Source organism: Mycobacterium szulgai (assembly GCF_002116635.1).
Lineage (GTDB): Bacteria > Actinomycetota > Actinomycetes > Mycobacteriales > Mycobacteriaceae > Mycobacterium > Mycobacterium szulgai.
Genome location: NZ_LQPW01000125.1, coordinates 1 through 57,671, shown reverse-complemented (window position 1 = coordinate 57,671; position 57,671 = coordinate 1). Strand labels below are relative to the sequence as shown.

The following is a 57,671-nucleotide window of genomic DNA, read 5'->3' as shown; positions in this document are numbered from 1 at the left end:
GCGCCGGTCGGTGTGCCGGACCCGCCGGTGCCGCCGGAGCCGCCCTCGCCACCGTTGCCGACCAATTTGGCATCGCCGCCATAACCACCCGCTCCGCCCGCGCCACCACCCTCACCGGCGCCCGTCCCGCCGTTGCCGCCATCACCGCCGGCCCCGCCGCCCCCGCCATTGCCGTACAGCTGTGCGCCAAAGCCGCCATTGCCTCCCGCACCGCCGTCAGTACCGGGTTGTCCCACCACGGTCGATGTCCAGCCCTGTCCGCCGGCGCCGCCGGCCCCACCCTGACCGAACAGTCCGATCGCGGTGCCACCGTTACCGCCGGGCGCACCGCTGAACGCTCCGAGGAAGCCGGGGCCCGTGCCGTCCCAATTCATTCCACCGGCACCACCTGTCCCGCCCATGCCGCCGTTGCCCCAGATCCACCCACCGGTACCGCCGTTGCAGCCCGGGGTTGGAGCGAATTGGGCGCCGCCGGCGCCGGCGTTGAATCCCGGACCTCCGTTGCCACCGTTGCCGAATAGCCCCGCGTTACCACCGTGCCCGCCGGGTGCACCGGGATAGCCGGGACCGCCGTCGGCTCCATTGCCCCACAGCAGACCGCCATCGCCGCCGGGTAGGCCCGGCCCCATCGCGGTGTGACCGTCACCGATCATTGGGCGTCCGAGCAGCGCCAAGGTAGGGAAGTTCACCACGTCCAACAGCAGCTCGACCGGAGACAACTGCGCGGCCGCCGCCGAGGCACCCGAATAATATCCGGCCATTGCGGTCACATCCTGTGCCCACATCTCCTCGTACACAGCCTCCGCGGCCGCGATCGCCGGAGTGTTTTGACCGAACAGATTCGACAACACCAGCGATACCAAGCCGTTGCGGTTGGCCGCGACCGCCAGCGGATGGATGACGGTGGCCCGCGCGGCCTCAAACACGTTCGCAACGGCCTGCGCCTGCTCAGCGGCCACACCGGCGGTCGACGATGCGCCCTCCAGCCAGCTCGCGTAAGACGCGGCCACCCTGGCCATCGCCACGGACGCCGGCCCCTGCCACGACCCTCCCACCAGTTGCGTGGTTACCGACCCGAATGACGTTGCCGCCGAAGCCAGTTCGGCCGACAATTCATCCCAAGCCGCCGAAGCTTCGGCCATCGGCGCCGATCCGGCGCCTAGGTACATGTTTATCGAAGTGATCTCGGGCGGTTGCAGCTGGAAATTCATCAGGGCCACTCCTTTTCAATCGGAGTGCTGTCAGTGGCCTTCGCGGATCGTAACCCCGATCGGAGCGTTTGCTCCACCATTTGGCGGAATTGTGTGGGGCGCCAGACCGAGCGACTATGAGGCTGCCGATAACATCGACTCCCATGACACGCGCTGACGACGATGCAGAGCAAAAGAGCGATGTGGGGGCAGCTCCCGCTTGCGGGGGAGAGGAGCAGCGCATATGACAAGCGTTACCGACCACACGGCAGAGCCCGCCGCAGAGCACACCATCGACATCCACACCACCGCGGGCAAGCTGGCCGAGCTGCACAAGCGCCGGGAAGAATCGCTGCATCCGGTCGGTGAGGCGGCCGTCGACAAGGTCCACGCCAAGGGCAAGTTGACCGCTCGCGAGCGCATCTACGCGCTGCTGGACGAGGATTCGTTCGTCGAGCTGGACGCGCTGGCCAAGCACCGCAGCACCAACTTCGGGCTGGAGAACAACCGGCCGGTCGGCGATGGCGTGGTCACCGGCTACGGCACCATCGACGGCCGCGACGTCTGCATCTTCAGCCAGGACGCCACAGTGTTCGGCGGCAGCCTCGGCGAGGTGTACGGCGAGAAGATCGTCAAGGTGCAAGACCTGGCCGTCAAGACCGGCCGCCCGCTGATCGGCATCAACGACGGCGCCGGCGCGCGCATCCAGGAGGGTGTCGTCTCGCTGGGCCTCTACAGCCGGATCTTCCGCAACAACATCCTGGCCTCCGGCGTCATCCCGCAGATCTCGCTGATCATGGGCGCCGCCGCCGGTGGGCACGTCTACTCCCCCGCGCTGACCGACTTCGTGATCATGGTCGACCAGACCAGCCAGATGTTCATCACCGGACCCGACGTCATCAAAACCGTCACCGGCGAGGACGTCACCATGGAGGAACTGGGCGGCGCCCACACCCACATGGCCAAGTCGGGGACGGCGCACTACGTCGCTTCCGGTGAGCAGGACGCCTTCGACTACGTGCGCGACCTGCTGAGCTATCTGCCGCCGAACAACGCCACCGATCCACCGCGATACCAGGCCACCGAACCCGTCGGGCCCATCGAGGAGAATCTCACCGACGAAGACCTCGAGCTGGACACGCTGATCCCGGACTCGCCGAACCAGCCCTACGACATGCACGAGGTGATCACGCGCATCCTCGACGAGGACGAATTCCTGGAAATTCAAGCGGGTTACGCACAGAACGTCGTCGTCGGGTTCGGCCGCATCGAGGGCCGGCCGGTGGGCATCGTGGCCAACCAGCCGACGCACTTCGCCGGCTGCCTGGACATCGACGCCTCGGAGAAGGCGGCCCGGTTCGTGCGGACCTGCGACTGCTTCAACATCCCGATCGTCATGCTGGTGGACGTTCCAGGGTTCCTGCCCGGTACCGGCCAGGAGTACAACGGCATCATCCGGCGCGGCGCCAAGCTGCTCTACGCCTACGGCGAGGCCACCGTCCCCAAGATTACCGTCATCACCCGTAAGGCCTATGGCGGCGCGTACTGCGTGATGGGCTCCAAGGACATGGGCTGCGATGTCAACCTGGCCTGGCCGACCGCGCAGATCGCGGTCATGGGGGCCTCTGGTGCGGTCGGTTTCGTGTACCGCCAGCAGCTCAAGGAGGCGGCAGAAGCCGGCGAAGACGTAGACGCGCTTCGCTTACAGCTTCAGCAGGAGTACGAGGACACCCTGGTCAACCCATATATCGCCGCCGAACGTGGATATGTCGATGCGGTGATCCCGCCGTCCTACACGCGGGGCTACATCGGCACCGCGCTGCGCTTGCTGGAACGCAAGATCGCGCAGGTGCCGCCGAAAAAGCATGGGAACATACCGCTATGACGGACGAGCAAACCAGCGGCGAGCCGCTGCAGCATGAGCCGCAGCACCCGCACGAGCCGCATCTGCAGGTGCTTAAGGGACACCCCACCGATCAGGAGTTGGCCGCGCTCGTCGCGGTGCTGGGCAGCGTCGGCGGCCCGCCGCCGCCGCCTCCGCCCGAGCCCGCCCGCTGGGGACTGCCGGTCGACAAGTTGCGCTACCCCATCTTCAGCTGGCAGCGCATCACCCTGCAGGAAATGACCCATATGCGCCGATGACCCGGCTGGTGCTGGGATCCGCCTCACCCGGTCGACTCAAAGCGCTCCGCCAGGCGGGCATCGACCCGCTGGTGGTGGTGTCTGGCGTCGACGAGGACGTGGTGAGCGCCGGTGCGGGCGCGGACGCGGGGCCCGACGCAGTGGTAAGCGTGCTGGCTCAGGCCAAGGCCGCTCAGGTGACCGCCACACTGTCCGCCCCGGACAGTCTGGTCGCCGCGGATTGCGTTGTCATCGGCTGTGATTCGATGCTGCACCTCGACGGCCGGCTATGTGGTAAGCCCGAGACGATCGACGGGGCGCGCGAACAATGGCGGGCGATGGCCGGCCGTGCCGGTCAGCTCTACACCGGGCATTGCGTTATCCGGTTGCTGGACAACCGAATCGTCGATCGCGAGGTCCGAACAGCAACCACCACAGTACATTTCGGAACACCCTCTGCCGCCGATCTGGAGGCGTACCTGGCGAACGGGGAACCGCTGCGTGTGGCGGGCGGATTCACCCTCGACGGCCTGGGCGGCTGGTTCATCGACAAGATCGAGGGCGACCCGTCGAACGTGATCGGGCTGAGCCTGCCGTTGCTGCGATCGTTGCTGCAGCAGATGGGCCTGTCGATGGCCGCGCTGTGGGCGGCCAACCCCGTCGGACAACCGGCCTAATCTGAGGCCATGCCCGCCTGGACCGAGTTCATCGCTGAAGCCCCCAACATCGCCACCCTTTTCGCGCGCCGCCATCGCGCCACCGGAAACCTGTGTCTGCTGGCCACTCTGCGAAGGGACGGATTTCCGCGGATCAGCCCAATGGAGCCGCTGGTCTTCGAGGAGCGGTTGTGGCTGCCCGGAATGCCGGCCACCACCAAGTTCGGCGACCTCGAGCGTGACCCGCGCTTCTGTCTGCACACCGCGACCGCGGACCCCAAGGTGACCGACGGCGACGCCAAGCTGTGGGGCCTTGCGCACAGCGTCACCGACGACGCGCTGCGTCAAAGATTCGCCGAAAACCTGTTCGAGGAGACCGGATTCGATTTGCGCGAACAGGAGTTCGCGTTCTTCGGCACCGAAATCACCGGAGCGTCGGCGGTCGAAGTCAAAGGCGACCATCTCGACATCACCGTGTGGAAACCGGGTGAGCCAGAAAAGTTGGTGCGCAAGCATTGAGCCGGATACCGACTCCGATGAGCAGATCGGAGACTTCCAGCTACGACAACGGCCCGGCGAGGCGAGCACACCCGGGGTCATTGGTCATGCGAGCTTCGCCGGGCCAATTATCCACTCAGCCGTCGATGTTGCCGACCGCCAGAATCCCTAGACGCTGAATTCTTGCTCGCTGTACAGCATTTCGTGCGACATGGCTACACCCCCGCCTTTCAGCCGAGAGCGGGTGTGCGATCAATGGCGACTATGCCGCAACACGCGCTGCGAAACCATCCGCCGAACAGCCGATATCGCGCCGAGTTCGTATCCCCCAATCGGGGGAGAAACCCGCCAGCACCGATTGTAGCCATTGCATATTGCAACCTTGGCGTGCAGCATTACTCGAGTGCCCGCCACGGAATATCTTTGGCGCGTGAACAACTCGCAACGAATGAGGAAAATCGACTGTTGATGGTGTGTCGACGACGGAACCGGCATTGTCGATGACCCGCCCTCGGCTGGAGACAGCACCCGGAGAGCGCGAACCAGCCCCGCCGCCGTTACCGGAGTTGTTCGCTGCCCAGGTAGCTCGCACTCCGGACGCGGCGGCGCTGACGTGTAACGGCATCACGCTGAGCTACCGCGAGATTGACGCGGCGGCCGATCGGCTTGCGCACGCGCTGGCTGATCGCGGGATCGGTCGCGGCGACGTCGTGGCGCTGTTGTCCAAGCGCTGCGCTGATGCGGTGATCGCGATCGTGGCCGTACTTAAAACCGGGGCAGCCTACCTGCCAATCGACCCGGCTCTGCCGGATGCCCGCATCGGGTTCATGCTCGACGATGCCGCCCCAGCAGCAGCGCTGACCATCGGCGGATCGGGCGGCCGGCTGGCCGGCCACGCCGTCGCGGTGATTGACGTTGAAGACGCGGCCACCATTGCCGACGGCAGTCACGCTCTGACGCCGCCGCACGCCGATGACATCGCGTACTTCATCTACACCTCGGGCACGACCGGGACACCCAAAGGCGTGGCCATCAGCCACCACAACGTCACCCAGCTGATGGCAGCGCCGGCGCTGTTCACCCATACCGCAGGCCAAACCTGGAGCCAGTGCCATTCGTATGGCTTTGATTTCTCGGTCTGGGAAATATGGGGCGCGCTGCTGCACGGTGGCCGGCTGCTGGTGGTGCCCGAGCACATTACCCGCTCTGCGACCGATCTGCACCGCTTACTGGTCGCCGAGCACGTTGATGTGGTGAGTCAAACACCTTCTGCCGCAGCACTTCTAGCAACAGAGGGCTTAGAGTCGGCGACACTGGTCGTCGGCGGTGAGGCGTGTCCGGCCGAAGTGGTCGACCGGTGGGCCCCCGGTCGGGTGATGATTAACGCCTACGGTCCGTCAGAGACCATGCTATGCGTGGCGGCCAGCGCGCCGCTGCGGCCGGGTTCGGGAACACCGCCCATCGGGTCCCCGGTGCCGGGCGCGGCGCTATTCGTGTTGGATGCGGAATTGCGCCCGGTGCCCACCGGCGTGGCCGGGGAACTGTATGTGGCCGGCGCCGGCGTCGGCTATGGATACCTGCGCCGCGCGGGACTGACCGCAGCGGGGTTCGTCGCGTGCCCGTTCGGAGCGCCGGGCAGGCGCATGTATCGCACCGGAGACGTGGTGCGCTGGGACGCCGAAGGGCAGCTGCAGTTCGTCGGGCGCGCCGACGAGCAGGTCAAGATCCGCGGCTACCGCATCGAACCCGCGGAAATCGAAGCAGTCCTCACCAGCCATCCCGACGTTGCGCAAGCAGTCGTAGTCACCCACACCTGCGCCGCCGACACGCAATTGGTCGCCTACGTGGTTCCCGATCATCAGCCAGACCGCACCCGCCATCCCGACGACGAAGCCCACCGAGTCCAACAATGGCAAGCCATCTACGACCAGCTGTACTCCGAAGCGTTACAGTCCAGTGCCCCAACCGAATTCGGCGAGGACTTCGGCGGTTGGAACAGCAGCTACACCGGCGAGCCGATCCCGCTCGGCCAGATGCGCCAATGGCGCCAAACCGCCGTGCAACGCATTATGGCGCTGTCCGGGCAACGCCTCCTGGAAATCGGCGTGGGCTCGGGACTGCTGCTCGCTCATGTCGCCCCGCATTGCGCCGAGTATTGGGCCACCGATTTTTCCGCGCCGACCATTGAGAAACTGCGGCACGCAGTGGCCACCCAACCTTGGGGCCCGCGCGTCCGTCTGCTGGCCCAACCCGCAGACAGCACCGACGGCCTCCCCCATCAACATTTCGATGTCGTGGTGCTCAATTCGGTCATCCAATACTTCCCGAGTGGGGCTTACCTGCTCGACGTGTTGACCGCGGCAATGAAACTGTTGGCCCCCGCCGGGGCACTGTTCATCGGAGACGTCCGCAACCTGACCTTGCTGCCCGCGATGACCACGGCTATCGCCTGCACCGACAGCCAGGACGCGCCCGCGGCCACACTGCGGGAGCGCGTTCGCCGCGACATCCTCAGTCAACCCGAACTATTGGCGACACCCGAATTTTTCACCGCGCTGCCCGGCCACATCGCCGACATCGCCGCGGTCGACATCCAGCTCAAAGATCTGGAGTCGAGCAACGAACTCAGCAACTACCGCTACGACGTCGTGCTGCGGAAAGCCCCGATCGCCACGAACTCCGTCGCACTGGTGCCTAAGTACCCCTGGCGGCAATGGAACGACCTGGCCGCTGTCGGCCAACACTTACGTACCAACAAACCTGGCGCGCTGCGTATTACGGGCATACCGCACGCCGGCATCTGGAGCGATGTGGCCACTGCTCAAGCGGTGCAGCACGACCCCGGCGACACTCCGGCCAACCAGCTGCGCCCACCGGTACCCGCCGATGCGGTCTCGCCCCACCAGTGCCACCACCTCGGCCGGGAACTCGGTTACACCACCGCCGTCACCTACTCAGCCACCCCCGGCCACATCGACGTCATCTACACGCGCGAGGGCGCCGGCGCCCTCACCGACGTCTACCTGCCCGCCGGCCCACTGGCCGTCCTCACCGACTACATCAACCATCCGGTAACCGCCGAACTGACCACCCAGCTACGCCAGCACGCCGCCACCAGGCTGCCCGAATATATGCTGCCCCGGGCGATTATGCTTATCGAGTCGCTGCCGCTGACGGTCAACGGCAAACTCGACCGGCGCGCCCTGCCCGTCCCTCAATACCTGAGCAGCAGCGCCTACCAAGCCCCGCGCAACCCGTGCGAACACAACCTGGCCCAGCTATTCAGTGAAATCCTCGGCGTCGCCCGGATCGGCATCAACGACAGCTTTTTCGACCTAGGTGGCCACTCCCTGTCAGCAACCCGGCTCATCATGCGCATTCGCACCGAACTCCACGCTGAAGTCCCCATCCGCGTCATCTTCGAAACCCCCACTCCCGCAGCCTTGGCCGACTGGATCACCGCCCAGCCCGCCCAGCCGGCACAAATCCCACTCACGCCGAGACCCAGACCACCACGGATTCCGCTGTCGTACGCGCAATCACGGTTGTGGTTCATCTATAAATACGAAGGTCCCTCGGCGACCTACAACGTCGCGCTGGCGGCGCGCTTGATCGGGCGCCTGAACTCAGCGGCGCTGGTGGCAGCCATCGGCGATGTCGTGGCTCGCCATGAAAGCCTGCGTACGGTCTTCGCTGAAGCAGAAGGCGTTGCCTGGCAACAGATTCTGTCCGCTGAAGCCGTGCGGGTGCCCGTGGCGACGCACAAGGTTTCGGACGGATCGGAAGCGGCCGCCGCGGTAGCCAGCGCGGCTCAATACCACTTCAACCTGAACACCGAGATTCCGATCCGGGCTGACTTGTTGCAGATCTCCGACACCGAGCACGTGTTGGTCCTGGTGGTGCATCACATTGCCGCGGACGGTGCGTCGTTCGTGCCGTTGGCGCGGGATTTGTCGGTCGCCTACACCGCGCGGTGCGCGCACCGGCCACCGGATTGGTCACCGCTAGCCATCCAGTACGCGGACTACACCCTTTGGCAACAAGAGGTTTTGGGCGGCGATGACGATCCGGACAGCATGATGTCGGCACAGGTCGCGTACTGGCGCGGCGAGCTAGCCGGAGCGCCCGAGCAAATCACGCTGGCCACCGACCGCCCGCGTCCGGCCCGGCAGTCATTCCGCGGCGGGGTGGTGAGCTTCAGAATCGATTCGACGCTACGGGAACAGCTTCAGCAGCTGGCCCACGACTACGGGGCCACCATGTCGATGGTGCTGCAGGCGGCGCTCGCGCTGCTACTGCGCAAACTCGGTGCCGGGGACGACGTGACGATCGGTGGCCCGATCGCCGGACGTACCGATCAGGCACTGGCCGACCTGATCGGGTTTTTCGTCAACTCCTGGGTGTTGCGCTTCAACGTCTCCGGCAATCGGGGTTTCACCGAACTACTCGAGCAGGTGCGCGCAAAAGCGTTGGCCGCCTACGAAAACCAGGACGCACCTTTCGAACGACTCGTCGAGCTGATCAACCCGCGACGGTCGACGGCCTATCACCCGTTGTTTCAAGTGGCCTTCGCGCTGCAGAACAACCCGCTACCCGAAGTCGAGCTGCCCGGCCTAGGTATCGAGTTTCTGCCCGCCCCCACCGGCACCGCCAAGTTCGACCTGTTCATCAACCTGATGGATCTGCCCACTAGCTCGAGACACCCACAACCACTGCCGGGCACTATCGAATACGCCACCGACCTGTTCGACCGCGCCACTGTCAAGAGATTCGCCGACTACTTCCTGCGGGTGCTGCGCGACATCACCGACAACCCGCACCGACAGATCGATCTCGTCGACGTCCTCAACGAGGCCGAGCGTGAACAGATGCTGACTCGGTCGAATGCCGATCTCATCACTGCACCGAAAATGACTGTGCCAGAAGCATTTACCGCACAGGTGGCCCGCACCCCGGACGCGCCGGCGTTGACGTGCGACGGCGTCACTTTGAGCTATCGCGAGCTTGAGTTCGCCGCCGACCGGCTTGCGCACATGCTAGCCGGACGCGGGATTGGCCGCGGCGAGGTGGTTGCGCTGTTGTCCGGGCGCTGCGCCGACGCGGTGATTGCACTCCTGGCGGTGCTGAAAACGGGTGCGGCGTATCTGCCAATCGACCCGGCACTTCCCGATGCGCGCATTGCGTTCATGCTCGCCGATGCTGCCCCGGTGCTCGCGCTGACGACCGCCGGACTAGCTCCCCGGCTGGAGGCTCACCATGTGCCGGTTATCGACATCTCGGCCCCCGGTACGGAGAGCGACGGCGCGGCGCCAAACGGTCGGCCGCCGCGCGCCGAGGACATCGCCTACCTGATCTACACCTCAGGCACGACGGGGACGCCCAAAGGCGTGGCCATCAGCCACCACAACATCACCCAGTTGCTCACCGCTCCGGGGTTATTCACACCATCGAGCGGACAGGCGACTACCCAGTGCCACTCATATGGCTTCGATATTTCGGTATGGGAGGTCTGGGGCGCGCTGCTACACGGCGCGCGGCTGGTCGTGGTGCCCGAGCAGATCACCCGCGCGCCGGCTGAATTACACCGCTTGCTGATAGCTGAGCGCGTCGACGTGATGATTCAAACCCCCTCAGCAGCTGCGGTTTTGGTCCCGCAGGGTTTGGATTCGGTGACTCTTGTCGTTGGCGGTGAGGCATGCCCGGCCGAGGTAATGGATCGCTGGGCGGGCGGCCGGATGATGATCAATCAATACGGCCCGTCGGAGACGACGATGTATGTGGCGAGTACGCCGTTGCGGCCCGGCCTCGGTGCGGCGCCGATCGGATCGCCTGTGCCGGGCGCGGCGTTGTTCGTGTTGGATGCCGGGCTGCGGGTGGTGCCGGTAGGGGTGCCCGGCGAGTTGTATGTGGCCGGCACCGGGGTGGGCTATGGCTATCTGGGCCGGGCCGGATTGACCGCTGCGCGGTTTGTGGCCTGCCCGTTCGGTGCGGCGGGGCTATCCGGAAAACGTATGTACCGCACTGGGGATGTGGTGCGCTGGACCACCGCGGGACAGTTACAGTTCGTCGGCCGCGCCGACGAGCAAATCAAGATCCGTGGCTACCGGATCGAGCCCGCCGAGATCGAGGCGGTCCTGCGCAGACATCCACAGGTCGCCCAGGCGGTGGTGGTTGTCCACACCGGCGCAGCCGACCCGCACTTGGTGGCCTACGTGGTGCGCGACCGGCAAGCCACGCTCACCCGCACACCCGAACAGGAATCGGGCCTGGTCCGACAATGGCAGGGCGTCTATGACCGGCTGTACTCCGGCCAATTGCACGCCGGCCCCACCGGAGTCGACGACTTCAGCGGCTGGAACAGCAGTTACACCGGCAAGCCCATCCCGCTGGACCAGATGCAGCAATGGCGTGACGCCGCCGTGCAGCGCATCAGGTCCCTGGGTGGCCGGCGCGTCCTGGAAGTCGGTGTCGGATCAGGACTGCTGCTGAGCCAACTGGCCCCGCATTACGACCAGTACTGGGCCACCGACTTCTCCACCCCCACCATCGACGCGCTTCGCCATGCCGTGGCCGCCCGACCCTGGGCCGACCGCGTCCGCCTTCAAGCCCAAGCCGCAGACGTCATCGACGGACTCCCTACCGGGCACTTCGATGTCGTCGTCCTCAACTCCGTCGTCCAATACTTCCCCAGCGCGGCCTACCTGCTCGACGTTCTGCGCACGGCGATACAACTGCTGGCCCCCGGCGGGGCGCTGTTCATTGGCGACATCCGCAACCTGACCCTGCTGTCCGCTTTCACCACCGCCGTCGCGTGCGCTAACGCCACCGACGCCGACCCCGCCGCGGCGATCCGTGAACAAGTGCGTCGCGACCTGCTGACCGAACACGAACTGCTGTTGGCACCCGAGTTCTTCACCACAGTCACCGGTCACCTCCCCGACGTCGGGCCCGTAGATATCCGGCTCAAAGAGATGGAATCGGTCAACGAACTCAGCAACTACCGATACGACGTGGTACTGCGCAAAACCCCAGCGTCGGCGCACTCAGTTGCGCAGGTACCCAGTCAGCCGTGGCAGCAGTGGGGCAATCTCGACGCACTGCGCGACTACTTGGACACCCAGCGCCCCGACGAGTTGCGCGTCACCGCAATTCCACACGCCGGCATTGTTGCCGAGCTGGCCATCGCCGACACACTGCAGCGCGCCGCAGACCACACCCCGCTGGGCCTGCTGAACACCCAACCGCCCCCCAACGCCGTTTCGCCCGCCAGCTGCCGCCAACTCGGCCAGCAACTCGGATACGCCACCGCGGTCACCTACTCACCTACCCCTGGTCTCATCGATGTCATCTACACCCGCGCCGAGGCTTCCGCGCTCACCGACGTCTACCTGCCAGCCAACCCAGCCGGACGGCTGACCGACTATGTCAACGACCCCGGCACCACCGACCTGGCCAATCAATTGCGCCAATACAGCATGGCCCAACTGCCCGACTACATGGTTCCGGCCAAGATCATGCTCATCGATTCCGTGCCATTGACGGTCAACGGCAAACTCGACCGGCGCGCTCTGCCAAACCCTGAATACTTCAGTACGACCGCCTACCAAGCCCCACGCACCCACCATGAACACACCCTGACCGAGCTCTTCAGCCAGATACTCGGCACCGCGCGAATCGGCATCAATGACAACTTCTTCGATCTCGGTGGCCACTCGCTGTCGGCGACCCGGCTCGCCGTGCGCATCCGCACTGAACTCAATGCCGAAGTTCCCATCCGGGTCATCTTCGAATCCCCCACCCCAGCCGCACTGGCCGAATGGATCACGACCCAACCCGCTTACGCAGCAACCGAACTCGTCCCCCGCCCCCGCCCTGCGCAGATACCTGCCTCGTACGCACAGCGACGAATGTGGGACATGCACCATCTGGCCCCGGAGATACCGGTGTTCCATATGCCATTGGCCCTGCGGTTGGGCGGCAAGCTGGATGTCGAAGCCCTGACCCATGCCCTGACGGACGTGCTGAACCGGCATGAGCCGCTACGCACCGTATTCGCCGACGCCGACGGCGACCTACGACAAGTCGTCCTGACAGCCGCCGACGCGGACATCGGCTGGCAGATCGTTGACGCCACAGGCTGGTCCGCCGAGCGACTGCACGAATCCCTCACCGCGGCCGCCAGCTTAACCTTCGACTTGTCTACCCAGATCCCGTTGCGCACCAAGCTTTTTCGGGTGAACGACGAGGAACACATATTGGCCATCACTGTGCACCACATCGCCGCCGACGGCTGGTCGCTCGCGCCGCTGGCCTTCGATCTGAACGCCGCCTACCGCAGCCGGCGCGCCGGACGTGCGCCGAGCTGGGCCGCGCTACCCGTCCAGTACGCCGACTACGCGGTATGGCAACGCGACTACTTAGGTGATCCAGACGATCCCCAGAGCAGGGTCGGGACGCAACTGCGGTATTGGGAAAGGACGCTCGCCGGCCTCCCCGACCGGCTGCGGCTGCCCACCGATCGGCCCTACCCGGCTGTCGCCGACTACCGCGGCGACACCATCGCCGTGCACTGGTCCGCGGAGCTGCACGCCCAGATCGCGCGGACGGCACGCGAGCATAAGGCAACCGGATTCATGGTTGTCCATGCGGCTCTAGCCACCGTGTTGTCCGAAGTCAGTGGTAGTAGCGACATTCCGATCGGAATCAACGTCGCCGGCCGTGGCCATCCGCTATTGGACGATTTAGTGGGTACCTTCTCCAACAGCATGGTCCTGCGCACGGACCTAGGTGATGGAGCTACTTTTTCGCAACTGCTGGCTCAGGTGCGGGCCCGGACTCTGGCGGCGTTCGATCACCAAGACGTCCCGTTCGGAGTGCTCCTCGACCGGCTCAACCCCACGCAATCGCGCAGCCACACTCCGCTGCGGCAGGTGATGCTGGTCTGGCATAACACCGAGACCGTCAAATGGGCGTTGGAAGATTTGGATGTAACTGAAGCACCGCTACACACCCATGTCGGGCGGATGGATCTGGTGCTGTCTCTCAACGAAAATTTCGGCGTCACGGGCGTGCCGGGCGGCATCACCGGCGTCGTGGAATATCGCACCGACGTCTACGACGCCACCACCATCGAAACCTGGATGGCCAGGTTAGAAACCCTGTTAGCTACGGAAACGGCCCGGCGGGGATCCCACTTCAGCGGGTAGTGCAAGCCTCGCCGGGCCGCTCCTTTCGAAGTCAGGCGTCGATGTTGGCGACGGACAACGCTACCTGCGCGATGCAGAATTCTTCCTCGGCGAACAGCAATTCGTGCGACATTGATTCACCCCCTCCCAGCCGCTGCGGTAGTGCGGAATAAATGCAACTATTCCGTTCCGCGGCGGTCTGATCTATCCACCTAATAGGCCCCTAGCGAGAGGACGTTCGGTCCTCCGATTGGGGGACGAAGCCGGCGTCGGCCACGGTCGGTAGTCTCGGTGACGTGCCGCTTCCCGCAGACCCAAGCCCCACCCTGTCGGCCTACGCCCATCCCGAACGGCTGGTGACCGCCGACTGGCTATCGGCCAACCTGGGCGCGCCCGGGCTGGCGATCGTCGAATCCGACGAAGATGTCTTGCTTTACGACGTCGGCCACATCCCCGGCGCGGTCAAGATCGACTGGCATACCGACCTCAACGACCCGCGGGTGCGCGACTACATCACCGGCGAACAGTTCGCCGAACTGATGGACCGCAAGGGCATCGCCCGTGATGACACCGTGGTGATCTACGGCGACAAGAGCAACTGGTGGGCCGCCTACGCGCTGTGGGTATTCACCCTGTTCGGTCACCCCGACGTACGACTGCTCAACGGCGGGCGCGACCTCTGGCTCGCCGAACGCCGGGACACCACGCTGGAAGTGCCGACCAAGACGTCGACCGGCTATCCCATCGTCGCGCGCAACGACGCCCCGATCCGCGCCTACAAGGATGACGTCCTGGACATCCTGGGCACCCAGCCGCTGATCGACGTGCGTTCTCCCGACGAATACACGGGCAAGCGCACCCACATGCCCGACTACCCCGAGGAAGGGGCGCTGCGCGCCGGCCACATCCCCACCGCGCGGTCGATCCCGTGGGGAAAGGCGGCCGACGAGAGCGGCCGGTTCCGCAGCCGCGAGGAATTGGAACAGCTCTATGGCTTCTTAGAGCCCGACGACCGGACCATCGTGTACTGCCGCATCGGCGAGAGGTCCAGCCACACCTGGTTCGTGCTCACTCATCTGCTGGGCAAGCCGGGCGTGCGGAATTACGACGGCTCCTGGACGGAGTGGGGAAACACCGTGCGGGTGCCGATCGTCGCGGGCGAAGAGCCTGGAGCTGTGCCGGCCCAATGACGATGCCCGCGAGTCTGCCCGCTCCGCTAGCGGAGGTCGTGTCCGACTTCGCCGAAGTCCAGGGCCAGGACAAGCTCCAGCTCCTGCTGGAGTTCGCCAACGAGCTTCCAGCGCTGCCTGCCGAACTGGAAGAGGCGGCCATGGAGCCGGTGCCCGAGTGTCAGTCCCCGCTGTTCTTGCACGTCGACGCCCACGATCCCAACCGGGTGCGGCTATATTTCAGCGCGCCCGCCGAGGCGCCGACCACCCGGGGGTTCGCCTCGATCCTGGCTGCCGGGCTGGATGAGCAACCCGCCGCCGACATCCTGGCGGTGCCCGAGGATTTCTACACCGAACTCGGACTGGCGGCTCTGATCAGCCCGCTTCGGCTGCGGGGAATGTCGGCGATGCTGGCGCGGATCAAGCGTCGCTTGCGTGAGACGGCGTGAATTGAGGAACCGAGTGACCGGGCCGACGGCGCGGCGCTTAAACTTCCCCCGACAAGACTTGTAAGAAAATCTCTTAGAGACCTACATCTCTGACAGACGAAGACGTCCAGTCCCACAGGAGGCGCAGTGGCCAGTCACGCCAGCTCAAGGATCTCCAAAGTTCTCGTCGCCAACCGCGGCGAGATCGCGGTTCGGGTGATCCGTGCTGCCCGCGACGCCGGCCTGGCCAGCGTGGCGGTGTACGCCGAGCCCGACGCCGAAGCGCCGCACGTCGCGCTGGCCGACGAGGCGTTCGCTCTGGGCGGTCAGACCTCGGCCGAGTCCTACCTGGATTTCGCCAAGCTGCTCGACGCGGCGGCCAAGTCCGGGGCCAACGCGGTCCACCCGGGGTACGGCTTTCTGTCGGAGAACGCCGACTTCGCCCAGGCCGTGCTCGACGCCGGTCTGATCTGGATCGGGCCCAGCCCGCAGTCGATCCGTGACCTCGGCGACAAGGTCACCGCTCGTCACATCGCCGCCCGCGCGCAGGCTCCGCTGGTGCCCGGCACCCCGGACCCGGTCAAAGACGCCGACGAGGTGGTGGCGTTCGCCAAAGAATATGGAGTGCCGATCGCGATCAAGGCCGCCTTCGGCGGCGGCGGCCGCGGCATGAAGGTGGCGCGCACCATCGAGGAGATCCCGGAACTATTCGAGTCGGCCACCCGTGAGGCCGTCGCGGCGTTCGGCCGCGGCGAGTGCTTCGTGGAGCGCTACCTGGACAAACCCCGCCACGTCGAGGCACAGGTGATCGCCGACCAGCACGGCAACGTCATCGTCGCCGGCACCCGGGACTGCTCCCTGCAGCGCCGGTTCCAAAAGCTCGTCGAAGAGGCGCCGGCGCCGTTCTTGACCGACGCGCAGCGCAAAGAGATCCACGAATCCGCCAAGCGGATCTGCAAAGAAGCCCACTATCACGGCGCCGGCACCGTCGAATACCTGGTCGGCCAGGACGGCCTGATCTCGTTCCTCGAGGTCAACACCCGGCTGCAGGTCGAACACCCGGTCACCGAGGAAACCGCCGGCATCGACCTGGTGCTGCAGCAGTTCAAGATCGCCAACGGCGACAAGCTGGACCTCACTGAGGACCCCACCCCGCGGGGGCACGCGATCGAATTCCGGATCAACGGCGAAGACGCCGGCCGCGGCTTCCTGCCCGCCCCCGGCCCGGTGACCAAGTTTCACCCGCCCTGTGGCCCCGGTGTGCGGCTGGACTCCGGCGTGGAAACCGGCTCGGTAATCGGCGGCCAATTCGACTCGATGCTGGCCAAGCTCATCGTGTACGGCGCCGACCGCACCGAGGCCCTGGCGCGTGCCCGGCGTGCGCTGGACGAATTCCAGGTCGAGGGGCTGGCCACCGTCATCCCCTTCCACCGCGCCGTCGTCTCGGACCCGGCGTTCATCGGCGACGAGAATGGCTTCACCGTGCACACCCGCTGGATCGAGACCGAGTGGGACAACACGATCGAACCGTTCACCGGCGGTCAGCCCCTCGATGAGGAAGACGCACGGCCGCGCCAGAAGGTTGTCGTCGAGATCGACGGGCGCCGGGTCGAGGTCTCACTGCCTGCCGACCTGGCGCTCTCCAACGGCTCGGCAGCCGAGGCGTCCGGCGTCATTCGGCGCAAGCCCAAGCCACGCAAGCGCGGCGCCCACACCGGCGCGGCGGCCTCGGGCGACGCGGTGACGGCTCCAATGCAGGGCACCGTGGTCAAGGTCGCGGTAGAAGAAGGACAGGAGGTCGCCGCCGGCGACCTGGTTGTGGTCCTCGAGGCGATGAAGATGGAGAACCCCGTCACCGCGCACAAGGACGGCACCATCACCGGTCTGGCGGTGGAGGCCGGCGCGGCTATCACGCAGGGCACCGTGCTCGCCGAAATCAAGTAGCTCTCACCTGCCACGTTGTCGACCCCGTGGCGCTTGGGTAGGGTTGGAAAACAGGTTGAGTTCACAGCCGCCCGGAATGGCGTCCCATGGGATCGCGCGGGGAGGCGAAATCCCAGGATCGAGCGATTTGCCGTGCCCAGACGCGATTCACAGCACGACTGACGGAGTCAACAATGCTTGTGACCCAATCCCGGCAAGAGACCCGCATGGCCGACTTCAGCGCACAGCGGAGTTCATCGGTCGCCGTGGTGAGCGCGCACGGTGAGCTCGATGCCGCCAATGCCGATCAGCTCGCCGAGTACGTGCAACGCTGCGTCACCGATCGCGAATGGCTGACGCTGGACTTACGCGGCCTGGAATTCATTGGTACTGCGGGCTTTTCGGCACTACACCGAATCAATGTGGTTTGTTCCGCCCTGGGCACGCACTGGGCGATGATCCCCAGCGAGGCAGTGTCGCGGCTACTGCGGATCTGCGACCCCGACGGCATTCTGCCGGTCATGGAGGCCGCCGACGGCGGTCAGCCCGAACGGCGGCTACTCCAGCTGGTCACGTAGCCGGGTCAGCGATTTAGCCAGCAGGCGTGACACGTGCATCTGTGAGATTCCGACTCGCTCGGCGATCTGAGTTTGGGTCATCGACTCGAAGAACCTGAGTATCAAAACCGTTCGTTCCCGCTCGGGCAGTGCTTCGAGCAGGGGGCGCAGCGCCTCGCGATTCTCGATCCGGTCCAGACCGGTGTCGACATCGCCGAGCGTGTCCGCGATGGCGCGCGCATCGTCCTCTTCGCTGCCGCCCCCGCTGTCGATGGACAACGTGTTGTAGGAGCTTCCGGCCACCAAGCCTTCGACCACTTCCTCGCGGTCCATACCGAGTTCAGCAGCGAGTTCGGTGGCCGTGGGTGCCCGGCCCAGCCGTTGTGAGAGATCGGCGGTGGCGGTGCCTAATCGCAGGTGCAGCTCCTTGAGGCGCCGGGGCACCTTGACTGACCAGCTGTTGTCGCGGAAGTGCCGACGGACCTCACCCATGATGGTCGGCACCGCGAACGAAACGAAGTCCGATCCCGCCTCGACGTTGAACCGGACGACGGCATTGACCAAGCCGACGCGCGCAACCTGTATCAGATCGTCACGGGGTTCGCCGCGGCCTTCGAAGCGCCGCGCGATGTGATCGGCCAATGGCAGACACCGTTCCACGATCTTGTCCCGGTGGCGCTGGAATTCCGGTGAGTCTTCGGCAAAATCCGCCAGCTCACGGAACATGTCGGGGACATCGGCGTATTCGTTGGGCCGCGAGGACGACCCAGCACCGCCGTGACGCTCTGTCACCTGCTAGAGGCCGCCCGTCGGGCTGTCAGGGTGATCCCGAAGACGCTTCCGCTCGCATCTGGCTGGCGGCCGTCATGGAAGGTCTGCACGTCGTCAGCCAGCGACGTCAGGACATGCCAACTGAAGCTGCCCGGGGCTACCACGTCGTGTGTGTCGCACGACGCCGAGGCTTCCACAACGAGCTCCTCTTCCCGGGGATCAACCACGAGGCTGAGCACGGCGTCGGGCGTGGCCGAGCGGATCAGCCTCGTGCACACCTCGTCCACCGCCAGTCTCAGGTCGGCCACGGCGTCGAAATCCAGGTCCTCAAAGGTGCCGATGGCACCGACCAGGGTTCGCAGCATCGCCAGGTTCTCCAAGCGTGCAGCAACGTTCAACTCGACGGCACGCGGGCCCCGTTGGCGCCCGTGGGTGAGCTGATCCGCATCGGTCATGTGGCCTCCCGGCAATGTTCGACCGACCCGATTGGTGCCTCCGGGTCCGCCTTGGACCTTGGGTTCGAGCCGGTTGGTCATGATCGCCACCGGGTATTCAACCAGCTATGCGCGAGGCAGACGTCACCGACACCGCGCGGACGCGCAAGCTCAGGCGGACGGCGGTGATCGCGGTGGTAACCCTGGTACTGCTGATCCTGATCGCAGTAGCGATATACGTCGGTGCTTTTGTGATCTTGTCCCCAGCGATGGCACCGCTGGGATGACCGCGCGAAAGCAATACTGGCACTCATCATGGTCTAAACCAGATGCCCAATCGCCGCAGTGGGTAAACCCGGAATCCACAAGCCCTAGCTGGCAAGCCGCTGCCTGCGCACTTCGGGGTGTTCGGCGTACCACCGGTCGGCGATCCTGCGTATCCGCCGGTGCTCCACCGTCAGCCATGCCAGGCCAATGACGGCAAGCGTGATCGCCACGACCCCGGCCGTCATGCCCTGGTTGTGGTGTCCGCTGCCGAAGGCCGCGAGGGACCCGACACCACCGATCACACCGGCGACCATTAAGAGGTACCCAGGCCAGTGCAGCACGTCGATCAGCGATTCGCCGGCAAGTGGCCGCGTCGTCCGCAAGTGGTCGACGGGGTCACGAAAAGTGTCCCCCATGGTTCCTCCTTCCCGCGATTTCTGCCCGCCATCTGCCAAGCAAGGGCATTACCACCAACGGTAGAACTCGCAGAACGGGTTGTGGAGGGCTCAGCGCGATTTATTTGCCACCAGGCTTATAGGCGGGCTTATCGGCCAGCTTCATAGGCCCAGCACCGGGCCGGCGATCGGGGGAACGCCCATCGATACCGTGACCACCATCAGCGTCAACAGAAACCAGCCGGCACCCTGCCATCCCCACCAGGTGCCCTCGTCTCGCCATACCCGGTAGGTGCGCAGGAACGCCCAGAGCCCAGCCGCAAACAGGATCACCGGACCGCCAAACGCCAGCATCGTCCGCTCGGGCGCTCCGCAGGCCGCGGTGTCCACATTCACTCCGGGACACGTGCTGACCCATAATGCGGCCATAATTACAAAGCCGATCCCCGCGAGCGTGGCTACCACCGCAAAACGGATGGCAGAGCGGACCTCGTTGTCCTCCTGACCGAGACGGTCACGTCCTGTTACGTCATGTACTTTCTGCATCGGAGTACCTCTATCCCGCCCTTACCAACTACCCCCGCCGAATACCCTGCGTCAATACCGGACAAACCCGCAACAGGCTGCATCCGTCTAGGTCACAGCCGTTAAGGCGCTGCGCAGGGCGGCCACCGCAGCATCGATGTCGTCGTGCGAAACAGTGAGCGCCGGACGAAACCGCACGCCGTCTGTCCCAGTCGGGAGCACGATCACCGCGCGGTGCCACAACTGCCGGATCACCTCGTCGCGCACGGCCGTGGTGGGCAGGCTGAAGGCACACATCAGACCGCGTCCGCGTGGGTGCGAAACCAGCGCCGGGAAATCCTCGGCAAGCTCGTCGAGCAGCCCGCGCAGATAGCGGCCTCGCTCGGCAGCGCGCTCGAAGAGGCCCTCGGCTTGAATCACCTCGAGGATGCGGCGGGCGCGCACCATGTCGGTGAGATTGCCGCCCCACGTCGAGTTGAGCCGTGACTTCACCGCGAACACGTTCCCGGCGACCTCGTCGACCCGGCGGCCCGCCATCACGCCGCACACCTGCGTCTTCTTTCCGAACGCCACGACGTCGGGGTGAGCACCCAACTGCTGGTAGGCCCACGGAGTTCCGGTCAGCCCGCAGCCGGTTTGCACCTCGTCGAAGACCAGCAGCGCATCATGCTCGTCGCACAACTGCCGCATCGCGGCGAAGAATTGTGGCCGGAAGTGCCGGTCGCCGCCCTCCCCCTGGATGGGTTCGGCGATGAAGCACGCAATGTCGTTGGGGTACTTGGCAAATGCCGCGCGAGCCTGGCTCAGCGACTCGGCTTCCAGCGCGCACATGTCGGCACCCGGTCGCAGGTACGGCGCATCGATGCGGGGCCAGTCGAACTTCGGGAAGCGCGCCACGTTGACCGGTTTGGTATTGGTCAGCGACAAGGCGTAGCCGCTGCGACCGTGAAATGCGCCGCGCAGGTGCAGAACCCGACCGCCCAGCGCCGGGTCGACCCCGTGTGCTTCGTTGTGCCGGCTCTTCCAGTCGAAGGCCACCTTGAGCGCGTTCTCGACCGCCAGCGCGCCCCCTTCGACGAAGAACAGATGCGGCAGCGCCGGGTCGCCCAGGACGCGGGTGAAGGTCTCGACGAATCGGGCCATCGCCACCGTGCACACGTCGGAATTGCTCGGCTTGTTCAGTGCCGCTTCGACGAGTTCGGTGCGGAATTCATCGTCCCCGGCGAGCGCCGGGTGATTCATGCCCAGCGCCGACGACGCGACGAAGGTGAACATGTCGAGGTAGCGGCGACCGGTCCGGGCGTCGACCAGATAAGAACCGGCGGATCGGTTGAGATCGAGTACAAGATCGAACGTGTCGAGCAGGATGCTGCGCGCGAGGATCTCGGGGACCTGGGCCGGTCCGGCGTTCAGGGCGACAGTCATGCCCACATGATAGCGGGATCTTTACGGTTGATTGAGGTACAGACCGAAAAATTTATGGTACAAACTGCCGATCACAGTAAAAAGTATTCAAGATGATGGTGCTGCGCGTCCGCACGTTGGCGGTTGTCCGGATCCGTTGCAGCAGATCCTCCAGCGCCCGTGCGGATTCGACGCGAACCAGCAGGATGTAGCTCTCCTCGCCGGCCACCGAATGGCAGGACTCGATTTCCTCGATCTGTTCCAGCCGGGCAGGAGCATCATCGGGTTGAGACGGATCAAGAGGAGTGATGGCCACGAACGCCGATAGGAAGTGCCCCACGGCCTCGGGGTTGATCCGCGCCGAGTACCCGGCCACCACACCGCGCGACTCCAGCCTGCGCACCCGGGACTGGACCGCCGAAACCGAGAGTCCGGCACTCGTGGCCAACTCCGACAGCGTCGCGCGCCCGTCGGCGACCAGCTCGCGCAACAGGATCCGGTCGATATCGTCGAGCGTCTCACTCATGGCCGGAGAGTATCGCAGCGACGGCGCGCCATGAGGTGGCTACCGACCTGGCAGCTGCGGGCGCGGTTCGCCGCCGGGCTATCGGCCATGTACGCAGCCGAGGTACCCGCCTACGGCACGCTGGTCGAGGTAAGCGCACAGGTCAATCGGGACTATGTGGCGTCGCACCCCGGCGCCGAAAGATTCGGTTCGCTGCAGCGCGTCACCGCCGAGCGGCACGGCGCCATCCGGGTTGGCAACCCGGCCGAACTCGCTTGCGTCGCTGAGCTTTTTGCCGCGTTCGGCATGCTGCCGGTCGGCTACTACGACCTGCGGTCGGCGGCCGCACCGATACCCGTGGTTTCAACGGCGTTTCGGCCTGTCGATCCAACCGAGTTGGCGCGCAACCCGTTTCGGGTTTTCACCTCGATGCTGGCCACCGAGGACCCCCGCTACTTCGACGCCGGCTTGCGCGCCCGCGTGCACGCATATCTATCCCGCCGGCAGCTGTTCGATCCCGCATTACTGGCCCGCGCGCGGATCATCGCGGCCGATGGCGGCTGCGACGCAGCGGCGGCCGGCGGTTTCGTCGACGCGGCGGTGGCGGCATTCGCACTGTCCCGTGATCCGATCGACAAGTCCTGGTACGACGAACTGTCCGAGGTATCGGCGGTGGCCGCCGACATCGCCGGAGTCGGCTCCACCCACATCAATCACCTGACGCCGCGGGTCCTCGACATCGACGAGTTGTACCGCCGGATGACCGAGCGGGGCATCACCATGATCGATGCGATCCAGGGCCCGCCCCGCAGCGACGGGCCCGAAGTGCTGTTGCGCCAGACCTCTTTTCGCGCGCTGGCCGAACCGCGCCTTCTCCGCTGCGCTGACGGCAGCGTGCGCCCGGGCACCCTGCGGGTGCGGTTCGGCGAAGTCGAGGCACGAGGTGTCGCGCTCACCCGCAAGGGCCGGGAACGCTACGACACCGCGATGGCCGCCGCGGATCCGGCCGCGGTGTGGTCGCAGTACTTTCCGTCGACCGATACGGAAATGGCTTCCCAGGGGCTGGCGTACTACCGCCGCGGCGACCCGTGCGCGCCGGTGGTCTACGAAGACTTCTTGCCGGCATCCGCGGCGGGTATTTTTCGCTCGAATTTGGACCGCGACACTGATATCGGTTCGATTGCCGACGACTCGGAATACGACGCGCAGTGGTTGGCTGGGGTGATGGGCCGCGACATTCACGATCCGTACGCGCTGTACGAGGCGGAGGCATGGGCATGACCGAGCAGCTACGCACCCGAGTGCGCGACGCCTTCGAGGCGATCGGCGTCGCGGCCCGCCTCGGCGAGCCGGGTTCGGACGGGCTGGCGGCGAGCACGCCGATCACCGGGGAGGTGCTGTGCACCGTCGCCCAGACCACGCCCGAGCAGGCCGACCGCACGATTAGCGATGCGTGCAATGCGTTTTCGCAATGGCGTGTTACACCGGCGCCGGTGCGGGGCGACTTGGTCGCCCGGCTCGGCGAACTGCTCGTCGAGCACCGGTATGAGCTCGCGACGTTGGTGACGCTGGAGGTCGGCAAGATCACCTCGGAGGCACTGGGCGAGGTCCAGGAGATGATCGACGTCTGCCGATTCGCCGTCGGGTTGTCACGTCAGCTCTATGGGCGCACCATCGCCTCCGAACGTCCCGGGCATCAGCTGCTCGAGACCTGGCATCCACTCGGTGTCGTCGGGCTGATCACCGCCTTCAACTTCCCGGTGGCGGTGTGGGCGTGGAACACCGCAATCGCGCTGGTGTGCGGTGACCCGGTGGTGTGGAAGCCCTCGGAGCTGACGCCGCTGACGGGTCTGGCCTGCCAGGCGCTGCTGGCCCGGGCCGCCGCTGACGTCGGCGCGCCGGCGGGGCTGGGTGGCCTGCTGTTGGGCGGCCGCGAGCTGGGCGAGCAACTCGTCGACGACCCGCGAATCGCGTTGGTCTCGGCCACCGGCTCGGTGCGTATGGGTGAGCAGGTGGGGCCCCGGGTGGCGCGGCGGTTCGGACGGGTGCTGCTGGAGTTGGGTGGCAACAACGCGGCCATTGTGACGCCGTCGGCCGACCTGGACCTGACGGTGCGCGCCATCGTGTTCGCCGCCGCGGGCACCGCCGGGCAGCGGTGCACCAGCTTGCGCCGGCTGATCGTGCACCGCTCGGTGGCCGACTCAGTGGTGAGGCGGGTGGCCTCGGCTTTCCGGCAGCTGCCGGTTGGCGACCCATCGGTGCCGCGCACCATGGTCGGGCCGCTGATTCACGAGGCCGCCTACCGCGACATGCTCGGCGCGCTGGATGAGGCCCGCGCCGACGGCGGCGAAGTGATCGGAGGTGAGCACCACCAAGGCGATTACCCCAGCGCCTACTACGTCACCCCCGCGCTGGTGCGGATGCCGTCGCAGACACCCATCGTGGCCACCGAAACGTTCGCGCCCATCCTCTATGTGATGACCTACGATGATCTCAATGCCGCGATAGCCCTCAATAATGCGGTGCCGCAAGGGCTTTCGTCGTCGATCTTCACCACCGACCTGCGCGAGGCACAGCGATTTCTGGCCGGGTCGGATTGCGGTATCGCCAACGTCAATATCGGCACCTCGGGCGCGGAGATCGGCGGCGCGTTCGGCGGGGAGAAGCAAACCGGCGGTGGACGCGAGTCGGGTTCGGACTCCTGGAAGGTCTACATGCGGCGGGCCACGAACACCATCAATTACTCCAATGAGCTGCCGCTGGCCCAGGGCGTGGAATTCGGCTGAGCCGGGTCGCCACAGTCAGCTCTATCCGAACGCACACTTTGCGTGGGTAGTATCACTGCTTATGGCGACGGCCAGGAGGCGGTTATCCCCAGAGGATCGACGCGCCGAGTTGCTCGCACTGGGGGCGGAAGTCTTCGGCAAGCGACCCTATGACGAGGTCCGTATCGACGAGATCGCGGAGCGGGCCGGTGTGTCGCGCGCGCTGATGTACCACTACTTCCCGGATAAACGCGCGTTCTTTGCCGCTGTCGTCAAGGACGAGGCCGACCGGCTGTACGCGGCCACCAACATCGAGCCGGCGCCCGGCTTGACGATGTTCGAAGAGATCCGGATGGGCGTGCTGGCTTACATGGCCTACCACCAGCAGAACCCGGAGGCCGCATGGGCCGCATACGTCGGACTCGGGCGGTCCGACCCGGTTCTGCTCGGCATCGATGACGAAGCCAAGAACCGCCAGATGGAACACATCATGACCCGCATCACCAACACGGTGGCCGCGACTCAGGGAAACAAGCTGGATCCGGACGTCGAGCGTGACCTGCGGGTGCTGGTATTCGGCTGGATCTCGTTCACCTTCGAAATCTGCCGCCAGCGGATTATGGACCCCACTACCGATGCCGACCGGCTGGCCGACTCGTGCGCGCACTCGCTGTTGGATCTGATCGCGCGGTTGCCCGAGATTCCTCCCGAACTCACCGAGGCCCTGGCCACCGCCCGGTTGTGAAGCTCTGAGTCTTTTTTGTCGGTAGGTGTTGGCACGATGGCCTGGTGAGCACTGATCCGTTAGGCAGATTCAGCGCGACTACTCGCGACTGGTTCGCCAGCACCTTCGCCGGACCCACTCCGGCGCAGGCCGCGGCCTGGGCCACCATCGCCGACGGCGATCACACGCTGGTCGTCGCGCCAACCGGGTCGGGCAAGACGCTGGCCGCGTTCCTGTGGGCTCTCGACGCCCTGGCGCGCGAGGCGGACCGCGTCCCGGGAACCCAAGTGCTTTACGTGTCCCCACTCAAGGCGCTGGCGGTCGACGTCGAGCGCAACCTGCGCACCCCGCTGGCCGGAATCACCCGGCTCGCCGAGCAACGCGGTCTGCCCGTGCCGAGCATCAGCGTCGGCGTCCGATCGGGTGACACCCCGCCCGCGCAGCGCCGTCAGCTCATCGCCAAGCCGCCCGATGTACTGATCACCACCCCCGAATCGCTGTTCTTGATGTTGACCTCGGCCGCCCGCGACACCCTGGCCGGCGTGCAGACCGTCATCGTCGACGAGATTCACGCGATCGCCGCCACCAAGCGCGGCGCACATCTGGCGCTGTCGCTCGAGCGGCTCGACGAACTAGCCGGCGAACGGCGGGCGCAGCGGATCGGGCTGTCGGCGACCGTGCGGCCGCCCGAGGAGCTGGCGCGGTTCCTGTCCGGCGCAGCCGCGACAAAGGCGACAAACCGGACAACTGTAGTGGCGCCGCCATCGGCCAAGACGGTCGAGCTGTCGGTACAACTACCGGTGCCCGACATGGCCAACCTGACCAACAACAGCATCTGGCCCGATGTCGAGGCGCGGCTGGTAGACCTGATCGAATCGCACAACTCGACCATCGTGTTCGCCAATTCACGCCGTCTGGCCGAACGACTTACCGCCCGGCTCAACGAGATTCACGCCGAGCGGTGTGGTCTGATGGTGCCCTCGGAGGCCAACCCGCAGGTGGCCGGCGGCGCTCCGGCCTACGTCATGGCCAGCGGCCAGACCTTTGGTGCGCCAACGCTGCTGGCGCGCGCGCATCATGGCTCGGTCAGCAAGGAGCAGCGCGCCGTCGTGGAAGAAGACCTCAAACGCGGCGAGCTCAAGGCGGTGGTGGCGACCTCGAGCCTGGAACTCGGCATCGACATGGGCGCGGTCGATCTGGTGATCCAGGTGGAGGCACCGCCGTCGGTGGCCAGTGGCCTGCAACGCATCGGCCGAGCCGGCCACCAGGTGGGCGAGGTTTCGCGAGGGGTGCTGTTTCCCAAACACCGCACCGATCTGCTCGGCTGCGCAGTCAGCGTGCAGCGCATGCTTACCGGACAGATCGAGACCATGCGGGTACCGTCCAATCCACTCGACATCCTGGCGCAACACACGGTGGCCGCCGCCGCGCTGGAGCCGCTGGATGCCGACCGTTGGTTCGAAACCGTGCGCCGCAGCGCCCCGTTCGCGACGCTGCCGCGCAGCGTCTTCGAGGCCACCCTGGATCTGCTGTCGGGCAAGTACCCGTCCACCGAGTTCGCCGAGCTGCGGCCGCGGCTGGTGTATGACCACGATAACGGCACCCTCACCGCGCGCCCCGGTGCCCAACGGCTGGCCGTCACCTCCGGTGGCGCCATCCCCGACCGCGGGCTGTTCACCGTCTACCTGGCCAGCGATTCCGAAAAGCCGTCCCGCGTAGGCGAACTCGACGAAGAGATGGTTTACGAGTCCCGGCCCGGGGATGTGATCTCACTGGGCGCCACCAGCTGGCGGATCACCGAGATCACCCATGACCGGGTGCTGGTGATTCCCGCGCCGGGCCAGCCGGCCCGGCTGCCGTTCTGGCGCGGCGACGACGTAGGGCGCCCCGCCGAGCTAGGCCGGGCACTGGGTGCGTTCACCGGCGAGCTGGCCGGCCTGGACCGTGGCGCATTCGACAAGCGTTGCACCGCTTTAGGTTTCGATTCATATGCGACAGACAACTTGTGGACATTGCTGGACGACCAGCGGACGGCCGCCGGCGTAGTGCCCACCGACACCACCCTGCTGGTCGAACGGTTTCGCGACGAGCTCGGCGACTGGCGGGTGATCCTGCACTCGCCGTACGGGCTGCGGGTGCATGGCCCGCTGGCCCTTGCGGTGGGCCGGCGGTTGCGCGAACGCTACGGGCTTGACGAAAAGCCGACCGCTTCCGACGACGGCATCGTGGTGCGCTTGCCCGATGCCGGGGAAGAACCGCCGGGCGCCGAGATTTTCGTGTTCGACGCCGACGAGATCGATCCGATCGTCACCGCCGAGGTGGGCGAGTCGGCTTTGTTCGCGTCCCGGTTCCGCGAATCGGCGGCGCGCGCGCTGTTGCTGCCCCGCCGCCATCCTGGCCGCCGCTCGCCGTTGTGGCACCAGCGCCAGCGGGCCGCCCAATTGCTCGACGTGGCACGCAAATACCCCGACTTCCCCATCGTGCTGGAGACCGTCCGCGAGTGCTTGCAGGATGTTTACGACGTTCCGACGCTGGTCGAGTTGATGGCGCAGATCGCCCAGCGCAAGGTGCGGGTGCTCTCGGCTGAAACGGCTAAACCATCCCCGTTCGCAGCGTCGCTGATGTTCGGCTATGTCGGTGCGTTCATGTACGAGGGCGATGTCCCTTTGGCCGAACGCCGCACGGCCGCACTCTCGTTGGACAGCACCCTGCTGGCCGAGCTGCTGGGCCGCGTTGAGCTGCGCGAGCTGCTCGACCCCGAAGTCATCGCCGGAACCGGTCGGCAGTTGCAGCATTTGTCGGCCGACCGCCTCGCCCGCGACGCGGAAGGGGTTGCGGATCTGCTGCGGCTGCTGGGTCCGCTCACCGCGGAGGAGGTCGCCGCCCGGGCGACCGCCGCCGACGTCGGGGGCTGGCTGGAAGGCTTGCGCGCCGCCAGGCGCGCGCTGACGGTGTCGTTCGCCGGACAGACCTGGTGGGTAGCCGTCGAGGACATCGGCCGGCTGCGCGACGGCGTGGGCGTAGCGGTTCCGGTGGGCCTTCCGGACAGCTTCACCGAAGCGGTGGCCGACCCGCTGGGCGAATTGCTGGGCCGCTACGCGCGCACCCACACGCCGTTCACCACCGCCGAGGCGGCCAGCCGGTTCGGCCTGGGCCTGCGGGTCACCGCCGACGTGCTGGGCCGGCTGGCCGACATGACCTCCGGAGGCAGGCTGGTGCGCGGTGACTTCGTCGCCCTCGAAGCGTCTGGTATGGCCGGCGGCGAACAGTGGTGTGACGCTGACGTGCTGCGCATTCTGCGACGGCGGTCGCTGGCCGCGCTGCGCGCTCAGGTAGAGCCGGTCAGCACCGCCGCCTACGGCCGCTTTCTGCCTGCCTGGCACCACGTGGACGCCAGTCACTCAGGTATCGACGGGCTTGCCGCTGTCATCGAACAGTTGGCCGGGGTGCGATTGCCGGCCTCGGCGCTCGAACCGCTGGTACTTGCTCCGCGGGTTCGCGATTACGCCCCGGCGATGCTGGACGAGCTGCTCGCCAGCGGCGAGGTGACCTGGTCGGGTGCCGGGTCGATTTCGGGCAGCGACGGCTGGATCGCGCTGCACCCGGCGGAGTCCGCGCCGCTGACCTTGACCGCCCCGGCCGAGATCGACTGCACCGACGCGCACCGGGCGATTCTGGACACCCTGGCCGGCGGCGGCGCGTACTTCTTCCGCCAGCTCTCCAAGCACGGCCACACCGAAACCGACCTCAAAGCCGCACTGTGGGAACTGATTTGGGCGGGCTGGATCACCGGTGACACCTTCGCGCCGGTGCGCGCGCTGCTCGGCGGCTCGGGCACCCGTAAGCGCGCCCAGCCGGCACACCGCAGCCACCGTCCGCCGCGACTGAGCCGCTACAGCGTCGCGCACGCCACTGCACGGACCGCCGACCCGACCGTGGCCGGGCGGTGGTCGCTGCTGCCGGTGCCCGAACCGGACTCCACGCTGCGGGCCCACTTCCAGGCCGAGCTGCTGTTGAACCGCCACGGTGTGCTGACCAAGGGTGCGGCCGCCGCCGAGGGTGTCCCCGGCGGATTCGCCACGCTCTACAAGGTGTTGAGCGCGTTCGAGGATGCCGGGCGGTGCCAGCGCGGGTATTTCGTCGAGTCGCTGGGCGGTGCGCAGTTCGCGGTCGCCTCGACCGTCGACCGGCTGCGCAGCTATCTCGACGGGGTCGACCCGGAACGGCCCGAATACCGCGCCGTGGTGCTGGCCGCTGCGGATCCGGCCAATCCCTATGGCGCGGCATTGCCGTGGCCGGCCGCGGAAGGCAACGATTCCCGGGCGGCCGCCCGGCCGGGCCGCAAGGCCGGTGCGCTGGTGGTGCTGGTGGACGGCGAGCTGGCCTGGTTCCTGGAACGCGGCGGGCGCTCACTGCTGACGTTCACCAAGGATCCGGCGGCCAACCACGCGGCGGCGGTAGGCCTGGCCGACCTGGTCGGCGCCCGGCGGGTTGCATCGATCCTGGTCGAACGGGTCGACGGGATACCGGTGTTGCAGCCAGGCGTACCGGGTCCGGTGAGCGCAGCGCTGACCGACGCCGGTTTCGTCCGTACCCCGCGTGGATTGCGGCTGCGCTAGACCATGCCCGAAGGCGACACCGTCTGGCACACCGCAGCCACGCTGCGCCAGCACCTGGTCGGCCATACGCTGACCCGCTGCGACATCCGGGTACCGAGGTTTGCCACCGTCGACCTCACCGGTCAGGCGGTGGACGAAGTGGTCAGCCGCGGCAAGCATCTGTTCATCCGAGTGGGCGCGTACAGCATTCATTCGCATCTGAAGATGGACGGCAGCTGGCGGGTCGGCGACCGGCCGGTGCGGGTCGATCATCGCGCACGAATCATCCTGGAAGCAGACAACATTCGAGCGGTCGGCATCGACCTGGGCGTGCTGGAGATCCTCGAACGGGATCACGACCTTGCCGCGGTCGCACATCTGGGCCCCGATCTGCTGGGCGAAGACTGGGATCCCGAACTTGCCGCCGCCAACCTGATGGCCGATCCGAACCGGTCCATCGCCGAGGCACTGCTTGACCAGCGGACAATGGCCGGAGTCGGCAATGTTTACTGCAACGAGCTGTGTTTCGTCAGCGGCCACCTGCCCACCGCACCGGTCAGCGCCATCGCCGACCCGCGACGGCTGGCCTCACTTGCACGGGACATGTTGTGGGTTAACCGCTTTCGCTGGAATCGCTGCACCACCGGCGACACCCGGGCGGGCCGGCAGCTGTGGGTCTACGGACGCGCCGGGCAGCGTTGCCGGCGCTGCGGAACCCGCATCGAACACCGAAACCCCAATGGCACCGGCGAACGTATCACCTACTGGTGCCCGTCCTGCCAGCGTTAGTCGCGGCCGTGGGTCAGGAAGAACTGCGCGATGACCTGAGAGGCGTCGAACGCGCGAGTGGTGGCCCCGATGACCGGCTTGGGTAGATACTGCTTGCCGCCCGGCCAGGTGTGTCCGCCGTTGTCGATCTGATAGAACACCACTTCCGTCCCGGCCACACAGATCTGGGCATCGAAACGGTGCACGACTGTTCCATCTCCGGTACTGGGCAGCACCTCGGTCACCGGATCACCCTGGCAACCGTCGACCGTGCGCCACCGATCCACCATGCTCTTCGCCGAGACCGCGTGGCTGACCCCACCCCGGCCGCGGACATCCCCACCGTTGAACGGCACCACCGGATCAGCGGTACCGTGCGCATCCAGCACCGACACCGGACGGGACGGATTGCAGGCCACCCCCACCCCCAACGTCCCGGACACCGGTGCGACCGCCGCGAACAGATCGGCGCGATCGCACGCCAGCCGGTTGGACATGAAGCCGCCGTTGGACATGCCGGTGGCGAACACGCGCCCGGCGGGAACGCTGAACTCGCTCTGCAGCTTGCCCACCAGCGCCACCAGGAACCCGACGTCGTCGACATGCCGGCGGTCCGCCGGAGATGCACCCCGGCCGTCGGCCCAGCTCTTGTCGTAACCGTCGGGATAGACGACCAGCAGGTTGGTGACGTCGGCAGCGCCGTTGAAGCCCGTCAGCCCCTGCTGTCCCGCGCCGGTGCCGCCACCGCCGTGCAGGTTGAGCACCAAACCAACGGGCGGGCCCGGGGGGACATGCACCGTATAGGTGCGCTTCAGCCCACCGAATTGCAAGGTGCCGGGCTGATCTCGAGCGCTGGCCGTCGAAACCTGCTGTCCGCGACAGCCAATCAGGCCGCCCACGAGTACGAGTAGCAGGAGCAGTCGCACCCAGGGCATGACGGCCAAATTACCGACCGCCCCGACCGACCGGTCGCAGACCTCTGAATTTTCATAGGGTTACCGAAGCGCCGCGCTCCAGCGGAACGACTCGTTCGGCCATGCCACGGCGCTGCATTTCGGCGGTGAAGTCCGCCAATGGCGATGCGAAGACACCGTAGTCGTCGAAGTGAATCGGAATCATCTTCGGCAGCTTCAGCAGCTCGACCAGTCCCGCCCCCTGGCGCCCGTCCATCGTCACCGTCAGACCGAACGGCAGACGCCGGCCCGCCGGCAACCGGGTGCCGCCCAGATGCAGCAAGCCGAAATCGATCGCATCGAAACGCAGGGGAATCTCGTTGAGCTCCTCGACGAGCAAGGTGTCGCCGGAGATGTAAACCCGACGTAGCCGTGAGCCGTCCGCGGCGGCGAAATCGAGCATTGTCCCCATAACCGGCGGCAACAACCGGTGAGCCAGCGCCGGCGCGTGCCGGCCTGGCAACGACGTCATGGTCACCGTGGCGCCGCCCTTGCTGATCGCGTGCTGCTGCCAGGTCGACAGACCGAGCGCACCCCCGAAGCCGCGATGACGGGCAAGTCGTGGTCGAGTCCCTTTTGCGAAACGCGGTCCCAATGATCGCCGTGCATGTGCGACAGGACGATCGCATCAGTCGGCGGCAGCCGCTCAATGCTCAACGCCGGTTCGCGGAGGCGTTTGGACACCAACCCATAACCCAGATAGGCATGCTGCCCACGATGCAGGAAGTTCGGGTCGGTCAGGATGGTCAGGCCGCCGGCGGCAATCAGCGTGGTGGCATCGCCCACGAATGTGACGGTGATTTCCATCGCCCGGGACTACCCGGGGGACGGCAGTTCAAGCAGGCGCGCTCAGCCCGCCCCGGGTGGGCGGGGCATGAACGTCCCCTTCAGCTCCAGTCCCATTGCCAGGTCCTCGTACTTCGGCTCCTTGCGTTTGCGCCAACCGCTGCCAGCCGAGATAGGCGGTGGCATCAGCGGCGGAAGCATGGGGAACCCGGCGTCGCCGGCCGGAAGCGGCGACACCGCCGACGCGAGTTGGACCGGTGTGTGCGCAGCGGTCAGCACACCCAGCGTTGCGGGCGGTGCGCTGAGGTTGCCCAGCGACACTCCCACACCTACCGCCGCCGCCGGTTCTAGCGCACCGAAGGCGCCGGCCGCGTTGGAAATACCGGCCGCCGCCTCGCTCAGGGCGGACTCGCCCTGCGATAGGCCTTCCGCGATGTCGGGGGCCACCGACTGCAATGCCTGCGCCGAGGTGTTCTGCGCCATGTAGCTGAGCAGGTTGATCGGGAATCCCGACGATATGAACTGGTTGGCGTAGGTGTTGGCCAATCCGAACCAGCCTTGGTCGGGGTCGAAGGTAACGCCTATCGCCTGCATTAGCGCATCGATGGGAGATACCGGCGGAGCGATCGCGTCGGCCGGGGCCACCGCCGCAGCGGCAGAAACCGCGGTGGCCTGAGCTGCCGGCGCACCCGGATCGGCGATCGAGGGCGGGGAAGCGAACAACGACAACGCGGTCGTTTGCGCCGAAGTGGTCTCGTAGCGGTACATCGCCGACGCGTTGTTCACCCACATGTTCTGGTATTGGGCTTCGGTCTCGGCGATGGCCGCGAGGTTCTTGCCGAACCCGTTGGTGGCCAGCAAGTGGGCCAGCTGCGTCCGGTTGGCGCCGACCGTCGCGGGAGGAACGACCGCCGCCAGGGTAGAGCTGAATGCCGCCGCCGCGGACTGCGTCGACGAGGCCAACTGCTGGCATTGCTGCGCGGTGGCCCGCATCCAGATGAGGTAGGGAGCGGCTGCCTGGATCATGGCCAGCGGCGAGGGACCGTGCCAGTCTGCGGCCAGCGCAGAAAGCACGGCGTTATAGCTGCTGGCAGTTTCTTCCAAATCGGCACTGAGGCGCTGCCAAGCGACGGAGGCCTCGAGCAGCGATTCCGCGCCGGGCCCCGAGTGCATCAGCGCTGAGCTGACCTCGGGGGGCAGCGTTATGAACTCCATAACATGACACTCTTACTACGCTGGGAAATTTTGCAAAACATTACGTTGACAACGGCGGGAAAACCGTCGAAACATTGCGCGTCACGAAATGGCGTTCACCGCGGCCGCTAGTCGCGACCTGAACGCATCCGGTACGGCGACGTATCCGTTATCCGCAAGACCGCCCTGACCAGCGCCCATCGTGCTTTGCAGGAACGCCCTAACCGCCGTACCGACACCCGCGTCCGGATACTTCGAACACACAATCTCATAGGTCGCCAGGACGATCGGGTAGGCGCCAGCCTGGTTCGGCCGGTAGAAGGAGATGGTGTCGAGGGCAAGGTCGTTGCCCTCCCTGGTGAACCACGCACTAGAAATCGTGCGCCCCACCGAGTCGGTGCCGAGCGCTACCGGTTCCGGCCCCGCCGAGGTGATGACCTTGGCCACGTTGAGCTGCTGTGCTTGGGCGAAGGACCATTCGACGTAAGTGATCGACCCGTCGGCGCCTTTGACGGCCGCTGCGGCCCCGTTGCTGCCGTTGGCACCTTCACCGACGCCGCCCTTGAACTCCTTTGCCGCACCCTTACCCCACTCGTCACCAGAGGCGGTGTCCAGATATCTCTGGAAATTCTCCGTGGTCCCAGAATCGTCGCTGCGGAACACCACATGAATCGGCTCGGCGGGCAAGCTCGCGCCTGGGTTGAGCACCGCGATCGCCGGATCGTTCCAGGAGGTGATCGCGCCGTTGAAGATTTTGGCCGCGGTGGCACCGTCGAGGTTCAACGAAGTCAGTCCGGTGACGTTGTAGGCGATCGCGATGGGTCCGAACACCATCGGCAGATTCCACACCGGCGAGCCGCACCGCTGCTCGGCTTTGGCGTACTCATCCCTGCTCAACGGGGAGTCGGAGCTGCCGAAATCCGTTTGTCCACCCACGAATTCGCTGATTCCAGCGCCGGAGCCGTTGGCCGTGTAGTTCAGCGACTGGCCCGGGCAGGCCTGTTCGAAAGCCTTGACGAAGCGGGTCATGGCGTTGTCCTGGGCGGTGGAACCGGCGGCCGTCAGCGTCGGCTTGCCCCCGCACCCGACATTCGGCGACGACGCCTTTCTCGCCGCGGCGGCCGCGGTGGGCTTGTTGTCGCTGCCGCACGCCGACAACAGCAGTGTGGCAACGGCCAGAGCACCGAGCGCGGGGCCAATTCGTTTGAACTTCAATCGAATCCCTCGAGCGACCAGACTGCTACCCTGGCCGGATTCCTGCGGCACAGTACAAGATCTTCCCGTAGCCGATTGCTTCCGGCCATCGCTGCAGCTGGCCGGATTCACGATTTCAACCACAGTTTCCGCCCGGTACACGGTTCGGACACCTAAGGGGTTTCCTCGTCGTATCGTTAACTGGAATGATCAAAAGGTAAGCAGCCTGTTACGTCCGCACTCGTACCCTGGGAGGTTCCAGCAATGGCGATCACCCAAGCGGCCGGCCCTTTCCTGGGGGCCGCGCTGTGCAGCCTCGTTGCCATCGCTGCTCCGGCAGCGCATGCCGACGCGGTCGACGACCACTTCCTCAGTGCCGCGCACGCCCATGGCATCAACTTCGCGTCACCCCAAGCCGCGCTCCTTGCCGGTCACCAGGTCTGCGACCAACTCGACTCCGGTCGCCAGAAGTCCGACGTCGCCAATGAAGTGGAAGGCAGCAGCAACCTCGACGGCTACCACGCCGGGTTCTTTGTCGGCCTGAGTATTGCGGCTTTTTGCCCCCGGCATCACTCTGGTTAAGAGTTGATGTCAAGCTTCTGATACATCACGGCACCCGCATAAACTTTTGCTACATGCAGGCGGGGAGCCATAAATGATCAGGAAAGTATTGTTCAGCGCCGCAATCGCGGTCTGTGCTGCGGTGGGAGTAGCCACTGCGGCCAACGCCGAGCCCGGCTGGTACAACACGCTCAGCTGTAACTGCGAACCGGTGCCGCAGAGCGGGCCCACTCTCACCGAGCAGATCGATACCGGAATCCGCGACGGCCTCGCCGAGCTGAACGACGCCGCAGAATAACTCGCCTAACCCGCCGCCCCCTGCCCCACAGCCTGGACCGACGCGTGCTCATGCAGCGCCTGCTCGGCCTGCGGTGAAACGGGTTTGAGGTCGAAGATCACCTCATGCACGGTGCCGCTGAACGCATACGGCGCCTTGTCCTCATACTCGCGGTCGACCACCAGACCGTTGTCGCGCCCGACGTCCAGCCCGGCATACGACGTGAACGCTAGGCTCACCGTTTGCGGCAACTCACCCTCGCCGATCAACCGATTGCCGGCCCATAACGTCACCCGTCCACCGGAACCGACGACGGGCTGCTCGCTGTCGAACTGCATCCGCACGGTCACGTCGCCAGTGGGGATGGGCTCGGTGGACACCTGCCGATAGGTCTCGACACCGAGGAAGGAATAAGTGTGGTGCAGACGCCGCTGCGGGTCGACCCACAGCGCGAACCCACCCATGAAGTCGGCATTGGCGACGATGACGCCCTCGGCGTTGTCGGGCACGTTTAGCAGTGCCTCGATCGCGTACGAGCGGCCGAAGATGCGCGGAACCATGCCGCGCTGGATGTTCTGTACGCCCTTCTTGAAGCTGAACCGCGCGGTGGTCGGAAGCGGCGGCAGGTCGCCGTACATCACCGCGAGCCCACCCAGCAGCGGCAGCACCCGGTTGCGCTCGGCTTCTTCCCACCACAGCTGCTGCAGTTCGGCGAGCTTGTCCGGATGTTCGGCCGCCAAATTCTTCGCCTGGGAGAAATCGTCAGGCAGGTAGTACAGCTCCCACACGTCGTCGTCCGGGTCGTAGGCGCCGGGCGCGAACCGCTGCATGGTCTCCGGCGACAAGTCCCACGGCGCCTTGTCCAGCCGGGCGCACGCCCACCAGCCGTCCTTGTACATGGCGCGGCTGCCGAAGTTTTCGAAGTACTGCACGGTGTGGCGGTCTTCGGCGTGCGCCCCGTCGAAGGTGTGCAGGAAACTGGTTCCGTCCATCGGTTCCTGCTCGAAGCCGTCCACACTGGTGGGCTCGGGTAAACCGATGGCCTCCAACACAGTTGGCGCGATATCGATACAGTGCGCGAACTGATCGCGTATCCCGTCGGGCCGAATCCGCGACGGCCAGGCCACCACCATCGGATCGCGGGTGCCACCGAGATGGCTGGCCATCTGCTTGCCCCACTGGAACGGCGTGTTGTTGGCGTGCGCCCAGCCGCTCGCGAAATGCGGCGCGGTGAACTCGTCGCCCAGCGCTTCGATCCCGCCGTACTGTTCAATGAGCTCGAGTTGCCGGTCGGCGTCGAGGTCCAGACCGTTGAGGAAGGTCATCTCGTTGAACGAACCGGTGTTGGTGCCTTCCATGCTGGCGCCGTTGTCGCCCCAGATGTAGAAGACCAGCGTGTTGTCCAACTCGCCCAGATCCTCGATGGCATCCAGCAGCCGCCCTACATTCCAGTCGGCGTTCTCGGAGAATCCGGCGAACACCTCCATCTGACGGGCATACAGCGTCTTCTGCGTCGCCGACAAGCTGTCCCAGGCCGGGAACAGATCGGGCCGCTCGGTCAGCTCGGCATCCGGCGGAATGATGCCGAGTTGCTTCTGCCGCTCAAATGTCTGCTGCCGGTAGACATCCCAGCCCTCGTCGAACTGCCCCTGGTATTTGTCGGCCCATTCCTTGAAGACGTGGTGGGGCGCGTGGGTGGCGCCGGTCGAGTAGTACATCATCCACGGCTTGGTGGCGTTCTGGGCGCGTACGGTGTGCAGCCATTCGACGGCCTTGTCGGTGAGGTCGTCGGGGAAGAAGTAAAGCTTGCCGTCCTGCCCCTCGGGTATGCCGATGACCGAGTTGTCCTGGCTGATGATCGGGTCATACTGGCCGGCGGCACCTGACGGGAATCCCCAGTAGTGGTCGAATCCCCAACCCAGCGGCCAGTTGTCGAACGGTCCCGCCGCCCCCTGGACGTTGTCCGGGGTCAGATGCCACTTACCGAAAGCCCCTGTCACATAACCGTTGTCGCGCAGAATGCGGGGCAGCGAGGCGCAGCTGCGTGGCTTGACCGTCGAATAGCCAGGGTAGGGTCCCGGGAACTCACAGACCGATCCGAAGCCCACCCGGTGGTGGTTGCGTCCGGTCAGCAGCGCCGCGCGGGTCGGCGAGCAGACTGCGGTGACATGGAACCGGTTGTAGGCCAATCCGTTCTGGGCAACCCGGGACAGCGTCGGGGTGCGAATGGCGCCGCCGAAGGTGTCCGGGCCACCGAAGCCGGCGTCGTCGATCAACACGATCAGCACATTCGGCGCGCCGTCGGGCGCGTTGGCGCCGGGGACGATCGTCCAGTCGCCCACCGAATCGGCCGCGGTGCGGCCGATGGTGCCGCCAAAGGTGCGCTGCGGTATCGGCAGCTTGGTGCGGTCCGGGTTGAACTTGCCCATCGCCTCTTGCAGCGCGGCACCGAAGCTGCGCAACGTCGAATGACTCATCTCGGCAACCGATTTCATCGGCGATCCGGCCAGCGTCTGTTCTACCGCGAGTCGGCCCTGCGCCGGGGTTATCGCGATGATCACCGCGCTCCCCGCCGCCATCGCCTGCCCGATCTTGTCGGCCAGCCCGCTCTTGATCCGATAGTTGGCGAACGTGCCCGCCAAGGCTCCGGCGGCCGCCCCGAACGCCGCCGTAGCCAGCAAAGCCGGCGAGAACAAGCCGACCGCCAGACCCGCCCCCGCGCCCCAGGCCGCGCCGCGGCGGCCAAGCCGGTTGCCGGTGTCGAGCAGGACGGCGTTGCCGTCGGCGTCCTTGCCCACCAGCACCGCGCCCTGCAACGGCACGGTCTTGGCGTTGGCCCGGCCGGTGAGGTTTTCGAAGTCGCGCCGAGCCGAATCAAGTTCCTGATAACCCGCGACGATGACGAGCGCGTTCTCTTCACTCATACCCAGACTCCTGTAATTCGCGTCGGCTGATGAACTCACGGGGCAAGCCAGTGATCGGATCGTCGAACTCGATACGCCGCGCCAGCAATTGCAGCGGCGAGCTGAAGTCGTGTGACACAACGTCAACCACGTTGGGATACAACGGATCTCCGCATATCGGTAGCCCAAGTGCGGCCATCTGCACGCGCAACTGGTGGGTCCGTCCGGTGCGGGGCGTCAACCGGTACAGACCATCGGGTGAAACCAGCTCCACCACCGTCTCTGCGTTGGGCGCACCCGGCTCGCAGACCGCCTGCAGGTTGCCCCGGCGTTTGACGATGCGGCTGCGCACCACCCGCGGCAGCACCAGCGCCGGGTCGACCGCCGCGCGGGCCAGGTAGGTCTTGCGCACCGCGCCTTGCGCGAACAGCGTCTGGTAGCGGCCGCGCAACTCACGTCGAGTGGTGAACAGCAGCACCCCGGCGGTCAGGCGGTCAAGCCGGTGCGCCGGGCTCAGCTCGGGGAGCCCCAGGGCACAGCGCAAGCGCACCAGCGCCGTCTGCGCGACGTGGCGGCCGCGCGGCATGGTGGCCAGAAAGTGCGGTTTGTCGACGACCACGAGGTCGTCATCCTGATAGAGCAGCGGGATGTCAAAGGGCACCGGCACCTCGTCGGGCAGGTCCCGGTACAGGTAGACGAAGGAACCCGGCGCCAGCAGCGTGGCGCTATCGACGACCGCCCCGCGGGCGTCGACCACTTCCCCGGCGAGCAGTTTCGCGCCGGCGGGCGTGCCGAATCTTTCAATGAGCTCGGTCAGCACCGATCCACCCCGCAACCGCACCCGCACCGGCCCCAGCGCATCGCGAACGCTGAGCACTGCGGGCTCCAATTGCAATCCTCCTGCGGTATCCGACCACGCGAGCGTACGTCGTCGGAGGGCACCAAGTGTTCAAGACATGGAGGTTTACCCGAACGCCAGTTAACCAAGTGTTCGTGCTAACGGTGCCAAGTGTTGGTGCACTGGGCGCGCGAGCACGCGACGACGATCGTACCGTTGAATGACCGGCGCTCGACAGACAGGCGGTGCAATGCATAGCCCAACTCGGTTGCAACTCAAGCCCTTTCAACCCGCGTCCGAACACATCGACGGGGCGTGGTGGCCGCGGTCCAGGCGATTGGCCGACGAGCTGCCCGACTTGATGGCGCGGCTGTCCGACCAGCTGGGGCCGATCTTGATGGTGGGCTACCACCGCAATGGCTGGGACGACTGTCCGCAACTGCTCGAGATCGGTGGCCACACCGTCGAATTGCTGGGCTTCGACGGTGACGAGCCGGCTAGCGTCATCCTCATCGACAAAGACGGTCACCACTTGACCGTGGGCGTCATCGCGCCGGACGCCGACAACCAGAGCGCCCAACTGGCCCTGGACCAGGAGCGCAATGGCTCCGACATCGAGGTCGCCGCGGCGGCCCGTTCGCTGGTCACGCGCTCGGTGGCCGACGTCGCCGATAACCTGGCCCGGCACGAGGGCCACGGCGACGAGCAGCGCACCGCCCAGCTCAGGCCGCAAATCAGGCAGTGGTGTGAAGAGGCCGCTGCGCAATTCGTCGACGCGCCGCTGCAGACCTTCGTGCCGATTCTGGTCGAACACATCGCTCGCAACCGTTTGATGGAATCGCGCAGGACAACCGCGTCGAGCACTCACTAGGTCGTTTATGGCGCCATCAGGGCTGTAATCGCGGCGATGTCGGCCGGTCCGGGCATGCCCCAGTCCGGCCGGTAACCGAACAATTCCTCGGCAGGCACGGACTGCAGGTCGACGTCGAGAAGCTCGATGGCATCAAGGGGGACGAGCCCGGGGTGGACGCGGCCGCAGGCCCGGGCCAGACACAGCAGCTCAAACCGCAAGGTGGCCAGATAGTTTGCGCAGCGCACCGACTTCGACGCCGGATCAAGACCGTGCTGAAGCCAGGCTGACTGGGTGGCGACACCGGAAGGGCAGCGTCCGGTGTGACAACGCTGGGCCTGGATGCAACCGATGGAAAACATCGCAGTTCGTGCGACGTTGATCATGTCGCAACCCAACGCCAAACCCAGTAGAGCGTTCTCCGGGATGCCAAGCTTGCCCGAGCCGATGAACACCACATCGTGGTGCAGGCCCTTTTCTGCAAAGGCCCGGTAGACGCGCGGGAAAGCCCACTTGAACGGCAACGCGACGTGGTCGGTGAAGACCAGCGGAGCTGCACCGGTACCCCCCTCGCCGCCGTCGATGGTCACGAAATCGACGCACCGGCCGGTGCGGGCCATCCGTTCGGCAAGCTCAGGCCAAAAGGCGCCTTCGCCGACCGCCGATTTGATGCCCACTGGCAGCCCCGTCTCCGCAGCGATGGTCTCCACCAGCTCGAGCAGCCCGTCGACATCGTGGAATGCAGAGTGTCCAGCGGGGCTCTTGCAGTCCACCCCGGGGGGTATCCCACGGATCGCGGCGATTTCATCGGTGACTTTTGCGCCCGGCAGCATGCCGCCCAGCCCGGGCTTGGCACCCTGACTGAGCTTGATCTCGATGGCGCGGATCGATGGAGTCGCGGCCACCTTGTCGACCAGGCGAGCCAGGCTAAGAGTGCCGTCGTCATTGCGGCAACCGAAGTACCCCGTCCCGATCTGCCAGACCAGGTCGCCCCCGTTGAGGTGATACGGCGACACCCCGCCCTCGCCGGTGGTTTGCAAGGCTCCGGCCATGGCCACGCCCTTGTTCAGTGCGGTAATAGCCGCGCCGCCCAGCGCCCCGAAGCTCATCCCGGAAACGTTGACCAACGACGACGGCCGGAAAGCCTTCGCCCGATTACGCGCGCCACCAAGGATCTTCGCCACCGGCAGTGGCACCGCGGGATCGGGGTGAGAAGGCTCGCCATCAGGGGCCGACACCGGGAACGCGGCATGCTTGATTATCGGGTAGTTGTGGGTCCGCTCGAGATCATTGTCGGTGCCGAACCCGAAATATCGGTCCGTCAACTTCGACGACGTGTACACCCAGCGACGTTGGTCGCGGCTGAAGGGTCTCTCGGCGTTGTTGTCGGTGACGATGTACTGCCGCAGCTCCGGCCCCACCGCTTCCAGGAGGAACCGCAACTGCCCGATGACCGGGTAGTTCCGCAAGATAGTGTGCCGGCGCTGCCACAGGTCCCATCCCGCAACGCCGGCCAGACTCCCGCCGATCACGGCAGCCATGGGCTTCACGCGGAGTCTATTTCCGTTTCGGCTTGCGCGCTGTAAACGCCCAGCAGGTCGCGGGCCGAGACGATGCCGGCCAGCGCACCCTCGTCGTCGACCAACACGTGGCGGATGTAGTGGTCCATCATCTGGACCGCGACTTGGTCGATGGTGGCCTCGGCGCTGCACCACACCAATTTGGTGGTGGCCATGTCGATGGCACGTACGGCTGCCGGATCCTGTCCAGCGGCCACCACCCGGGCGATGTCGCGCTCGCTCACTATGGCGGTGGGCATCTTATCGTCGCCGACCACAACCGCCCCAACATCATGGGCCACAATAGCTTTGGCGATGTCGGCGATCGTGGCGTCGGCGGCGACGCGCACCACCGCGTCACCGGTAACGGTCGAGATCGGGGTCGAACCTGTCACAGAGATGCTAGTCACGCACCCATGCTCACCAAGTCCGGCAGCGCTTACTAGTGACCTCAGTCCCCGATTCTGGTGAAACAAGTCATCGGGTGAGCTCAGCTCAGCGGTACCGGCTCGAGGATCTCGGCGCGCGCCTCGGGTGCGCTGGCGCGCAACTCGTCGGCCGACACGTCGTCGGGCTGCGCCTGCGACAGTATCTCCGCCTCCACCCGAGCTTTGTAGTTGGCGACCTCACGCTTGACGTCGGCCGCGCTCCAGCCCAGCGCCGGGGCGATCAGATCGGCCACTTCCTGGGCGCAGTCCACGCCGCGGTGTGAGTATTCGATCGAGATCCGCATCCGCCGGGCCAGCACGTCCTCGAGATGCAGGGCGCCCTCGGCGGTGACGGCATATAGGGCTTCCACCTTCAGGTAGCCCGGCGCCTCGTTGATCGGGCCCAGCAGCTCGGGATCTTCGGACGCCAACGCCAGGACCTCGTCGATCAGCGAGCCGTAGCGGTCCAGCAGGTGGCGCACCCGGTAGGGGTGCAGATTTCGCGTCGCACCGACATTCTCGGTCTGGTTGACCAGGGCGAAGTAGCCGTCGGCGCCCATTAGCGGAACCTTCTGGGTGATCGACGGCGCAACCCTGGCCGGGATGAATTCGGCCGCGGCGTCCACGGCGTCGGCCGCCATCACCCGGTAGGTGGTGTACTTGCCACCCGCGATGGCGACCAGGCCGGCCGCCGGCACCGCCACCGCATGTTCCCGGGACAGCTTGGAGGTCTCCTCGCTTTCCCCGGCCAGCAGCGGGCGCAGTCCCGCGTACACGCCGTCGATATCGGCGTGGGTCAGCGGCGTGGCCAGCACGGTGTTGACGGTGCCGAGGATGTAGTCGATGTCGGCCTTGGTTGCCGCCGGATGCGCCAGATCCAGGTTCCAGTCGGTGTCGGTGGTCCCGATGATCCAGTGGCTCCCCCACGGGATGACGAACATAACCGACTTCTCGGTGCGCAGGATGATCGCGACGTCGCTGACGATGCGGTCGCGCGGGACTACCACGTGTACACCCTTGGAGGCGCGCACCTGGAAGCGGCCGCGCTGCTTGGACAGCGCCTGGATTTCGTCGGTCCACACGCCGGTCGCGTTGATCACCACGTGACCGCGCACCTCGGTGATCGAGCCGTCCTCGGAGTCGCGCACCCGCACACCGGTCACCCGGTCGCCCTCGCGCAGCAGCGCGACCACCTGGGTGGAGCAGCGCACGACGGCGCCGTAGTGTGCGGCGGTGCGTGCCACCGTCATGGTGTGGCGGGCGTCGTCGACGACGGTGTCGTAGTAGCGGATACCGCCGATCAGCGAGCTTCGTTTGAGCCCGGGGCTCAGCCGCAGCGCACCGGCACGGGTCATATGCTTCTGCGCCGGAACGGATTTCGCGCCGCCCAGGCTGTCGTACAAGAAGATGCCCGCGGCCATGTACGGACGCTCCCACCAGCGCTTGGTCAGTGGGAACAGGAACGGCAGCGGCTTCACCAGATGGGGTGCCAGCGTGGTCAGCGACAGCTCGCGCTCGAAGAGCGCCTCACGCACCAGCCCGAATTCCAGTTGCTCGAGATAACGCAGGCCGCCGTGGAACATCTTCGACGACCGGCTCGAGGTGCCCGAAGCCAAGTCCCGCGCCTCGACCAGCGCGACTTTGAGCCCGCGGGTGGCGGCATCCAGGGCGCAGCCCGAACCCACCACGCCGCCGCCGATGACCACCACGTCGAATTGCTCGGCACCGAGTCGCTCCCAGGCCCTTGCGCGCTGCTGCGGCCCGAGCGACGCGACGGGGCTCTCCGGTCCGTGGATCGGGTTGCTCACGGCTAAGGACTCCTGTCAGTTACTTCGGTTACTCAGTTACTCAGCGGTAGGCGTTGCGTAGCCAAGGCTAGTTCGTTCGGGCGGCCTGAGTCGTCCTTCAGTCCAGATCGTCGTGTGCCATGAGGCGACGGGCGGCCTCAGTTATCGAACCTGATAACGACGGGTAAACGGCGAGTGTCTGGGCCAGCTCGTTGACCGTGATGCGGTTCTGCACGGCGACGGCGATCGGCAGGATCAGCTCGGATGCGATCGGAGCCACCACCACGCCGCCGATCACCACGCCGGTTGACTTGCGGCAGAACATCTTGACGAACCCTTGGCGCAACCCGCCCATCTTGGCCCGCGCGTTGGTGCGCAGCGGCAGCATTATCGTCCGGGCCGGCACCGACCCGTCGTCGATCGCCGACTGCGGGACCCCCACCGCGGCGATCTCGGGGCGGGTGAACACCGTCGCGGCCACCGTACGCAGCCGGATCGGGCTGACACCCTCGCCCAGCGCGTGATACATCGCGATGCGGCCCTGCATCGCGGCGACCGAGGCCAATAGCAGCAGGCCGGTGCAGTCGCCGGCGGCATAGATGCCGGGCACCGAGGTACGCGATACGCGGTCCACCGTCAGGTAGTCGCCGGGGCCGAGCTCGATGCCGACCCGTTCCAGCCCGAGGCCGCTAGTATTGGGCACCGACCCGATGGTCATCAGGGCGTGGCTGCCCTCGACGGTGCGGCCGTCGGTCATGGTTACCAGGACACCGGCGTCGGTGCGGGTGACCGACTCGGCGCGGGCGTTCTTGAACAGCTGGACCCCGCGTTCGGCGAACGACTCTTCGAGCACCGCCGCGGCGTCGGCGTCCTCATAGGGCAGCACCCGGTCCCGGCTGGCCGCCACCGACACCTGTACGCCCAGCTCGGTGTAAGCGTGCACGAACTCCGCGCCGGTGACACCCGAGCCGACCACGACGAGATGCTCGGGTAGCTTTTTCAGGTCGTAGAGCTGTCGCCAGGTCAGAATCCGTTCGCCGTCGGGCCGGGCAGTCGGCAGAATGCGTGGGCTGGCGCCGGTGGCGACCAGCACGACGTCGGCGTCGTGTTCGGTGGTGGTGCCGTCGGCGGCGGTCGCCTTGACGCGGTGGTGCGCCAGCCCGGGAGTTGGATCGACCAGTTCACCCCGGCCGGCGATCACCTGTACCCCCATGTTCCGCAGGTCCATAGCGATGTCGGCGGACTGCGCCGCGGCCAGGTCCTTGACCCTGGCGTGGATCTGCGGCAAGGAGATCTTGGCGTCCTCGAGGTCGATGTCGAAGCCCAGCTGGGGCGCTTTGCGCAGCTCGGTGCGCAGGCCGGTGGAGGCGATGAACGTTTTGGACGGCACGCAGTCGTCCAGCACGGCGGCTCCGCCGATGCCTTCTGAGTCGATGACGGTGACGTGGGTCGATTCGGGGTGTGAAGTGGCGGCGACCAGCGCAGCCTCGTAACCGGCCGGGCCGCCACCAAGGATCACGATGCGGGTCACCACAGGCCTAACCTAGCTTGGCCTAGCCGGACGCCGCAGCGCGCCGTCTAAGCTTTGTCCGTGCCGCTTTACGCCGCCTACGGATCGAACATGCATCCCGAGCAGATGCTGCAGCGAGCACCCCACTCGCCGATGGCCGGAACCGGCTGGTTGCACGGGTGGCGGCTGACGTTCGGCGGTGAGGACTTCGGCTGGGAAGGCGCGCTGGCCACCATCGTCGAGGATCCGGACTCGAAGGTGTTCGTCGTGCTCTACGACATGACACCGTCCGACGAGATGAGCCTTGATCGGTGGGAGGGCTCGGAGTTCGGCGTGCACAAGAAGATCCGCTGCCGGGTGGAACGGTTATCCTCGGACACCACAACCGATCCCGTGCTGGCCTGGCTCTATGTGCTGGACGCCTGGGAGGGCGGACTGCCGTCGGCGCGCTATCTGGGGGTTATGGCCGATGCGGCCGAAATTGCCGGTGCCCCAGCCGATTACGTGCATGACCTGCGAACCCGCCCGGCCCGCAACATCGGGCCCGGGACTTCGACTTAGCGGCCGAAGAAACCCGACTGTCCCAACCCGGTGTTGAAGGCGCCCGAATCGAACTTGCCCGAGTTCCAGAGCCCCGAGCTGAAGCCGCCGATCCCTGAGTTGAAAAAGCCTGCGTTAGAGCCACCGATACCTAAGTTGCCGAAACCCGCATTAAAGCCGCCGTCGCCGCCGTTTCCAATACCCGTGTTCGCGCCGCCGCTGCCCGAGTTGAACATGCCCGCGTTGAAGCCGCCTTTACCGGTATTTCCCAATCCCGTGTTGGAGAGGCCGGAGTTGAAGAAGCCGGAGTTTGCGCCGTAGCCCGAGTTGCCGAAACCGGAGTTCTCCACCCCAGTGTTGTAAAAGCCGGAGCTTCCCCCCGCACCGGAGTTGCCGAAGCCCGAGTTGGCGACGGATCGGTTTACCGAACTGCCGAAACCGGTGTTGAGGGCACCGGAGTTGAAGCCGCCGGTATTGGAATCCGCCGAATTCGCAAATCCCGTGTTGGTCCACCCGCTGTTGAATACACCGGTGTTTTGCGCGCCTCCGTTGAAGGCGCCAGTGTCATAGTTGCCGGCATTGAAGTAGCCCGTGTTGTATGACCCCTCGTTGAAGCTGCCTGCGTTGACATCGCCGGCATTAAAGCTCCCGGTGTTTTGCGACCCGGAGTTATAAGACCCCAAGTTATAGGCGCCAGCATTGCCCACGCCCATGTTGATGGGGCCCGAGTTCCACATGCCGGTATTGCCGCCGCCGGAGTTTTCGTAGCCAGTGTTGACTTCTCCTGAGTTGAAGATCCCGGTGTTGGAGGCTCCGGAGTTGCCGATGCCTACGTTTCCGCTGCCGGAGTTGAAGAAGCCGATGTTATTGGTACCGGAATTGCCGAAGCCAATGTTGCCGCTACCCGAATTCAGGGCACCGAAACCGATCTGATTGTGGCCGCTGAGCCCGAAGCCGATGTTGTTGGTACCGGAATTGCCGAAGCCGACGTTGCCGGTGCCCGTGTTACCGAGTCCCCAATTGTTGTCCCCGAAGTTGCCGAAGCCAAAGTTTTGGTCGCCGCGGTTTCCGCTGCCCAGGTTGGAGTTTCCGATGTTTCCGTTGCCGAAGTTGACGCTGCCGGTGTTCCCGCTGCCGAAGTTTTGGTCGCCCCGGTTGCCGCCGCCCAAGTTGGCCACTCCGGCGTTTCCGGCGCCGATGTTGTTGCTCCCGTTATTGCCGCTGCCGTAGTTCGTGTTGCCATAGTTTGCACTGCCGACGTTGGAGTTGCCATAGTTTCCGCTGCCCAGGTTGGTGTCACCTAGATTTCCGCTGCCTACGTTGAAACTGCCTGGTTTCGGCGTTGTGACCGAGCCCGAATTCCCGTTGCCGCTGCCCAGGTTCCAACTGCCGTAATTGCCGCTGCCGCTGTTGAAGTCGCCGGTGTTTCCGCCGCCGGCGTTGCCGCTGCCGGTATTGCCGAATCCCAGGTTCCACGGAACCAATTGGGTGGCCGCCGCCGAAGCGTTCGTGTAGTAGCCGAACATCGCCGCGACATCCTGAGCCCACATCTGCTCGTATTCGGCCTCGACAGCCGCGATCGCCGGCGCGTTTTGACCGAACAGATTCGACAGCGCCAACTGCAGGAGTCCAGTGCGGTTGGCGGCCACGACGATGGGGTGGATGGTGGCCGCTTGGGCCGCCTCGAACGCGGTAGCGACGGCTTGAGCCTGAGCCGATGCCTGCGCGGCCTGAGCCGCCGCCGTGCCCAACCAGCCGGCATAGGGTGTGGCCGCGGCCGTCATCGCCTCAGCAGCCGCACCCTGCCACGCCTGCCCGGTCAGCCCCGCGATCGCCGAATTGAAAGAGCTTGTTGCCGAAGCTAATTCACTGGCCAGCCCATCCCACGCCGCCGCCGTGGCAAGCATCGGGGCGGAGCCTGCGCCGGCGAACATCAATGCCGAGGTGACCTCTGGAGCCAACATTAAGAAGTTCATCGCCCCGAGACTCTAGGGCGAATGAGAAGCGATCGAACCGTTTTGGCAACACTGGGCCAATCTGTCCAACGGCCGCAGCAAAGTGACCCGTCAAAAAGACGCGGCCTGCTCGATAATGTTGACCATTACCCGCACCCCGATGCCCAGAGCGCGCTCGTCGAGGTCGAACGTCGGCTGATGTAGATCCAGCTGGGGTCCCTCACCGGGCCAGACGCCCAGGCGCGCCATCGCGCCGGGCACTTCCTCCAAATACCAGGAGAAGTCCTCGCCACCGCCCGATTGCCGGGTATCGGCCAGCACATCGGGGCCGACGGCCTCGATGGCGTGGGTGAGGATGCGGGTCGAGACATCCTCGTTGACCACTGGCGGCACACCTCGCCGGTATTGCAGCGTGTGCTCAATGGCCAACGGCGAGAGCAGCGCGGTCACGGCCTGGCGGATGATCCCCTCGAGTTCGAGCCAGGTGTGCCGGCTGGCGGTGCGGACGGTGCCGGACAGCACCCCGGATTGCGGGATAGCGTTGGCGGCCACTCCGGCATTGACCGCACCCCACACCAGCACGGTGCTGTTACGCGGGTCGATGCGGCGCGACAGCACCCCGGGCAGCCCGGTGATCAGCGTGCCCAGGCCGTAGACCAAGTCGGCGGTCAAATGTGGCCGCGACGTGTGCCCGCCGGGCGAATACAGGGTGATCTCAATCGAATCCGCCGCCGAGGTGATGGGGCCGTGCCGGACCGCGATCTTGCCGACCTCCAGCCGGGGATCGCAGTGCAGGGCGAAAATCCGCGACACTCCGCTCAATGCCCCGGCCGCGATCGCGTCGATGGCGCCGCCGGGCATCAACTCTTCGGCGGCCTGGAAGATCAGCCGTACCCCGACCGGCAACTCCGGCACCGACGCCAGCGCCAGCGCGGTGCCCAGCAGGATCGCGGTGTGCGCGTCATGACCACAGGCGTGTGCCACGTTGGGCATCGTCGAGGCGTACGGCGCACCGGTCCGCTCGGCCATCGGCAGCGCATCCATGTCGGCGCGCAGCGCGATTCTCGGCTGCAGCTCGGGACCGAAGTCACAGGTGAGGCCGGTTCCTCCGGGCAGCACCTTGGGGTTCAGCCCCGCGTCGGCCAACCGCTCGGCGACGAATTGGGTGGTGGCGTATTCCTGGCGGCCCAGCTCCGGGTAGCGATGAACGTGCCGGCGCCATTCGACCAGTTCGTCATAGTGGGCGGCCAGCCAGGATTCGGCGGTGTCGACGAGGCTCATGATGCCGCCCGCTTTTCCCGGGCCGCCAGCACCCGGTCCCGCTCGTCGGGGCTCTGAGCGAGATGAACAATGGTGCGCGACAACATGATTGCGCCCTCGACGACCGCGCGGTCGGCACTTGGACCGGCAGCGGCGGCGGCGAAGGCACGCTGGTGAACCGTGGCGCCACCGGCGTCAACGCCGATCACCGGATGGATCCCGGGTAGCACCTGCGTCACGTTACCCATATCGGTGCTGCCCAGTGGCAGCCCGGCCTCCACGGCCGCCGGCACCGGCTCGCGGCCAAGCCGGCGCATCTCCTCCCGGCACACGCCGGCCAGCCATTGGTCGGGTTTGAGTTCGGCGTATGCCGGTGCGGCGCTGTCGATTTCGTATTCACAGCCGGCCGCCAGGGCGCCGGCGGCAAAGCAGGCATAGATCCGGCCTTCGAGTTCGCGCAGCGATTCCGATTCGATCGCCCGCATCGCATACTGCACCGTCGCGTGACCGGGGATGACGTTGACCGCTTGACCGCCCTCGGTGACGATCCCGTGTACCAGCTGCCCGGGCGCCAGTTGCTGGCGCAGCAATCCGATGGCTACCTGTGCGACGGTTACCGCGTCGGCGGCGTTGACGCCGAGATGCGGAGCGACTGCGGCGTGCGATTCCTTGCCCCGGTAGGCCACGGTGACCTCGGACAGTGCCAGCGATCGGGCCCCGGCGATGTCGGTCGGCCCCGGGTGCACCATTACGGCCACCGCGACGTCGTCGAACGTGCCGGCCTGCAGCATGAGTGCCTTGCCGCCGCCGGACTCCTCGGCGGGTGTGCCCAGCAGCGCTACCGTCAGGCCCAGTTCGTCGGCTACCTCGGCCAGTGCCAGCGCGGTCCCGACCGCGGCCGCCGCGATGATGTTGTGGCCGCAGGCGTGGCCGATTCCGGGCAGGGCGTCGTATTCGGCACAGATCCCGACGACCAGCGGCCCGCTGCCGTAGTCGGCGCGGAACGCGGTGTCCAAGCCGCCGGCGGCTTTGGTGATCTCGAACCCACGTTCGGCGACCAGTGCCTGCGCCTTGGCGCAACTGCGGTGTTCGGTGAAAGCCAACTCCGGCTCGGCGTGGATCGCGTGGGACAACTCGACCAGTTCGGCCCCGCGCCGGCGCACCACTTCCTCGACGTTGTCCAGGGCGCTGGCTGCGGGCATGCTTCGCAGTATCTCATCGAGCGAGTTAGGCTCGCCCACTGTGACCGACCCGGGCGAACTCGCACAACAGGCCGCCCAGGTAATCGGCGAGCGCACCGGCGTCGCCGAACATGACGTCGCAGTCGTGCTGGGCTCGGGATGGTCACCCGCCGTGGCGGCGCTGGGGACCGCGACCGCGGCAGTGCCCTATCCCGACTTGCCCGGCTTCACCCCGCCCCGCGCGGCCGGGCATGCCGGTGACCTGCTGTCGGTGGCGATCGGCAGGCACCGCGTGCTGGTTCTGGCCGGCCGTATCCACGCCTACGAGGGCCACGACCTGGCACACGTAGTGCACCCGGTGCGGACGGCCTGCGCGGCGGGCGCCCGGATCGTCGTGCTCACCAACGCCGCCGGCGGGCTGCGGTCGGACATGGCGGTGGGTCAGCCGGTCCTGATCAGCGATCACCTGAACCTGACCGCACGCTCGCCGTTGGTCGGCGCGCAGTTCGTCGACCTGACTCATGCCTACGCGCCCCGGTTGCGTGCGCTGGCCCGGCAATCCGATCCGGCGCTGACCGAAGGGGTGTATGCGGGCCTGCCGGGCCCGCACTACGAGACGCCCGCAGAGATCCGGATGCTGCAAATACTCGGCGCCGATCTGGTGGGCATGTCGACCGTGCATGAGACCATCGCCGCCCGGGCCGCGGGTGCCGAGGTGTTGGGCGTGTCGCTGGTGACGAACCTCGCCGCCGGCATCACCGGCGAGCCGTTGAGCCATGCCGAGGTGCTTGCCGCGGGGGCCGCATCGGCGGCCCGGATGGGTTCGCTGCTGGCCGCCGTCATAGCCCGGTTTTAGAAGTGACTGTCTCACCACAGGATTGGGTCGCGCACGACCCAGACCCACAGACGGCCGCTGAACTCGCCGCGTGCGACGCCGACGAACTCGCCGCGCGGTTCGCCCGTCCCCTGACGTTCGGCACCGCGGGACTGCGCGGGCCGGTGCGCGGCGGGCCGGACGCGATGAACGTTGCCGTGGTGCTGCGCGCCACCTGGGCGGTGGCCCAGGTGCTCGCACAATGCGGCCTGGCTGGCTCAGCCGTTGTCGTGGGCCGCGACGCCCGGCACGGCTCGGCGGCATTTGCGGCGGCCGCTGCTGAAACGCTTGCCGCCCAGGGCTTTTCCGTACTGTTGTTCGGCGAGCCGGTGCCCACGCCGGTGGTGGCATTCGCGGTGCGCCACACGGGTGCGGCCGCCGGGATACAGATCACCGCCTCACACAACCCCCCGAACGACAACGGTTACAAGGTGTATTTCGATGGCGGCATCCAGATCGTCTCCCCTACCGACCGTGAGATCGAAGCCGCGATGGCGACCGCGCCGCTGGCCGATCAGATCGCCCGGCGGCCCGTCCGGCCCGCCGATACCGATCTGGTGGAGCGCTATATCCAGCGCGCGTCCGGGGTTCGCCGCGGCACCGGATCGGTTCGGGTAGCACTGACGCCGCTGCACGGCGTCGGCGGTGCGGTGGCGCTAGAGACACTGCGGCGGGCCGGCTTCGGCGACGTGCACGCCGTCGCAACGCAGTTCGCGCCCGATCCGGATTTCCCCACCGTCGCGTTCCCGAACCCAGAGGAACCCGGGGCCGCCAACGCGCTGCTCGCCCTGGCCGCCGACGTCGGCGCCGACGTCGCGATCGCGCTGGATCCAGACGCCGACCGGTGTGCGGTCGGCATACCCGGCCCGGCCGGCTGGCGAATGCTGTCCGGTGACGAAACCGGTTGGCTTTTAGGCGATTACATTCTGGCTGCCGCTGGAGGCGGTACCCGAGTGGTGGCCAGCACTGTGGTGTCGTCGCGCATGCTGGCCGCGATCGCGGCGCGCTACGGCGCGGTCCATGTGGAGACGCTCACCGGGTTCAAATGGCTGGCGCGCGCCGACGCTGACGTTCCCGGCGGAACCCTGGTCTACGCCTATGAAGAAGCGATCGGGCACTGTGTAGACCCCGAGGCGGTGCGCGACAAAGACGGCATCAGCGCCGCGGTTCTGGTGTGCGATCTGGTGGCCGCACTGAAAAGGCAGGGTCGTTCGGTGCCCGAGGCCCTGGACGAACTGGCCCGGCGCCACGGCGTGCACGACGTGGCTGCGGTGTCGCGCCGGGTCGCGAATGCCGAGGAGGCCGCCGCCTGGATGCAGCACCTGCGGGCAGCGCCGCCGCGCCGGCTGGCCGGGCTTGCCGCAACCGTCACCGACATCACCGACGCACTGATCTTCACCGGCGGCGACGAAACCACCTCGATCAGGTTGGTGGTACGCCCTTCTGGAACCGAGCCGAAGGTGAAGTGCTATTTGGAGGTTCGCTGCGCGGTGGGCGCTGACCTGCCACGTGCCCGGGAACGGGCCGCCGCGGTGCGTGCGGAGGCGGTCGCTTCGGTTGCGGGCTGGTGAAGGGGCGCGGGCCGAACTGGCGATCACCGGCGTCACCGAGACCCGGCACGATATAAGCCGACTCGTTCAGCCCTTCGTCGATCGCGACGGTGAACACCCGCGCATTCGGCGCCGCTTCCTCAAGTGCGGCAAGGCCTTCCGGTGCGGCGACGACACAGAGCACCATGATGTCAGTTGCGCCCCGACGGCGCAGCAGTTCGATGGTCTGAATCATCGACCCGCCGGTGGCCAGCATCGGGTCCAAAACCATCACCGGCCACCCGGTCAGATCGTCGGGCAACGACTCCAGATACGGGACGGCTTCGTGGGTTTCCTCGTCGCGCGACATGCCGACGAAGCCGACCTGAGCCTCCGGGATGGCGGCGTGCGCCTCCTCGACCATGCCCAGGCCCGCGCGCAGCACGGGAACCAGCAGGGGCGGGTCAATCAGCCGGGTTCCGATCGTCTCCGCCACCGGCGTGCGGATCTTCACCGGCTCTCGGGGTGCGTCGCGGCTGGCCTCGTAGACAAGCACCAGCGTCAGCTCACGCAACGCGGCGCGGAAGGCAACGGTGTCTGTCCGTTCATCTCGCAGCACCGTCAGTCGCGCGGCAGCCAGCGGATGATCAACGACGCAGACGTCCATGCCGTCGAGCGTATATAACAATCGGGGGTCGCACCGGGAACACGCTCGCGCGCCGACCCGAGCCGCGACGCAGCGCCCATATACTCCCGGCATGCGGCCCCTGAAAATGCGTCCGAACAGGGCGTATACCGTCCTCGCAACGTTAGCTTTGCTAACGACGGCGGTTTCGGTTGCGTCGGTGGTGGGCTGGCGAGCGCATGCCGCGGCGACGCTGCCCACGTTCGCGCACGTGGTGATCGTGGTGGAGGAGAACCGGTCGCAGGCCAACATCATCGGCAACAAGTCGGCTCCGTTCATCAACGCACTGGCCGCCAACGGCGCGATGATGGCGCAATCGTTCGCCGAAACGCACCCCAGCGAACCCAACTATTTGGCACTGTTCGCCGGCGACACGTTCGGGCTCACCAAGAACACCTGCCCGGTCAACGGCGGCAACCTGCCCAACCTGGGTTCTGAACTACTCAGCGCCGGTTACACATTCGTCGGTTTCTCCGAGGACCTCCCCGCGGTCGGATCGACGGTCTGCGCCGCGGGCAAATACGGGCGCAAGCATGTGCCCTGGGTCAACTTCAGCAACGTCCCGGCCGCCAACTCCGTGCCGTTTTCGGCATTTCCGTCGCCGGAGAATTACGCCAGCCTGCCAACGGTGGCGTTCGTGATCCCCAACGCCGACAACAACATGCACGACGGCTCGATAGCCGCCGGTGACGCCTGGCTGAACCGGCAGCTGTCGGCTTACGCGAACTGGGCTAAGGCCAACAACAGCCTGCTCATCGTGACCTGGGACGAGGACGACGGCGGCAGCCGTAATCAAATCCCGACGATCTTTTACGGCGCCCACGTGCAGCCTGGAACCTACGACGAGCAGATCAGCCACTACAACGTACTTTCCACGCTGGAACAGATGTACGGGCTGCCCAAGACGGGCAAGGCGGCCGGCGCCGCACCCATCGCAACTATTTGGGGCGGGTAAGCGCTGCCGGGTGGGGTCGCTATTGTGTGCCGCATGGCTGCTGACCTCGTGCCCATCCGCCTGAGCCTGTCCGAGGGTGACCGCTACACGCTGTGGGCGCCCCGCTGGCGCGACGCGGGCGACGAGTGGGAAGCGTTTCTGGGCAAGGATGAAGACCTGTTCGGCTTCGAGACGGTCGCCGACCTGGTTGCGTTCGTGCGCAGCGACACCGACAACGACCTGGTGGACCATCCCGGGTGGAAAGCGCTGACCGAGGCGCACGCACATGCCTTCGAGCCGGCCGACGACCGGCAGTTCGACCTGGTGGTTGTCGAGGAGCTGGTGGCCGAGAAGCCGACCGAGGAATCGGTGGCCTCGCTGGCGGCCACGCTGGCCGTTGTGTCGTCGATCGGATCGGTATGTGAGCTGGCGGCGGTGTCGAAGTTCTTCAACGGCAATCCCACACTGGGCACGGTTTCCGGCGGCAGCGAGCACTTCACCGGCAAGGCCGGCCAGAAGCGGTGGAACTCGATCGCCGAGATCATCGATCGAAGCTGGGACGACGTGCTCAAAGCCATCGAAGGCGTCATCAGCACTCCCGAAGTGGACGAGAAATTGTCCGAGCAGGCGGCCGAGGAGCTGGAAGAGGAGCGCGAGGAGCCCGAAGAAGAGGGCGATGAAGAGGTGGAGGCCGACGCGGAGTCCAGCGAAGAGTCTGCCGAGTCCGAGCCTGAGGGCGCCGACGAAGACGAAGACGAGGACGAAGACGAGGACGAAGACGAGGACGAGGACGAGGAGCGCGCGGCCGGCGACAATGTGGTGCTGGGCAGCGAAGAGGACTTCTGGGCGCAGGTGGGAATCGACCCGATTCAGATCATGACCAGTGCGGGCACCTTCTACACGCTGCGCTGCTATCTGGACGATCGCCCGATCTTCCTGGGCCGCAACGGCCGAATCAGCGTCTTCACCTCCGAGCGTGCCCTAGCCCGCTATCTGGCCGACGAACACGATCACGACTTGTCCGATTTGAGCACCTACGACGACATCCGGACGGCCGCCACCGACGGGTCTCTGGCAGTGGACATCACCGACGAGAACATCTACGTGTTAAGCGGTCTCGCCGACGACTTCGCCGACGGACCCGACGCGGTGGACCGCGATCAACTTGACTTGGCCGTCGAGTTGCTGCGCGACATCGGCGACTATTCGGAGGAGAGCACCGTCGACAAGGCGCTCGACACCGGCAAGCCGCTGGGCAAGTTGGTGGCCTACGTGCTCGATCCCGCTTCGGCGAAAAAGCCTGCGGCGCCGTATGCCTCGGCGGTACGAGAGTGGGAGAAATTGGAGTCCTTCGTGGAGGGACGGCTAAGGCGCGAATAGCACGGCTAAGCGCGAATAGCGCCGCAAGCCGTCACTTGCCGATATCCGCCGCGCAAGCGGCCAGGATCGCGTCCCAGTCTTCAATGTTGAAGTGCCCCTTGCCTTCGGTCCAGTGGAAGTCGACACCCGGTATCGCCTGCTCGAAATACTCGCCCATTGCGCACGGCACAAAGGTGTCGTCGGTGCCCAGCCAAAGATGGGTCGGAACGGCCACGTCGGCGAGGTCGAATTCCCAGGGCCGGTAATCGAGAAACGATTCATAGGCTGCACCGCGGCTGCCCTGCCGGAAAGCTTCGAGCTGGATGGCGCGGAAGTGCTTTGCGAATAGTTCGTCGCTCATACGTTGCTGGTCGGCCCCGGACACTGAGGCCCGCACCAGCCGGGAGAACAGGTCGGGGCTGTACTTCGCACACCAGCCGAGTGGGGCGAACACGGCACCGAACAGTCGCGGACCGCGTTGCGCCCACCGCGCATACCGGCGGTCGGCCGCGTTCAGGGCCGCCACGATGTCCGGGGTCGCGAGCGGGCCCCAAGGTGCCAGTGCTCCAACGAATTTCAGCCTTTCCGGCGGGATGTGCACGCCACAAGCGAATAGGTGCGGTCCGGCGCCCGAATGTCCGACGACCCCGAATTCGGCGAGTTGCAGAGCGTCAGCCAGGGCGACGATGTCGGCGGGCCAATCGCGAAATGTACCGCCTTGCTTGAATGTTGAGCACCCGAAGCCGGGGCGGTCGAGTGCAATCAGCCGAAAGCCATTGCGCTGAGCGGCGCAGTGAGCGAACGCGGCTTCCAGCCGGGAGCTCGGTGTGCCGTGAAAGTAGAACGCGGGATAGCCGTCGACTTCGCCCCACTCGGCGTAGGCGAGCGCGCGCCCGTCGGAAAGCGTGAATATCCTCGCCTCGTCGGCGCGAATATCGTTGGGCAGCAATGTCATTATTGCGTCGCCTTGAGGAATGCGCGACCGCGCGGCGACAATCGGTAGCCGACGTCGAGACTGATCGTCAGGCCCAACTCTTTGAGCCGACGGACCCGCCGCTTGAATCGCGGAACATCCAGGTTTTCACCGGCGGCGAGATCGGGCGCGCGCACCGCCTCGTTGTCGCCGATGAGCCGCAGGTAGCGCCTGGTCCACGGGCCGGACTCGCTCGCCGCATCGAGACGGTCGAGTCGAGTGACGATCGATTGCACGTCGTCGGCGGTCAGGGCGTCGTCGGCGGCCAGCGCGGGACGTTCGTCGAGGCCGACGAACGAGACGGTGACGAGGTAGGTGTGTTTCGCCTGGCGTCGATCCAGTTCGGCCTGGGCGGTCACGGCGTCCGGATATCCCGCGGCGCACGCCTGTCGTTCAGTGACGCGATAGTCGCCGGGATGTTCGGCGACCGCGTCGATGCGGATGGTGCCCGCCATGGTGCGTTGGGTACCGCCCGGTTTTGCTCGCGCGGCGTCCCAGCGGCGGAAGACCAGACCGATGCGGCCGTCAGCGATGCCCTCGGCGGTGGCGCGGTTGAGCAGCACACGAGCGATCGTATGCCGGTTGTCAGACCCTTGTGGCAGTATCGCACATATGTTCGATGAATCGTCGGGTGGGTCGTCGCCGGAGGTGCTGGCTC

The 57,671-nt window shown here is 66.2% G+C and carries 42 protein-coding genes and 4 pseudogenes (1 of these 46 running past the window's edge); 23 read left to right on the top strand and 23 right to left on the bottom strand.

All coding sequences use genetic code 11. The annotated features are described in order from the left end of the window. Positions 1-1,211, bottom strand: the 5' portion of a protein-coding gene (locus tag AWC27_RS17640; RefSeq protein WP_085671676.1) for a PPE family protein. It extends 76 nt beyond the left edge of the window; only the first 1,211 of its 1,287 coding nucleotides appear in the window; its start codon is at positions 1,209-1,211; its stop codon lies beyond the left edge, outside the window. 223 nt (positions 1,212-1,434) lie between these two features. Here AWC27_RS17640 and AWC27_RS17635 point away from each other — a divergent pair, with 223 nt between their 5' ends. The 9 genes and pseudogenes from AWC27_RS17635 (at position 1,435) to AWC27_RS17595 (ending at position 17,748) form a co-directional block, all read left to right on the top strand. Continuing rightward, entirely contained in the window at positions 1,435-3,075 is a 1,641-nt protein-coding gene (locus AWC27_RS17635; protein WP_085671675.1) for an acyl-CoA carboxylase subunit beta, read from the top strand. A gap of 38 nt (positions 3,076-3,113) precedes the next feature. Continuing rightward, positions 3,114-3,332, top strand: a pseudogene (locus AWC27_RS17630) (acyl-CoA carboxylase subunit epsilon); the annotation flags it as partial. Further along, positions 3,329-3,988: a Maf family protein gene (locus AWC27_RS17625; protein WP_085671673.1), complete on the top strand. Its 660-nt coding sequence runs from the start codon at positions 3,329-3,331 to the stop codon at positions 3,986-3,988. The pseudogene AWC27_RS17630 and the gene AWC27_RS17625, both read left to right, overlap by 4 nt. A 9-nt stretch (positions 3,989-3,997) precedes the next feature. Continuing rightward, positions 3,998-4,486, top strand: a complete 489-nt coding sequence (locus AWC27_RS17620) for a pyridoxamine 5'-phosphate oxidase family protein (RefSeq protein WP_085671672.1) — start codon at positions 3,998-4,000, stop codon at positions 4,484-4,486. Positions 4,487-4,938: 452 nt separating this feature from the next. Then, the gene (locus AWC27_RS17615) at positions 4,939-13,671 is read left to right on the top strand and encodes a non-ribosomal peptide synthetase (protein WP_085671671.1); all 8,733 of its coding nucleotides are present in this window, start codon (positions 4,939-4,941) and stop codon (positions 13,669-13,671) included. Positions 13,672-13,946: 275 nt separating this feature from the next. Beyond that, entirely contained in the window at positions 13,947-14,840 is an 894-nt protein-coding gene (locus tag AWC27_RS17610) for a sulfurtransferase (protein WP_085671670.1), read from the top strand. Continuing rightward, positions 14,837-15,268 (top strand): SufE family protein, encoded by a 432-nt coding sequence (locus AWC27_RS17605; RefSeq protein WP_085671669.1) that lies wholly within the window; start codon positions 14,837-14,839, stop codon positions 15,266-15,268. Before AWC27_RS17610 ends, AWC27_RS17605 begins: the two co-directional genes overlap by 4 nt. A gap of 126 nt (positions 15,269-15,394) precedes the next feature. Beyond that, positions 15,395-17,191: an acetyl/propionyl/methylcrotonyl-CoA carboxylase subunit alpha gene (locus AWC27_RS17600; RefSeq protein ID WP_085671668.1), complete on the top strand. Its 1,797-nt coding sequence runs from the start codon at positions 15,395-15,397 to the stop codon at positions 17,189-17,191. 173 nt (positions 17,192-17,364) lie between these two features. Then, the gene (locus AWC27_RS17595; RefSeq protein WP_085671667.1) at positions 17,365-17,748 is read left to right on the top strand and encodes an STAS domain-containing protein; all 384 of its coding nucleotides are present in this window, start codon (positions 17,365-17,367) and stop codon (positions 17,746-17,748) included. Here AWC27_RS17595 and AWC27_RS17590 read toward each other — a convergent pair. Both AWC27_RS17590 and AWC27_RS17585 read right to left on the bottom strand, forming a co-directional pair. Continuing rightward, entirely contained in the window at positions 17,728-18,519 is a 792-nt protein-coding gene (locus AWC27_RS17590) for an RNA polymerase sigma factor SigF (RefSeq protein ID WP_085671666.1), read from the bottom strand. The genes AWC27_RS17595 and AWC27_RS17590 overlap by 21 nt on opposite strands. After that, positions 18,516-18,953: an anti-sigma factor gene (locus AWC27_RS17585; protein WP_083111235.1), complete on the bottom strand. Its 438-nt coding sequence runs from the start codon at positions 18,951-18,953 to the stop codon at positions 18,516-18,518. Before AWC27_RS17585 ends, AWC27_RS17590 begins: the two co-directional genes overlap by 4 nt. 107 nt (positions 18,954-19,060) lie before the next feature. On the opposite strand from AWC27_RS17585, the gene AWC27_RS31225 reads away from it, so the two are divergent. Further along, positions 19,061-19,219, top strand: a complete 159-nt coding sequence (locus AWC27_RS31225; RefSeq protein WP_169726815.1) for a hypothetical protein — start codon at positions 19,061-19,063, stop codon at positions 19,217-19,219. 84 nt (positions 19,220-19,303) lie between these two features. On the opposite strand, the gene usfY is transcribed toward AWC27_RS31225, so the two are convergent. From usfY to AWC27_RS17565, 4 genes are all read right to left on the bottom strand, one after another. Then, positions 19,304-19,615, bottom strand: a complete 312-nt coding sequence (gene usfY, locus AWC27_RS17580; protein ID WP_085671665.1) for a protein UsfY — start codon at positions 19,613-19,615, stop codon at positions 19,304-19,306. 141 nt (positions 19,616-19,756) lie between these two features. After that, complete coding sequence (locus tag AWC27_RS17575; protein WP_085671664.1) at positions 19,757-20,140, bottom strand: hypothetical protein; 384 nt, start codon at positions 20,138-20,140, stop codon at positions 19,757-19,759. Between the two features lie 87 nt (positions 20,141-20,227). Continuing rightward, entirely contained in the window at positions 20,228-21,544 is a 1,317-nt protein-coding gene (gene lat / locus AWC27_RS17570) for an L-lysine 6-transaminase (protein WP_085671663.1), read from the bottom strand. Positions 21,545-21,596: 52 nt separating this feature from the next. Next, positions 21,597-22,049, bottom strand: a complete 453-nt coding sequence (locus AWC27_RS17565; protein WP_085671662.1) for an Lrp/AsnC family transcriptional regulator — start codon at positions 22,047-22,049, stop codon at positions 21,597-21,599. Between the two features lie 30 nt (positions 22,050-22,079). Here AWC27_RS17565 and hglS point away from each other — a divergent pair, with 30 nt between their 5' ends. From hglS to nei2, 5 genes are all read left to right on the top strand, one after another. After that, positions 22,080-23,309 (top strand): 2-oxoadipate dioxygenase/decarboxylase, encoded by a 1,230-nt coding sequence (gene hglS, locus AWC27_RS17560; RefSeq protein WP_085671661.1) that lies wholly within the window; start codon positions 22,080-22,082, stop codon positions 23,307-23,309. Then, positions 23,300-24,814 (top strand): L-piperidine-6-carboxylate dehydrogenase, encoded by a 1,515-nt coding sequence (gene amaB, locus AWC27_RS17555; protein WP_085671660.1) that lies wholly within the window; start codon positions 23,300-23,302, stop codon positions 24,812-24,814. Before hglS ends, amaB begins: the two co-directional genes overlap by 10 nt. Before the next feature lie 61 nt (positions 24,815-24,875). After that, positions 24,876-25,538 (top strand): TetR/AcrR family transcriptional regulator, encoded by a 663-nt coding sequence (locus AWC27_RS17550; protein WP_085671659.1) that lies wholly within the window; start codon positions 24,876-24,878, stop codon positions 25,536-25,538. A 41-nt stretch (positions 25,539-25,579) separates the two neighbouring features. Then, a complete protein-coding gene (locus AWC27_RS17545; RefSeq protein WP_085671658.1) occupies positions 25,580-30,136 on the top strand; it encodes an ATP-dependent helicase in 4,557 nt (1,518 codons plus the stop codon). Positions 30,137-30,139: 3 nt separating this feature from the next. Further along, a complete protein-coding gene (gene nei2, locus AWC27_RS17540; protein WP_085671657.1) occupies positions 30,140-30,904 on the top strand; it encodes an endonuclease VIII Nei2 in 765 nt (254 codons plus the stop codon). Here nei2 and AWC27_RS17535 read toward each other — a convergent pair. The 4 genes and pseudogenes from AWC27_RS17535 to pstS form a co-directional block, all read right to left on the bottom strand. Continuing rightward, positions 30,901-31,818: an extracellular catalytic domain type 1 short-chain-length polyhydroxyalkanoate depolymerase gene (locus AWC27_RS17535; protein WP_085671656.1), complete on the bottom strand. Its 918-nt coding sequence runs from the start codon at positions 31,816-31,818 to the stop codon at positions 30,901-30,903. The two genes, nei2 and AWC27_RS17535, sit on opposite strands and share 4 nt — an antisense overlap. Positions 31,819-31,870: 52 nt before the next feature. Beyond that, positions 31,871-32,643: pseudogene (locus AWC27_RS17530) on the bottom strand (MBL fold metallo-hydrolase). A 42-nt stretch (positions 32,644-32,685) separates the two neighbouring features. Then, positions 32,686-33,837: a PPE family protein gene (locus AWC27_RS17525; RefSeq protein ID WP_085671655.1), complete on the bottom strand. Its 1,152-nt coding sequence runs from the start codon at positions 33,835-33,837 to the stop codon at positions 32,686-32,688. 81 nt (positions 33,838-33,918) lie between these two features. Next, entirely contained in the window at positions 33,919-35,031 is a 1,113-nt protein-coding gene (gene pstS, locus AWC27_RS17520; RefSeq protein ID WP_085671654.1) for a phosphate ABC transporter substrate-binding protein PstS, read from the bottom strand. 243 nt (positions 35,032-35,274) lie between these two features. Here pstS and AWC27_RS17515 point away from each other — a divergent pair, with 243 nt between their 5' ends. Further along, complete coding sequence (locus AWC27_RS17515) at positions 35,275-35,592, top strand: DUF732 domain-containing protein (RefSeq protein WP_085671653.1); 318 nt, start codon at positions 35,275-35,277, stop codon at positions 35,590-35,592. A gap of 73 nt (positions 35,593-35,665) precedes the next feature. After that, entirely contained in the window at positions 35,666-35,869 is a 204-nt protein-coding gene (locus AWC27_RS17510) for a hypothetical protein (protein WP_085671652.1), read from the top strand. 5 nt (positions 35,870-35,874) lie between these two features. Here AWC27_RS17510 and AWC27_RS17505 read toward each other — a convergent pair whose 3' ends face one another. Further along, on the bottom strand, positions 35,875-38,772 hold the full coding sequence (locus AWC27_RS17505) for an arylsulfatase (RefSeq protein WP_085671651.1): 2,898 nt from the start codon (positions 38,770-38,772) through the stop codon (positions 35,875-35,877). Further along, positions 38,765-39,640, bottom strand: coding sequence for a pseudouridine synthase (locus tag AWC27_RS17500; protein WP_085671650.1), 876 nt, complete (start codon positions 39,638-39,640; stop codon positions 38,765-38,767). The genes AWC27_RS17505 and AWC27_RS17500 overlap by 8 nt, the downstream gene beginning before the upstream one ends. A 199-nt stretch (positions 39,641-39,839) precedes the next feature. Here AWC27_RS17500 and AWC27_RS17495 point away from each other — a divergent pair, with 199 nt between their 5' ends. Beyond that, positions 39,840-40,460: a DUF5994 family protein gene (locus AWC27_RS17495; protein WP_085671649.1), complete on the top strand. Its 621-nt coding sequence runs from the start codon at positions 39,840-39,842 to the stop codon at positions 40,458-40,460. A 5-nt stretch (positions 40,461-40,465) separates the two neighbouring features. Here AWC27_RS17495 and AWC27_RS17490 read toward each other — a convergent pair whose 3' ends face one another. From AWC27_RS17490 to AWC27_RS17475, 4 genes and pseudogenes are all read right to left on the bottom strand, one after another. Beyond that, positions 40,466-41,980 carry an FMN-binding glutamate synthase family protein gene (locus AWC27_RS17490; protein WP_085671710.1) on the bottom strand — a complete coding sequence of 505 codons (1,515 nt, stop codon included), beginning with the start codon at positions 41,978-41,980 and terminating at the stop codon, positions 40,466-40,468. Between the two features lie 5 nt (positions 41,981-41,985). Further along, a complete protein-coding gene (locus AWC27_RS17485) occupies positions 41,986-42,408 on the bottom strand; it encodes a CBS domain-containing protein (protein WP_085671648.1) in 423 nt (140 codons plus the stop codon). Positions 42,409-42,488: 80 nt separating this feature from the next. After that, positions 42,489-44,234: a glycerol-3-phosphate dehydrogenase/oxidase gene (locus tag AWC27_RS17480; protein WP_085671647.1), complete on the bottom strand. Its 1,746-nt coding sequence runs from the start codon at positions 44,232-44,234 to the stop codon at positions 42,489-42,491. A gap of 32 nt (positions 44,235-44,266) precedes the next feature. Next, a pseudogene (locus tag AWC27_RS17475) lies at positions 44,267-45,747 on the bottom strand (NAD(P)H-quinone dehydrogenase). 57 nt (positions 45,748-45,804) lie between these two features. On the opposite strand from AWC27_RS17475, the gene AWC27_RS17470 reads away from it, so the two are divergent. Further along, positions 45,805-46,284, top strand: coding sequence for a gamma-glutamylcyclotransferase family protein (locus AWC27_RS17470; RefSeq protein ID WP_085671645.1), 480 nt, complete (start codon positions 45,805-45,807; stop codon positions 46,282-46,284). Here AWC27_RS17470 and AWC27_RS17465 read toward each other — a convergent pair. From AWC27_RS17465 to AWC27_RS17455, 3 genes are all read right to left on the bottom strand, one after another. Continuing rightward, a complete protein-coding gene (locus AWC27_RS17465) occupies positions 46,281-48,239 on the bottom strand; it encodes a PPE family protein (protein WP_085671644.1) in 1,959 nt (652 codons plus the stop codon). The genes AWC27_RS17470 and AWC27_RS17465 overlap by 4 nt on opposite strands. A 90-nt stretch (positions 48,240-48,329) precedes the next feature. Next, on the bottom strand, positions 48,330-49,499 hold the full coding sequence (locus AWC27_RS17460; RefSeq protein WP_085671643.1) for a M20 family metallopeptidase: 1,170 nt from the start codon (positions 49,497-49,499) through the stop codon (positions 48,330-48,332). Further along, complete coding sequence (locus AWC27_RS17455; protein ID WP_085671642.1) at positions 49,496-50,680, bottom strand: amidohydrolase; 1,185 nt, start codon at positions 50,678-50,680, stop codon at positions 49,496-49,498. Before AWC27_RS17455 ends, AWC27_RS17460 begins: the two co-directional genes overlap by 4 nt. On the opposite strand from AWC27_RS17455, the gene AWC27_RS17450 reads away from it, so the two are divergent. Both AWC27_RS17450 and AWC27_RS17445 read left to right on the top strand, forming a co-directional pair. After that, the gene (locus AWC27_RS17450) at positions 50,679-51,515 is read left to right on the top strand and encodes a purine-nucleoside phosphorylase (RefSeq protein ID WP_085671641.1); all 837 of its coding nucleotides are present in this window, start codon (positions 50,679-50,681) and stop codon (positions 51,513-51,515) included. The genes AWC27_RS17455 and AWC27_RS17450 overlap by 2 nt on opposite strands. 2 nt (positions 51,516-51,517) lie before the next feature. After that, a complete protein-coding gene (locus AWC27_RS17445; protein ID WP_245847240.1) occupies positions 51,518-53,104 on the top strand; it encodes a phospho-sugar mutase in 1,587 nt (528 codons plus the stop codon). A gap of 4 nt (positions 53,105-53,108) precedes the next feature. Here AWC27_RS17445 and upp read toward each other — a convergent pair. Then, positions 53,109-53,729, bottom strand: a pseudogene (gene upp / locus AWC27_RS17440) (uracil phosphoribosyltransferase); the annotation flags it as partial. Between the two features lie 91 nt (positions 53,730-53,820). Here upp and AWC27_RS17435 point away from each other — a divergent pair. Together AWC27_RS17435 and satS are read left to right on the top strand one after the other, a co-directional pair. After that, on the top strand, positions 53,821-54,702 hold the full coding sequence (locus AWC27_RS17435; protein ID WP_085671639.1) for an alkaline phosphatase family protein: 882 nt from the start codon (positions 53,821-53,823) through the stop codon (positions 54,700-54,702). A 33-nt stretch (positions 54,703-54,735) separates the two neighbouring features. Further along, positions 54,736-56,061, top strand: a complete 1,326-nt coding sequence (gene satS / locus AWC27_RS17430; RefSeq protein ID WP_085671638.1) for a protein export chaperone SatS — start codon at positions 54,736-54,738, stop codon at positions 56,059-56,061. Between the two features lie 31 nt (positions 56,062-56,092). Here the strand turns inward: satS and AWC27_RS17425 are convergent, their stop codons facing one another. Further along, positions 56,093-56,995, bottom strand: a complete 903-nt coding sequence (locus AWC27_RS17425; protein WP_085671637.1) for an alpha/beta fold hydrolase — start codon at positions 56,993-56,995, stop codon at positions 56,093-56,095. Then, positions 56,995-57,671 (bottom strand): hypothetical protein (locus AWC27_RS17420; protein ID WP_245847236.1); only part of this gene is annotated, 677 nt, incomplete at its 5' end. The genes AWC27_RS17425 and AWC27_RS17420, both read right to left, overlap by 1 nt.

Bases quoted from the DNA above. Each gene is read 5' to 3' on its own strand.
- AWC27_RS17620 (WP_085671672.1), top strand. From the start codon at position 3,998: ATGCCCGCCTGGACCGAGTTCATCGCTGAAGCCCCCAACATCGCCACC.
- AWC27_RS17575 (WP_085671664.1), bottom strand. From the start codon at position 20,140: ATGCAGAAAGTACATGACGTAACAGGACGTGACCGTCTCGGTCAGGAG.
- AWC27_RS17605 (WP_085671669.1), top strand. From the start codon at position 14,837: ATGACGATGCCCGCGAGTCTGCCCGCTCCGCTAGCGGAGGTCGTGTCC.
- AWC27_RS17525 (WP_085671655.1), bottom strand. From the start codon at position 33,837: ATGGAGTTCATAACGCTGCCCCCCGAGGTCAGCTCAGCGCTGATGCAC.
- nei2 (WP_085671657.1), top strand. From the start codon at position 30,140: ATGCCCGAAGGCGACACCGTCTGGCACACCGCAGCCACGCTGCGCCAG.
- lat (WP_085671663.1), bottom strand. From the start codon at position 21,544: ATGACTGTCGCCCTGAACGCCGGACCGGCCCAGGTCCCCGAGATCCTC.
- AWC27_RS17565 (WP_085671662.1), bottom strand. From the start codon at position 22,049: ATGAGTGAGACGCTCGACGATATCGACCGGATCCTGTTGCGCGAGCTG.
- amaB (WP_085671660.1), top strand. From the start codon at position 23,300: ATGGGCATGACCGAGCAGCTACGCACCCGAGTGCGCGACGCCTTCGAG.
- AWC27_RS17510 (WP_085671652.1), top strand. From the start codon at position 35,666: ATGATCAGGAAAGTATTGTTCAGCGCCGCAATCGCGGTCTGTGCTGCG.
- satS (WP_085671638.1), top strand. From the start codon at position 54,736: ATGGCTGCTGACCTCGTGCCCATCCGCCTGAGCCTGTCCGAGGGTGAC.
- AWC27_RS17515 (WP_085671653.1), top strand. From the start codon at position 35,275: ATGGCGATCACCCAAGCGGCCGGCCCTTTCCTGGGGGCCGCGCTGTGC.
- AWC27_RS17635 (WP_085671675.1), top strand. From the start codon at position 1,435: ATGACAAGCGTTACCGACCACACGGCAGAGCCCGCCGCAGAGCACACC.
- AWC27_RS17450 (WP_085671641.1), top strand. From the start codon at position 50,679: ATGCTTCGCAGTATCTCATCGAGCGAGTTAGGCTCGCCCACTGTGACC.
- AWC27_RS17490 (WP_085671710.1), bottom strand. From the start codon at position 41,980: ATGGCTGCCGTGATCGGCGGGAGTCTGGCCGGCGTTGCGGGATGGGAC.
- AWC27_RS17535 (WP_085671656.1), bottom strand. From the start codon at position 31,818: ATGCCCTGGGTGCGACTGCTCCTGCTACTCGTACTCGTGGGCGGCCTG.
- AWC27_RS31225 (WP_169726815.1), top strand. From the start codon at position 19,061: ATGCGCGAGGCAGACGTCACCGACACCGCGCGGACGCGCAAGCTCAGG.
- AWC27_RS17505 (WP_085671651.1), bottom strand. From the start codon at position 38,772: ATGAGTGAAGAGAACGCGCTCGTCATCGTCGCGGGTTATCAGGAACTT.
- AWC27_RS17460 (WP_085671643.1), bottom strand. From the start codon at position 49,499: ATGAGCCTCGTCGACACCGCCGAATCCTGGCTGGCCGCCCACTATGAC.
- AWC27_RS17595 (WP_085671667.1), top strand. From the start codon at position 17,365: ATGCTTGTGACCCAATCCCGGCAAGAGACCCGCATGGCCGACTTCAGC.
- AWC27_RS17495 (WP_085671649.1), top strand. From the start codon at position 39,840: ATGCATAGCCCAACTCGGTTGCAACTCAAGCCCTTTCAACCCGCGTCC.
- AWC27_RS17550 (WP_085671659.1), top strand. From the start codon at position 24,876: ATGGCGACGGCCAGGAGGCGGTTATCCCCAGAGGATCGACGCGCCGAG.
- AWC27_RS17465 (WP_085671644.1), bottom strand. From the start codon at position 48,239: ATGAACTTCTTAATGTTGGCTCCAGAGGTCACCTCGGCATTGATGTTC.
- usfY (WP_085671665.1), bottom strand. From the start codon at position 19,615: ATGGGGGACACTTTTCGTGACCCCGTCGACCACTTGCGGACGACGCGG.
- AWC27_RS17455 (WP_085671642.1), bottom strand. From the start codon at position 50,680: ATGCCCGCAGCCAGCGCCCTGGACAACGTCGAGGAAGTGGTGCGCCGG.
- AWC27_RS17625 (WP_085671673.1), top strand. From the start codon at position 3,329: ATGACCCGGCTGGTGCTGGGATCCGCCTCACCCGGTCGACTCAAAGCG.
- AWC27_RS17435 (WP_085671639.1), top strand. From the start codon at position 53,821: ATGCGGCCCCTGAAAATGCGTCCGAACAGGGCGTATACCGTCCTCGCA.
- AWC27_RS17585 (WP_083111235.1), bottom strand. From the start codon at position 18,953: ATGACCGATGCGGATCAGCTCACCCACGGGCGCCAACGGGGCCCGCGT.
- hglS (WP_085671661.1), top strand. From the start codon at position 22,080: ATGAGGTGGCTACCGACCTGGCAGCTGCGGGCGCGGTTCGCCGCCGGG.
- AWC27_RS17425 (WP_085671637.1), bottom strand. From the start codon at position 56,995: ATGACATTGCTGCCCAACGATATTCGCGCCGACGAGGCGAGGATATTC.